The 57671-nt window shown below is 34.4% G+C and carries 45 protein-coding genes and 1 other RNA gene (2 of these 46 cut by a window edge); 3 read left to right on the top strand and 43 right to left on the bottom strand.

Annotated elements, in window-relative coordinates:
* Positions 1–333 carry the start of a hypothetical protein gene (locus tag ACQY63_RS11345; protein ID WP_022164836.1) on the bottom strand. Its footprint begins 807 nt before the window's first position, so only the first 333 of its 1140 coding nucleotides appear in the window; it begins with the start codon at positions 331–333; the stop codon falls past the left edge of the window.
* 128 nt (positions 334–461) lie between these two features.
* Here ACQY63_RS11345 and ACQY63_RS11340 point away from each other — a divergent pair, with 128 nt between their 5' ends.
* Entirely contained in the window at positions 462–1448 is a 987-nt protein-coding gene (locus tag ACQY63_RS11340) for a sigma-70 family RNA polymerase sigma factor (RefSeq protein WP_022164837.1), read from the top strand.
* 162 nt (positions 1449–1610) lie between these two features.
* On the opposite strand, the gene ACQY63_RS11335 is transcribed toward ACQY63_RS11340, so the two are convergent.
* The 17 genes from ACQY63_RS11335 to ACQY63_RS11255 all read right to left on the bottom strand — a co-directional run bounded on the left by ACQY63_RS11335 (position 1611) and on the right by ACQY63_RS11255 (position 23352).
* Complete coding sequence (locus ACQY63_RS11335) at positions 1611–2225, bottom strand: YesL family protein (protein ID WP_022164838.1); 615 nt, start codon at positions 2223–2225, stop codon at positions 1611–1613.
* 12 nt (positions 2226–2237) lie between these two features.
* A complete protein-coding gene (locus ACQY63_RS11330) occupies positions 2238–3266 on the bottom strand; it encodes a LacI family DNA-binding transcriptional regulator (protein ID WP_022164839.1) in 1029 nt (342 codons plus the stop codon).
* A gap of 143 nt (positions 3267–3409) precedes the next feature.
* On the bottom strand, positions 3410–4900 hold the full coding sequence (gene malQ, locus ACQY63_RS11325; RefSeq protein WP_022164840.1) for a 4-alpha-glucanotransferase: 1491 nt from the start codon (positions 4898–4900) through the stop codon (positions 3410–3412).
* A 20-nt stretch (positions 4901–4920) separates the two neighbouring features.
* Entirely contained in the window at positions 4921–5841 is a 921-nt protein-coding gene (locus tag ACQY63_RS11320) for a carbohydrate ABC transporter permease (RefSeq protein ID WP_428245241.1), read from the bottom strand.
* Entirely contained in the window at positions 5841–6767 is a 927-nt protein-coding gene (locus ACQY63_RS11315) for a carbohydrate ABC transporter permease (protein WP_022164842.1), read from the bottom strand. Before ACQY63_RS11315 ends, ACQY63_RS11320 begins: the two co-directional genes overlap by 1 nt.
* A gap of 168 nt (positions 6768–6935) precedes the next feature.
* Positions 6936–8228, bottom strand: coding sequence for an ABC transporter substrate-binding protein (locus tag ACQY63_RS11310; RefSeq protein WP_022164843.1), 1293 nt, complete (start codon positions 8226–8228; stop codon positions 6936–6938).
* Positions 8229–8769: 541 nt separating this feature from the next.
* On the bottom strand, positions 8770–10509 hold the full coding sequence (locus ACQY63_RS11305) for an ammonium transporter (protein ID WP_022164844.1): 1740 nt from the start codon (positions 10507–10509) through the stop codon (positions 8770–8772).
* Between the two features lie 395 nt (positions 10510–10904).
* Positions 10905–11843, bottom strand: a complete 939-nt coding sequence (locus ACQY63_RS11300; protein ID WP_022164845.1) for a transketolase family protein — start codon at positions 11841–11843, stop codon at positions 10905–10907.
* Positions 11831–12670, bottom strand: a complete 840-nt coding sequence (locus tag ACQY63_RS11295) for a transketolase (RefSeq protein WP_302690383.1) — start codon at positions 12668–12670, stop codon at positions 11831–11833. The genes ACQY63_RS11300 and ACQY63_RS11295 overlap by 13 nt, the downstream gene beginning before the upstream one ends.
* Before the next feature lie 47 nt (positions 12671–12717).
* Positions 12718–16101: a tetratricopeptide repeat protein gene (locus ACQY63_RS11290; protein WP_412622022.1), complete on the bottom strand. Its 3384-nt coding sequence runs from the start codon at positions 16099–16101 to the stop codon at positions 12718–12720.
* 25 nt (positions 16102–16126) lie between these two features.
* Positions 16127–16723 (bottom strand): recombination mediator RecR, encoded by a 597-nt coding sequence (gene recR, locus ACQY63_RS11285; RefSeq protein WP_022164848.1) that lies wholly within the window; start codon positions 16721–16723, stop codon positions 16127–16129.
* Entirely contained in the window at positions 16723–17061 is a 339-nt protein-coding gene (locus ACQY63_RS11280; RefSeq protein WP_117999774.1) for a YbaB/EbfC family nucleoid-associated protein, read from the bottom strand. Before ACQY63_RS11280 ends, recR begins: the two co-directional genes overlap by 1 nt.
* The gene (gene dnaX, locus ACQY63_RS11275; protein WP_428245240.1) at positions 17062–18627 is read right to left on the bottom strand and encodes a DNA polymerase III subunit gamma/tau; all 1566 of its coding nucleotides are present in this window, start codon (positions 18625–18627) and stop codon (positions 17062–17064) included. It abuts the gene before it with no gap.
* A 528-nt stretch (positions 18628–19155) separates the two neighbouring features.
* Positions 19156–20579 (bottom strand): IS3 family transposase gene (locus ACQY63_RS11270; RefSeq protein ID WP_428244771.1). Its coding sequence is split into 2 segments (ribosomal slippage): positions 19156–20090 and positions 20090–20579, totalling 1425 coding nucleotides; the frame shifts between segments, so codons are not numbered across the junction.
* Between the two features lie 94 nt (positions 20580–20673).
* An RNA gene (gene ffs / locus ACQY63_RS11265) (signal recognition particle sRNA large type) lies at positions 20674–20934 on the bottom strand.
* A 60-nt stretch (positions 20935–20994) separates the two neighbouring features.
* Entirely contained in the window at positions 20995–21447 is a 453-nt protein-coding gene (gene tadA, locus ACQY63_RS11260) for a tRNA adenosine(34) deaminase TadA (RefSeq protein ID WP_022164691.1), read from the bottom strand.
* Positions 21448–21564: 117 nt separating this feature from the next.
* Positions 21565–23352: a glycosyl hydrolase family 18 protein gene (locus ACQY63_RS11255; protein ID WP_022164690.1), complete on the bottom strand. Its 1788-nt coding sequence runs from the start codon at positions 23350–23352 to the stop codon at positions 21565–21567.
* A 484-nt stretch (positions 23353–23836) separates the two neighbouring features.
* On the opposite strand from ACQY63_RS11255, the gene ACQY63_RS11250 reads away from it, so the two are divergent.
* Positions 23837–24550 carry an adaptor protein MecA gene (locus ACQY63_RS11250; RefSeq protein ID WP_022164689.1) on the top strand — a complete coding sequence of 238 codons (714 nt, stop codon included), beginning with the start codon at positions 23837–23839 and terminating at the stop codon, positions 24548–24550.
* A gap of 178 nt (positions 24551–24728) precedes the next feature.
* Here the strand turns inward: ACQY63_RS11250 and ACQY63_RS11245 are convergent, their stop codons facing one another.
* From ACQY63_RS11245 to ftsH, 12 genes are all read right to left on the bottom strand, one after another.
* Positions 24729–25511 (bottom strand): TrmH family RNA methyltransferase, encoded by a 783-nt coding sequence (locus ACQY63_RS11245; protein WP_022164688.1) that lies wholly within the window; start codon positions 25509–25511, stop codon positions 24729–24731.
* A 109-nt stretch (positions 25512–25620) separates the two neighbouring features.
* Complete coding sequence (locus ACQY63_RS11240) at positions 25621–29106, bottom strand: DNA polymerase III subunit alpha (protein WP_428245239.1); 3486 nt, start codon at positions 29104–29106, stop codon at positions 25621–25623.
* A 176-nt stretch (positions 29107–29282) separates the two neighbouring features.
* Positions 29283–30578 carry a putative ABC transporter permease gene (locus ACQY63_RS11235; RefSeq protein ID WP_022164685.1) on the bottom strand — a complete coding sequence of 432 codons (1296 nt, stop codon included), beginning with the start codon at positions 30576–30578 and terminating at the stop codon, positions 29283–29285.
* Between the two features lie 506 nt (positions 30579–31084).
* Positions 31085–33562 carry a beta-1,3-glucanase family protein gene (locus ACQY63_RS11230; protein ID WP_022164684.1) on the bottom strand — a complete coding sequence of 826 codons (2478 nt, stop codon included), beginning with the start codon at positions 33560–33562 and terminating at the stop codon, positions 31085–31087.
* Between the two features lie 345 nt (positions 33563–33907).
* Positions 33908–34162 (bottom strand): HPr family phosphocarrier protein, encoded by a 255-nt coding sequence (locus ACQY63_RS11225; protein ID WP_022164683.1) that lies wholly within the window; start codon positions 34160–34162, stop codon positions 33908–33910.
* A 22-nt stretch (positions 34163–34184) separates the two neighbouring features.
* A complete protein-coding gene (gene whiA / locus ACQY63_RS11220) occupies positions 34185–35129 on the bottom strand; it encodes a DNA-binding protein WhiA (protein WP_022164682.1) in 945 nt (314 codons plus the stop codon).
* Positions 35130–35155: 26 nt separating this feature from the next.
* Entirely contained in the window at positions 35156–36019 is an 864-nt protein-coding gene (rapZ, locus tag ACQY63_RS11215; protein ID WP_428245238.1) for an RNase adapter RapZ, read from the bottom strand.
* 18 nt (positions 36020–36037) lie between these two features.
* Complete coding sequence (gene murB / locus ACQY63_RS11210) at positions 36038–36928, bottom strand: UDP-N-acetylmuramate dehydrogenase (protein ID WP_022164680.1); 891 nt, start codon at positions 36926–36928, stop codon at positions 36038–36040.
* Between the two features lie 21 nt (positions 36929–36949).
* A complete protein-coding gene (locus ACQY63_RS11205) occupies positions 36950–37888 on the bottom strand; it encodes an ROK family glucokinase (protein ID WP_022164679.1) in 939 nt (312 codons plus the stop codon).
* 23 nt (positions 37889–37911) lie between these two features.
* Positions 37912–38853 (bottom strand): HPr(Ser) kinase/phosphatase, encoded by a 942-nt coding sequence (gene hprK, locus ACQY63_RS11200; RefSeq protein ID WP_022164678.1) that lies wholly within the window; start codon positions 38851–38853, stop codon positions 37912–37914.
* A gap of 74 nt (positions 38854–38927) precedes the next feature.
* Positions 38928–40850, bottom strand: a complete 1923-nt coding sequence (uvrC, locus tag ACQY63_RS11195) for an excinuclease ABC subunit UvrC (protein ID WP_022164677.1) — start codon at positions 40848–40850, stop codon at positions 38928–38930.
* A 213-nt stretch (positions 40851–41063) separates the two neighbouring features.
* Positions 41064–43130: an ATP-dependent zinc metalloprotease FtsH gene (gene ftsH, locus ACQY63_RS11190; RefSeq protein WP_428245237.1), complete on the bottom strand. Its 2067-nt coding sequence runs from the start codon at positions 43128–43130 to the stop codon at positions 41064–41066.
* Between the two features lie 326 nt (positions 43131–43456).
* Between ftsH and ACQY63_RS11185 the strand changes: the two genes are divergently transcribed.
* Positions 43457–45055 (top strand): CTP synthase, encoded by a 1599-nt coding sequence (locus tag ACQY63_RS11185; protein WP_022164675.1) that lies wholly within the window; start codon positions 43457–43459, stop codon positions 45053–45055.
* 196 nt (positions 45056–45251) lie between these two features.
* Here the strand turns inward: ACQY63_RS11185 and ACQY63_RS11180 are convergent, their stop codons facing one another.
* From ACQY63_RS11180 to ACQY63_RS11120, 13 genes are all read right to left on the bottom strand, one after another.
* Positions 45252–46355 carry a hypothetical protein gene (locus tag ACQY63_RS11180; protein ID WP_022164674.1) on the bottom strand — a complete coding sequence of 368 codons (1104 nt, stop codon included), beginning with the start codon at positions 46353–46355 and terminating at the stop codon, positions 45252–45254.
* Positions 46356–46623: 268 nt separating this feature from the next.
* On the bottom strand, positions 46624–47172 hold the full coding sequence (locus ACQY63_RS11175; RefSeq protein ID WP_022164673.1) for a transcription repressor NadR: 549 nt from the start codon (positions 47170–47172) through the stop codon (positions 46624–46626).
* Positions 47173–47242: 70 nt separating this feature from the next.
* The gene (gene nadC, locus ACQY63_RS11170; protein WP_022164672.1) at positions 47243–48097 is read right to left on the bottom strand and encodes a carboxylating nicotinate-nucleotide diphosphorylase; all 855 of its coding nucleotides are present in this window, start codon (positions 48095–48097) and stop codon (positions 47243–47245) included.
* 127 nt (positions 48098–48224) lie between these two features.
* A complete protein-coding gene (locus ACQY63_RS11165; RefSeq protein WP_022164671.1) occupies positions 48225–49547 on the bottom strand; it encodes an L-aspartate oxidase in 1323 nt (440 codons plus the stop codon).
* A 95-nt stretch (positions 49548–49642) separates the two neighbouring features.
* Positions 49643–50110: a DUF2752 domain-containing protein gene (locus ACQY63_RS11160; RefSeq protein ID WP_428245236.1), complete on the bottom strand. Its 468-nt coding sequence runs from the start codon at positions 50108–50110 to the stop codon at positions 49643–49645.
* 3 nt (positions 50111–50113) lie between these two features.
* Positions 50114–51562 (bottom strand): aminoacyl-histidine dipeptidase, encoded by a 1449-nt coding sequence (locus tag ACQY63_RS11155; RefSeq protein WP_022164670.1) that lies wholly within the window; start codon positions 51560–51562, stop codon positions 50114–50116.
* Positions 51563–51681: 119 nt separating this feature from the next.
* Positions 51682–52023 carry a hypothetical protein gene (locus ACQY63_RS11150; protein ID WP_022164669.1) on the bottom strand — a complete coding sequence of 114 codons (342 nt, stop codon included), beginning with the start codon at positions 52021–52023 and terminating at the stop codon, positions 51682–51684.
* Positions 52023–52379 (bottom strand): PqqD family protein, encoded by a 357-nt coding sequence (locus ACQY63_RS11145; protein ID WP_022164668.1) that lies wholly within the window; start codon positions 52377–52379, stop codon positions 52023–52025. The genes ACQY63_RS11150 and ACQY63_RS11145 overlap by 1 nt, the downstream gene beginning before the upstream one ends.
* Positions 52380–52549: 170 nt before the next feature.
* Complete coding sequence (locus ACQY63_RS11140; protein ID WP_022164667.1) at positions 52550–54472, bottom strand: OPT family oligopeptide transporter; 1923 nt, start codon at positions 54470–54472, stop codon at positions 52550–52552.
* Positions 54473–54804: 332 nt separating this feature from the next.
* Positions 54805–55686: a zinc ribbon domain-containing protein gene (locus ACQY63_RS11135; RefSeq protein ID WP_022164666.1), complete on the bottom strand. Its 882-nt coding sequence runs from the start codon at positions 55684–55686 to the stop codon at positions 54805–54807.
* A 216-nt stretch (positions 55687–55902) separates the two neighbouring features.
* Positions 55903–56091 (bottom strand): hypothetical protein, encoded by a 189-nt coding sequence (locus ACQY63_RS11130; protein ID WP_022164665.1) that lies wholly within the window; start codon positions 56089–56091, stop codon positions 55903–55905.
* Between the two features lie 136 nt (positions 56092–56227).
* Positions 56228–56737 carry a CarD family transcriptional regulator gene (locus tag ACQY63_RS11125; protein ID WP_302689833.1) on the bottom strand — a complete coding sequence of 170 codons (510 nt, stop codon included), beginning with the start codon at positions 56735–56737 and terminating at the stop codon, positions 56228–56230.
* Positions 56738–57074: 337 nt separating this feature from the next.
* A protein-coding gene (locus ACQY63_RS11120) for a DegV family protein (RefSeq protein ID WP_428245235.1) crosses the window boundary here: on the bottom strand, positions 57075–57671 show its 3' portion. Its footprint extends 426 nt past the window's final position; only the last 597 of its 1023 coding nucleotides appear in the window; its start codon lies beyond the right edge, outside the window — the gene reads right to left on this strand; the stop codon is at positions 57075–57077.

Raw genomic sequence — 57671 nt, 5'->3', positions numbered from 1 at the left:
GCATTTAATTGTTACTGACTTCTGCCCATCTTTTGTTTCAGGCTTATTTATATCATAAGAATCAATGGTATATTGTTTTCTCAAATTTTCCATTTTCTTAGTGTATAATGTTTTTTCCACATACGCATCTTCTTTGTCTATGTAACTGTACATTTTGTTATAATCCATGGCAACGAAAGCTCTAAAATAATTAGATGCCACATCTGTTGGATCTGATTCATGGTTAATATATGCTGCCGCTGCCCCTATCCCAAAACATATACTTATAAACAATAAAATACATATAAGGGAAAAGATTCTGCTTTTTCTTATTTTATTAATTAATTCTTTCATATTTACTCCTTTTTTGCCTTCAAGGCATACACCTTAAATGTTACCCATTATCCTTGATTTTTGCAAGGCTTTTATGTATCATTTACATAAGTATAATGTAATATTTTAAAGACGAGGTTATAAAAAACATGGATAAAAAAACAATGTTTAATGAAGCTTTAGCAAAATTAGTTTCTTATGCTACAGCTCACGATAATTTAATTACTATGGAGGATGTTAAATCTTTCTTTAATGGTCTTATTGACGATGACAGTCAGTACAAACTTATATACGACTATCTATCAATTAATAAAATAGAAATTAAAGGCTTTACTCCTAGTGACGACAATATTTTTGACGACAGTCATGGAATGAATGCCATCTCAGAAAACATAGCAAAAGATGAAAATGGGCAGTCACAGGAAGAGACTGATTTTATAAAAATGTATATGGATGATATGGACGCTCTTCAAACTGTATCAGATGTAGAACAGGCTGCGCTTGTAAATAAACTAATAGCCGGAGATGCATCTGCATCTACTCCACTTGTAGAGTCTAAACTAAAGAAGGTTGCAGATATTGCAAAAAAATATTGTGGAAAGGGAGTTACTTTTGGTGACTTAATTCAGGAAGGTAACTTAGAACTTATGGTTGCCGTTTCTGAATACACTAAGGAATGTGGTGATTTTAATAATTATATTGATAAACGCATTGAACAGGGTATCCGCAACGTAATTAACAGTCAGATTAATTCTGATCGAATCGGACAGCATCTTGCTGACAAGTTAAATCAGCTTGACAACACAACAAGCAAGCTTAGCAAAGAGCTTGGTCGTGTGCCTGAAATTTCTGAACTTGCTGATGCAATGGGAATTACAGAAGATGAGGCTTCTTTATTGCTTAAAACATCACTTGATACTTTATCAGTTAATCAGGATACCCAGATTACAGATGCCAAAACAGCTGAAGAAATTGCAAAAGAAGGTACTGTTTCCGTTGAAGACTTAATTAATAATAATTCTGTTTCTGCAGATGGATTTATGGGACAAAGCTATGCTTCTACAGATGACTCAATGGATATTACTAAACCGGCAAGTGGTAGTGATCCTTTAACCTGGAGAAAACATACAAGATAATTCAGTACAGTAATTTATAGTATTTTGTAATTTATTATTTTAAAAGAGTTATATTTTTTCATAAACGTATTTGGTTATCAAATAGCAAAAAGGTTGTTAACTTTGAAGATATGTATCTGAAATTCAGGACATATACCTTCAACTGTAACAACCTTTTATTCTTTACATATATTTCTTAAATATTCTGTTAAATATAAAAGAATTCAAATATGCAAGTACCGAAAATCCAACAAATGACATTACATATATAACAGAGGATGCTGCGCTTCCTAGTGTTACTAGTAGAATAATAGGGAGTAATGTAATGGTCACAATTAACAAAGTCCATGGAAAATGACCTATTCCCATTAAGAAGGCATTTTTCAATGTATTTTTCACTGTGTTTTCAAAAGTGCTTTGTAATGCCATGGCATAAAGAAATACGAAAAGTATTGCTAAAGCTGCTGCTAACATAAACCCTCTTAATACTGTAGGTAGCAGACCTTTTGGCATATAATTAATTATATATAAATCGGCTGTTGGGATTAATGAAAGCACCAATAAAATAATCCACATTATTGTTGATTGTTTGAAATTTTCCTTGAACAGTTTAAAGTATGACCTAAATATGTAGCCTTCACTGTTACTTGCCATTTTTTTTGTTACTCCATAAAGAGCTGTTGTTGACGCTCCTATAGTAACAATAGGTAACGAACATATAATAAATAGCAGGTTTACTATTATTAAATCTGCTATTTTTGATAAAAACTCATATAGTTTGCTGTCAATTCCAAACACAAATATTTCTCCTTACAATTCTTTTACTGATTCTTTCTCCAATAATTCAGCTTCAAAAATCAGTTGTTTCTTTTCATCGTTTCCATTTATGGCATCCATTAAAAGTTTTATTGACGACTTAACCATTTGTTCACAAGGCTGTTTCATTGTTGACAATGATGGTTGAAAATATCTTGACATATCAAGGCCGTCAAATCCTAAAACCGAATAATCCCCGGGAATTGTTTTACCTTCTTCCATAATTGCCTTGTACGCCCCAAAAGCTGTTAAATCTGAAATTGCATATAGCGCTGTGAAGTCTACATTAGATTTAAGCAATTCTTTAGTTACTTCATAACCATTTGCTACTGAATATTCCGGTATATCATCCTTCATATATCTTATTAACTCATCTTTTATTTCAATGCCGTTGTCTTCCAAAGCTCTCTTATAGCCTCTTAAACGAAGACCACCAACTGCCTGATCAGTGCGTCTGCCTGAAATCATTGCGATTTTCTTATGGCCTTTTTTACATAAATAATCAACTGCTCTATAGCTTTCCTTTTCGTCATCAATTGATACAGATGAACAATTTCTTTTTGGTGCCATCATATTAACTGCAACTGTACACAAAACATAAGGTACACCGATTTCTTCCAGTCTGTTGTCTAGAGAATCCATCTGGCCCCCAAGAAAAATAAGGCCTTTTAATCTTTTTTCTTTAGCAAGCTGTATAGCTACACTTACATCATCCTGGTCTTCTCCAAGCGCATGAATTAAAAATGTATATTCTAACTTCTTCAATTCTTCTTCAAATATCTTAAGCATTCCTTGAAAGAACTGATTGTCAATTCCTTTTATTAACAATGCTATTGTATTTGATTCTGTCATTTTTAGATTTCTCGCACTGTTATTTGGAACATAATTATATTCTTTAATTACTTTTAGTATTCTATTTCTTGTATTTTGATTAATTCCCGGGTCATCATTAATTGCTCGGGAAACAGTGCTAATTCCAACCCCACATATTCTTGCTATGTCTTTGATAGTAAGATTTGCCATGTCTTTCCCCTTTCATTTAGCATAAATTAATAAGTTTCATTTCTTCCACAATTTAGCATTTTACCACATAGCTGTACTTTATGCAAAAAGCTGCGAAAGTTGTCCCTTCGCAGCTCTTTTAAGAAATTATTATCTGTATTCTGTTATTCTCTGCCATAAAGAACAGTCAACTTTTTAATTTTGTTGTTTAATCTTTTTGTTAATTGTGTAGATTTCAAACGCCAGCTCCAATTGTCTCCTAAGGTAGATGGTGTATTCATCCTCGACTTATTGTCTAAATGTAAATAGTCCTGCATAGGAATTATGCAAGTATTTGCAGTTGAAGCCTGAGCCATTCTTATAATCTCATCCACTAACTGTGTTTTTGTTTCAACTTTTCTTCCTATGTATTCTTCTATCATTTGTACTTCTTCAGGTTCAATATCATCAAGCCAACCCTTTAATGTTTCATTATCGTGGGTGCCTGTATAAACTACACAATTCTTATCATAATTATATGGCAAATAATCTCTTGGTCCTGATGAGTCCCTACTATCAAAAGCGAATTCTAATACCTTCATATTCGGGAAACCTGAGTCTTTAACTAACTGTCTTACTGTGTCAGTTATATAACCTAAATCCTCAGCAATAATATTAATATCTCCCAAACAATATTTAATTCCATTGAACAAATCTATACCCGGGCCTTTTTCCCAATGCCCACCTGTAGCATCTTTGTCCTTTGCCGGTATTGAATAGTATTCATCAAAACCTCTAAAGTGATCAATTCTTACAACATCATATAATTTCACACTTCTCTCTATTCTCTTTATCCACCAGTCATAATTAGTGTATTTGTGATAATCCCATTTGTATAATGGATTTCCCCAAAGCTGTCCTGTTGCTGAAAATCCATCCGGTGGACATCCTGCAACTGCAATTGGATTTCTCTCATCATCTATTTGGAATAATTCAGGATGTGCCCACACATCAGCACTATCATATGCAACGTATATTGGAATATCACCAATAATTTTTATTCCATTATCGTTTGCATATTTTTTCAGTTTGTACCATTGTCTGTAAAACTCATATTGAATAAACTCATAAAAAGTAATTTCATCAGCTAATTCACTTTCGTAATATTCCATGGAATATTCCCATCTGAGTTTTATGTCCTCTGCCCAATGGTCAAAACTCTGCCCATTAAACCTTTCCTTAATAGCCATGAACATTGCATAATCTTTTAACCAATAAGCGTTTTCAGCTTTAAATCTTTTAAACTCTTCACGTTCGCTTATATCACTTTTTTCATAAGCAGTTTTTAAAAGTTCAAATCTGCCATTATACAATTTCTCATAATCTACTTTATCTGTTTTGCTACCGAAATCCACTTTATCACATTCTTTTTCTGTTAGAAGTCCCTGCTCTATTAAGTCTTCTAAACTAATAAAATAAGGATTTCCCGCGTATGTTGAAAAAGACTGATAAGGTGAATCTCCGTAGCTTGTAGGTCCTATAGGCAATATCTGCCAGTATTTCTGGTCAGCTTCTTTTAGAAAATCCACAAATTCATATGCTTCTTTTGAAAAGCTTCCTATACCATACTTTCCAGGCAAACTTGAAATTGGTAATAAAATTCCACTAGCCCTCATAGTTCCTCCTTAAATAATCTTTAACCCTTTACTGCTCCTGCAGCTACACCTTTTATAATATGCTTCTGACATGTGAGATAGAATAATATAACAGGTATAATACTTAATATAATAAGTGCCATTATCGCACCTAAATCTACTGAACCGTAACTTCCCTGTAAGTATTGAATATGAATTGGAATAGTTCTGTATCGATCTAAGTCAAGAACTAAATATGGAAGAAGATAATCATTCCATATCCACATAATCTCAAGAATACCTACTGAAATTAATGTTGGTTTTAACATTGGTACAATAACGATGAAAAATGTTCTGATAGGTCCGCAACCATCAATTGCTGCTGCCTCCTCGATTTCAAGTGGCAAACCTTTGATGAATCCCGTAAACATAAACACCGCCATACCGGCTCCAAATCCCAAATATATAACCGGGATTGTCCAAGGTGTGTTAAGTCCCAATGAATCTGCTGTATTTGACAATGTGAACATTACCATCTGGAATGGCACTACCATTGAGAATACAAACAGATAGTAAACAATCTTACAAACTATACTATCAACTCTGGCAATATACCATGCTGCCATTGATGTACAAACTAATATTAAAGCCGTTGATAAAACTGTAATTACAAAACTGTATAATACTGATTTAAAAAACGGATAATTTCCAAATGTAAAACCTTTGATGTAATTAGCCCAACCTACTAAAGCTTTTCCTATAGGCCATGCAAATGTATCTGTTTTAACAAAGGTATTTGCTTTAAAAGAGTTCATTAAAACAACAAATATCGGACTGACATAAATTAATGTTACAATTGATAATATTATTAAAAGCTTTCCATGTTTCAATGGAATTTCATTGTTCTCTTTTAATTTTTTCTTCTTTGTGGCAGCAACTAATTTTGTATCTTTTAAATTTCTATTTGTTTCTTTATTGTTCATTATTGCTGCACCTCCTTTGATCTAGTTGCCTTAAGCTGAATAATTGATATTCCTGCAACTAAAATAAAGAATATAACGGCTTTCGCCTGTGCCACTCCCTTACCTGTAAGTGACTGTCCATAAAATGTGTTGTAAATATTAAGCGCCAACATTTCTGTTGTCTTTACAACTGAACCATCCTTTAACTGTTCAAATGGCTGACCATTTGTTAATGCTAAGTTTTGGTCGAAAAGTTTAAATCCATTAGTTATTGTTAAGAACAAACAAATTGTAATAGATGGCATAATATTTGGAATTGTTACTCTTGTTAATGTCTGCCATTTGCTTGCTCCATCGATTTTTGCTGCTTCAATTAATTCTCCGGGAACTGCCTGTAACCCTGCAATATAGATAATCATCATATATCCAACCTGCTGCCAGCACATTAATATGATTAAGCCCCAAAAACCATATCTCGTTTCCATTAATATTGAAGTGTTCATTTTTCCTAATACACCATTGAAAATCATACTCCAAATATATCCAAGAACAATACCACCAATTAAGTTTGGCATGAAAAATGCTGTTCTAAATAAGTTTGCACCTTTTATACCTAACGTTAATAAATATGCTATTGCAAATGCCAGTATATTTATCAAAAATAGTGATACTATTGCATACAATGCTGTATACCAAAATGCATGTATAAATGACGCATCGCTAAATGCATCCATGTAATTTCTAAAACCTACAAAAGAAGCATCTCCGATTGTAACAAACTCACAAAAAGATAAATAAATTCCTCTTAAAAATGGATAAATAAATCCAATACAAAAAGCTCCAAAAGTAGGTGCTAAGAATAGAAGAAAGCATCTTTGAATAGGTCTGCGAAGAAGTTTAGAATTTACAGATGTTCCACTGTTATGTTTTTTCTTTTTTCCTTTCACAGCAATCTCCTCCTTATTTCTAATAAGAAGGGGCGGGCTATGCCCGCCCCCTAAATATCAAGTTTCTATATTTATTTTCTATAGAAATTAATAACTATTATTTAGTTAATAATTATTGTCCAATCAATAATTATAATTCATTGTTACATAATTTATTTATTGGCTAATTTATTTGTTAGCTGCCTTATATTGTGTAGCCCAGCCTTCTACAAATGCTGTTTTAACATCATCCCATGAACCGCCTGCATCATATTTGTTCATTGCTGCTACAAGGCTTGCTCTCCATTCATCTACATTTGGTGTGTAGTTAAATGTCCAGTCAACATTGTAATTTCCTGCATCAAATAAGTCGTTTGCATTCTTTAAGAATACATTTCCACTGTCTGCTGCTTTCTTATATGGAATAGCGCCAAACTGTTCAGCCATAACTTTTGTACCTTCATCTGAAGTTACTAACCATTTCATAAAATCAAGTGTTGCCTTCTGATCAGCTTTTGAAGCTTTTGCATTAACTGCCCAGCAGTTTTCTGTTCCTGAGCAAAGGCCTGCTTTTTCTTCACCATCAACTCCACAGTAAATTGGAATCATCTGCATATCATCATCTGAAATTGATTTTTTTAAAGCATCATATTCCCATGTACCATTCTGGTAGAATACTGCTTCACCATTCTTGAATTCTGCTTCTGCATCATAACCACCTGTTGCTAAAGTGTTCTTATCGTATTTGCTGTTGTTAATGTATAAATCCCATGTTTTTTTGAAGTTATCTAAATATGTTCCTTTAATTGTTGCAGGAGCTTCTTTCCATCCATCATCTCTTCCTTCATAGAATAATGGCATATTTGCTAAGTGTCCTGTAAATCTCCATGATGATGCATCATCCATTCCTGATGATGTAAATGCATCAAATCCAAGTTTGTCAGCTCTCTTATGAATATCTTCAGCAACTGACTTTAATGTATCAAAGTTCTTAATGTCTGAAACTTCATATCCTGCCTTCTTAAGTAATTTCTTATTTACAATTAATCCATAACTTTCATAGCAATAACCGATTGATGCAACTTTGCCTTTGTCATCTTTCAAGTTAAATGAATCTGTACTTAATTCCTTGTAAATATCTGTACCCTTAAGATCTAAGCAATAATCATCCCAAGTCTTAACTGCTGCCTGGTTACCAACTACAAATAATGTAGGTGCTGCTGATTTTCCCATTTCAGAAGTTAATGTTGAGTTATAGTTTCCTGAAGCTGCTGTAACAACCTTTACCTTAACTCCTTTTTCCTTCTGATATGTCTTGGCTATACTCTGTAAAGCCTCATCAGCTTCCGGTTTAAAGTTTAACCAATAAACTGATCCTTTTTCTGAGCTTGATTTATCGCTCTTAGAACTGCTTCCACATCCTGCTAATAATCCTGCTACCATTGTTGCACACAATGCTACACTTAATAATTTCTTACGCATATCTTTGTCTCCTTTTCTAAAAAAATAACTTAGGTTATCCGATATTTCCATTTCAAGTGTGGTACTCACTTTCTTTGGAAACGTTTCCTATGAACTGATAGTAACACTTTTCGGAAACGTTTTCAATAATATTTTCACAAATAGAACACATTTCGACCTTTTATACAATAAAAGCTTATCTTTTTGTGCATTTTGCACATATACTGTAACGTTTTTATGCGTTTTTTATCTATTTACTATAGTTTTATTTTTTTTATGCAATGAATCTTCTGAAAGAATTTTCTATTTTTGAAAGCCTGTTACTTATGACATTCTTTCACACCCAATGGGTACCCGTCCGTAACTATTTTCTTTTCGCACTAGTGTGCATCCCTAGTGGAACGTTTTTTGGACAATGAGAAATTCTTTCCAAATTTCTCATTGCCCCAAAAAAATGAGCCGGTACTTAAGTACCGGCCCTTTAATGAGATTAAGTAAAATATATATTTAAGAACAGAGTTCTAAAATATCTTTTTAATAAATAATTGTTAATTACTGTTAATTATTTTTCATCATATTTCAATGCATCATATCCTGTATCACCTGTACGAACTCTCATTACATCTTCGACACTAGTAACGAAAATCTTACCATCGCCATAGTGTTCTGTATTAAGAGCTTTTCTTGCTGCTGCAACTACAAGTCCCGGATCAACCGTTGATACAACTATATCAACCTGAACTTTCTTATAAAGGTTCATTGTTGTTGACACACCTCTATATCTACCTGTCTTACCTTTTTCAGCTCCACAACCCATTACCTGAGATACTGTCATACCCATTACTCCAATGGCATTCATTGTATCTCTAAGAACTCCAAATCGTTCTTCAGGACATATAATAGAAATCTTAGTATATCTGCCTTCTGACTTATCACCTAATGTAAGTGGTGTAGGTTTAACATCTGATAAATCAACTGCCCCTTCACTTTCACCTGCATATGATGGTGCTGCTGGAAGGAAGTCTGCGTATGCTGATGCAAGACCATGTTCTGAAATATCCATACCAATAATTTCTTCTTCTGCTGTTGTTCTAAGTCCAATTGTATGTTTAATTAACTGGAATACGATTGTCATCATAATCGCTGCATATACATCAATTGCCACAATACCTAAAATCTGAATTCCTAATAATTTTGCTCCACCACCGTAGAATAAACCTGCGTATGCTGAACCATCTGCAAATGCCTGTACTGTATCACCTTTTCCTGTTGCAAATAAACCAACTGCGATTGTTCCCCAAACACCATTTGCCAAGTGAACACCAACTGCACCAACAGGATCATCAATGTGGAATTTCTTGTCTAAAACTTCTACAACTACATCTACTAAAATACCTGCTACAGCACCAATGATTAATGCGCCAATTGTATCTACTGAAGCACAACCTGCTGTAATTGCTACTAAACCTGCCAGTGAAGCATTTAAGCACATGCCTACATCAGGCTTACCATCTTTAATCCATGTAAAAATCATACATACTACTGTTGCTGTTGCAGGAGCAATTGTTGTATTCATAAAGATTGAAGCTAAACTGTCAACATTTGTTGCTGCTGCACCGTTGAATCCGTACCAGCCAAACCAAAGAATGAAACATCCTAAAGCACCAAGTGTAATTGAATGACCGGCAATAGCATTTGATCTGATTTTTCCATTTGATCTCTTTGTATATTTACCAATACGAGGACCTACAATAATTGCACCAACTAAAGCTGCCATACCACCAACTGAGTGAATTACTGCTGAACCGGCGAAATCTACGAAATTTAACTGCTGTAACCAACCATGTCCACCAAGGTTCCAAACCCAACCTGCTTCAATAGGATATACTATTAAACTGATTGCTCCTGAATAAATACAGTAGGCACTGAACTTTGTTCTTTCAGCCATAGCTCCTGAAACAATTGTTGCTGCTGTTGCACAGAACACTAACTGGAATACAAACTGTGACCAGTTGAAGTTACTGTAGTTTGTGAAAATATCAAGATTTGGAATACCAATAACACCCATTACATAATCCTCTGACATCATAAGTCCAAATCCTAATACAATGTACATAATAGTACCAATACAAAAGTCCATAAGGTTCTTCATAATGATGTTACCAGCGTTCTTTGCTCTGGTAAATCCTGTTTCAACCATTGCAAATCCTGCCTGCATAAAGAATACTAAGCCAGCACCAATTAAGAACCAGATTGCAAAACTACTGTCTGTAGCTGCCTGAATAATTTCTTTTGCGTCCATAATTTTTTCCTCCATTCTTTCAGTCATATTTTTTCTCTTAAACATTTGAATTGACTTTTTTCAAATGTTCATCACAAGATTTCTCTTGTGGGGAAACATTTTAAAGGGGTATGTTTTCCTTCTTACGAAATTCTTTTATTCTCCTAAAAACAAAAGAAAAAGGGAGCTAGACCTTTACGTCTGCTCCCTTGCATTTCGTTTAACAATGGCTATTATAACATCTGTTTTTTGTTTTGCAACAGTAAACCTGTCTTAACTAAAATTATTAAGACATTGTTTTAAGTATTTAACCATTTGTTTTATTTTATTAGTTTAGTTCTTTCTAACTTTAAGTTTGGGAATTATATTTCCTATTTCTTCATAAGAATCTTTTTATAACTATGCTCTATTTGAAATTATGCTAAAGTTTCCTTTACCTGCTGGTAAATTCCTTCTCCATCTAGCTTAAATTCTTTAAGTAATTCTACTGCAGGACCTGAATGTCCGAAAACATCCTGTACACCTAATTTTGTTACTTTTGTAGGTAATTTACTGCTTAATGCATCACATACAGCGCTTCCAAGTCCACCAATTACAGAATGTTCTTCAACTGTAACTACTTTTCCTGTTTTCTTAGCTGATTCAACAATAATATCTTCATCTAAAGGTTTGATTGTATGAATGTTGATTACTTCTGCATTGATTCCATCTGCTGCAAGTTTTTCTGCTGCCTCTAATGCATAGCCAACCATAAGACCTGTGGCAACAATAGTTACATCGCTACCTTCTCTCATTTTTACACCTTTTCCAATTTCAAACTTGTAGTCTTCCTTGTTAATAACAGGTGCTGCTAATCTTCCAAGTCTTAAATATACAGGGCCATCCATTTCATAAGCCGCTTTTACAGCCGCCTTTGTTTCAATATCATCACATGGACAAATTACTGTCATGCCTGGAATTGTTCTCATAAGTGCAATATCTTCGTTGCACTGATGTGTAGCTCCATCTTCTCCTACAGAAATACCTGCATGTGTAGCTCCAATTTTCACATTTAAGTGTGTATAACCAATTGAGTTTCTTACCTGCTCATATGCTCTTCCTGCTGCAAACATTGCAAATGTACTTGCAAATGGTACTTTTCCGCAAGTTGATAAACCTGCTGCAATACCCATCATATTTGCTTCTGCAATACCACAGTCAATGTGTCTTTCAGGATAAGCTTTTTTGAAAATACTTGTTTTTGTAGCTTCCGCTAAGTCAGCATCAAGAACTACAATATCATCATGCTCTTTGGCAAGTTCTACTAAAGCATTACCATAGCTTTCTCTTGTTGCGATTTTCTTTACTTCTGACATAATGCTTCACCTACTTTCTTTAAATCTTCCATTGCCACTTTGTACTGCTCATCATTAGGAGCTGCACCATGCCAATTTACTTTATTTTCCATAAAAGATACACCTTTTCCTTTTACAGTATTCATAACGATTGCTGTTGGCATACCCTTTGTTTCTTTTGCTTCATTTAAAGCCCTTCTGATTTGGTCAAAGTCATGTCCGTTAATTGTAACTACATGGAAATTGAATGCCTTAAATTTTTCATCAATCGGATAAGGTGAGCATACATCCTCAACTGTTCCATCAATCTGCAAATTATTGTTATCCACAATAAATACCATGTTATCTAATTTTCTGTGACCTGCAAACATTGCTGCTTCCCAAACCTGTCCTTCTTCGATTTCTCCATCACCTAGCATTGCATAAACACGATAGTCACTGTTATCCATCTTTCCGGCAAGTGCCATACCTACTGCTGCTGAAATTCCCTGTCCAAGAGAACCTGCTGACATATCAACTCCAGGTGTGTGCTTCATATCAGGATGTCCCTGCAAATATGAGTCAATCTTTCTTAAAGTTGTTAAATCTTCCTTTGGAATAAATCCTTTTTCTGCTAATACACCATATAATCCCGGTGCTGCATGTCCTTTTGATAAAACAAATCTGTCTCTATCCGGTTTGTTTGGATTTTTTGGATCAAGACCATTCATTTCTTCAAAATAAAGAAATGTAAGCATGTCTGCTGCTGATAATGATCCACCTGGATGTCCTGACTTTGCACTGTGTAATGCTGTCACAACATTCTTTCTCACTTCATTTGCAATTTTTGCAAGCTGTAAATTTTCCATTGTTACTTCCTTTCTTAAATATGAAAATTTTATATGTCTGAATTATACTAAATTTCAAAATCTGATTCCTGTAATAAATTAAGTCCGTCATTTTTTGACTTTGAACCAAATATACCTTTGAACTTTCTTCCCAACTTCTTGGTATGCGCAATGGCATTGTCGATTATTTCTTCAACATTGTCCTGTGAAATTCCCTTATTTGCTCCAAAATAATCATCTATTGCCTTATAAAATGCCAAATTGGCAAGTTCGTCCATTTCGTATCCTTTGTTCAATGCATAACGCTTTCCATATTCTACCCATTCCTCAATGTTGTATTCCTTGATTCTAACAATGTGATTAAATGTAGTTTCAAGTTTTGGATTCTCCTTAAGTAACTCTTCCATGCCATCTTCATTTCCTTCAAGAATAATAAGCATGTCATCTGTAAACATTCCACATCCATCTAACAGGCTAATAACAGTCATTTTTCCAAGTTGGTCTGCATTTTCGATAATTAAGTCACTGCCTACTAACTTGCCTAATACATATTTAAAGCCTTTTCTATTAAGCACTCGTGCATCAACTTTTGCAAGTTTTCTGTTTCTTCTACCACGTTTTCTGTTTACAAGTTTAATTAATTCAATGGCTAATGTTGTCTTTCCTGTTTTTTCATTCCCCATTATAATTACATTTCCATGTTCTGACTTACCATTTGGAGAATAATTAACAATCAATTCCTGTAAAACTTCTCTTATGTTAATCTCAAATCCTTCAACATTCAAGTAGTTTTTAAATTCTGTAAGTTCAGCTTCTGATAAAACATTCTCGCGAACAATATTATTATCCATTGTCTGGTCTTCTTTCTTTTCTGTCTTTTTATTTTCTGTTGCTTCTTCCAGTTCTGCCTCTGCTGTAGTAACTACTTTTTCTTCCGTTTTTGCTTCAGTAGCTGTAGCTGGTTCTTCCACATTTGCTTCTGTTTCTGCAGCTTCATCCGCCTCTTTTTCTACTTCAACGGTCTCTTCTATCTTTGCTTCTATATTATCAGCTTTTTCTTCTGTTCTCGTTTCAGTGTTAATGCTTTTGTTATCTGCTTTTTCTTCTGCCTCAGCAGTAGTTGCTTTCTCTTCCGATTCAACAGACTCTGCTTTTGCTTCTGCCCCAACTGATGTTTTCTTTTCAACCACCTGTGTTTTAGGAGTATCTATAATCCTATCTTCGCCTACCGGTGTGTCAAACTTTTGTTTGCCTTGAGCCTGCTTTTGCTCTTTAGACTCAACTTCAAATTCACCTTCCGGAACAATACCAGCACCTGCTAATATTTCAACTTTAGATGTTGGGTTTTCTTTAACTCTTACATCTGAGTCTTCCTGATTATTTGATACAACTTCCTCTGCTTCTTTTATTGCTTTTTGCAATTCATCGCGGGTTGGTAGTTTATCAGTCTTATATCCCATATCAGAGTTAGCAGCAATATTTTTGTACATCTTCTTCTGTCCTAAGTCATTGCTTTCATCTCTTGTTGGTGTTTTGTAGCCTAAATCAAGTGCCGGAACTTCACCTGTTTCCTCATGTAGTCCTTCTTCAATTTGTTCCTCTACCTGTGGTTTTACAACTCTGCTTACATTTGGTTGTTCTTCTTCACTTGAAGGAATCTGAATTTTTCCAAATATACGTGTGCTCCCCAAATCGTCAGGAACGATATTCTCAGTTGACTGAGCGTTTTTGTTTTCTTCTAAATCTTCTTCTAAAACAATATCGCTTTCATCAATTTCTATGTTATCATGAACACTTTCTTCTACCTTAATTGCATCATCAATTTCAGTGCCATCAACTTTTTCTTCTGTTTCATTTAATTCTTCTTTAGAAACCAGTTCATCATCAGACTCTTCAATAACACTTTCATCAATTGGAAGTATGCTGTCTTCTTGCTTTGCTTTAGAATTGCTGTCACCAACTTCTGCTGCCTCATTAATAATGTCAACTGCTTCTTTTACAGTTTCAGGTTTAAGAATTCCTCTTTCCTGAAGCTGTCTTAAAATATCACTTACATCATTAATGCCTGTTAATTTTTCAGTTCTTGATTCTTCCGGTTCAACCTGTTCTGAAACTTTCTCATCTGCCTGTGACCTAGGCTGTTCTTCATCGTTTAGCAACTGACCAACTGTAATGTCACCGTCATGTAAATCCGGTTCAAATTCGCCATTTTCAATTGTTCCCTTAACTGTTTCAGTATTGTCACTGTTTGTAACTTCAACCTGATCATCATTAGTTTTTGTTTCCTGCTGAGCTTCGTCAACAATTTCAGGTACCTTGTCATTCTGTGATGTTACTGAATCGACTGTTTCAGGTTCATCAGAAAGAATAATTTCTTCCATATCATCATCTTCACTTGAATTCAAATTAATAAATTCTTCTATATTCTTCTCTTCATTTTCAGCCTGCTTTGGTTCAACTTCTTCTGGAACACTCTCCTCTTCTTTTTCCGGTTTGATTACAGAAGCTGTGTCTTTCTGTATCATGTCAGGATTAATTTCAAAAGGTCTAAAAGTTCTTTTCTGTTTCTTATGTGATTTTTCTTCTGCTTTAGAAATAATTTTCTTTTCTTCAACATTTCCGTCTTCATCTAAGAACTGGATTTCATCCACAGTCTCTGAAGTTTTTTCAGGTTCAGGCTTCACTTCTTCTTTTGTCTGACCATTTTCATTACTTACTATTTCAGCAATAGTTGGTTCTTCAGTCATTTTTGGAGCCTCAACAATTTTAGCCTTCACTCCATCTTCTGAAATATCAGTAATTTCTATAATTTCATCCCCACTGTTTTCCGCCAGTGTTTTAGCCTTTTTCTCTTTTTCTTTTTTTATCTTTGCAGCCTTTGGATTATTGATTTTTTCTTTTAAGTCAGAGGCTTTCTTTACATATTTTCCTTCGGAGAACCATAAATTAATCTCATCGCATATATCAAGGCATTTGTCCTTTTTGCCGGCTTTGTAATAAAGTTTTGCCAACTCGTAAGCCCATTTTTCTTCCATGTCAAGATTTACATATTCTTCCAAAATATTAATTAACTCTTCAATAGGTTTTCCCTGAGCCTTTGCCATTCTATATCTTAGAATATATCTTGCAGTATCTCTTGGTGCCATTTCAATAAAGTCTTCATAATAGCTTCTTGCTGCAGCAAAGTCTTTTGTTTTAACAGAAATTAAACATAGCTTGTATGCAATAAGTCTACCTGCATTTGTATTTTCATAAGCAATTGTTAAAGCTTCTTTTGCCTCTTCAAAATTATGTGTCACCTCATAGGCATCTGCAACTAAACTTAAAATATTATTGTCTTTTATTCTCTTTAAATCTAAAGAATCTGCAATGTCAACTGCTCTGTCAAAATCCCTGCGTTTCATTGCATCCCTTAGCTCATCCATTTTTTGTATCTGTTCATTTCTATCCATTTGAATACCTCTTTGTTTTGACTTGTTAAACTGTTACACGTCCTTCTAATGCCCTTAGCAATGTAACATTGTCAATGCACTCTAAATCTCCTCCAACGGGAACGCCACTGGCTATTCTTGTAACTTTAATTCCCAAAGGTTTAACCACCTTGCTAATATACATTGCCGTAGCCTCACCCTCTACGCTGGAATTTGTAGCTATAATTACTTCATCAACATCATCTTTTAGTCGTTGAAATAATTCTTTTAATTTAATATCATTTTGCCCAATGCCGGCCATTGGATTAATTGCTCCATGTAAAACATGGTATACACCTTTGTATTCTCCTATTTTTTCATAGGCTGCCATATCCTTTGTTGTTTCAACCACCATAATTGTCTTGTGGTCTCTTTGATTACTGCTACAGATTGGACATACTTCCTGATCTGTAAGGGTACAACAGATTTTACAATATTTTACATTATTCTTTGCCTCTACAATTGCAGACGCCAAATCATGTACCTGTTCGCTAGGCATGTCTAATATGTGGAATGCAAGCCTTCCTGCTGTTTTGGGACCAACTCCCGGCAATGCTGAAAGCTCTTCTATTAACTTTGTAATGTAACCACTGTAGTAATCCATTAGAATAGACCACCCATTCCACCGGTAATTTTAGACATTTTCTGTGCTGATACTTCTTCGATTTTTCTAATAGCTTCATTAACTGCTGCCATTGTTAAATCTTCAAGCATTTCAATATCATCTGGATCAACTACTTCCGGATCAAATTTAATACTTGTAATTTCTTTCTTACCTGATATTGTAACTTCAACGGCACCGCCACCTGATGTTGCAGTGTAGCTTGACTCTTCAAGCTGAGCCTGTGCTTCTTCCATCTGCTTTTGCATCTTCTGTGCCTGCTTCATTATATTATTCATGTTTCCAGGCATGCCTCCCGGAAATCCTCCTCTTCTTGCCATTTAGAAATCCTCCTCTTCAACTTCCATTTTTATTTTTGAGACTACTTCCATAAAATAATCACCAAAACTCTGATTATTTTCTAATATAGTCATTTCAATTCTTACCTGTTTTTGTATTTCTTCACTAATCACATTAGTAAGCATCTCTATTACCTCAGGTTTATTACAACCTTCATAACCAATTGAACCTGCGTTAAATACAATTAGCAAGGTGTCTTCACCTTTGACGCTAAATCTTGCATCATTTAAATAAATCTTATATGGATTAGAAATGTGTCTCTTGATTCTTCCCCAATTATCCACAACTGCCTGTATGTCAGCCGGAACCGGTTTATCAAATACCTTCTTTTCCTTTGGCTTCTCCTGTGCCTGAACAGTAGGTTCAGATGCCACTTGCTTTGAAACAAAATCACCATTTTCTATTTTCTTCTCCATTAAAGCAATTCTGTTATTTAATGAACTTATGTCTCTCTCCATGGCAGGTTTAGTTAATTTAATAAATGCAATTTCTATTAACACACGTTTCTGTGATGAATATTTGATTTGTCCTGCCAATTCAGAAAAAATTCTAATATATCTCATAATTACATCTGTATCCACCATATCCGCTTCTTCTTTAAGAGACTGTATTCTCTCCTGGGAAGCATCTATAATTTCACTTGCTTCATCAGATGTTTTAATAAGCATCAAATTTCGTAAATACCAAATAAAATCATTAACAAACTGTCCTAGTTCACGTCCCTGCATAATTATTTCATCTAATAAATTAATACATGAAACAACATCACCGTTAATGATTTGTCTTGTAAGTCTGCTGAAAATCTCGTTATCAACAGCTCCTAAAACCTCTAGAACATTCTCGTATGTTAACTTCTGTCCTAAATAAAAGGCTATGCACTGTTCCAAAAGACTAAGTGCATCACGCATGGAACCATCTGCAGCTTTTGCCACATATCGAAGTGCCTTTTCTTCAACTTCAATATTTTCTTTTTCCATAAGTTCCACAAGTCTGTTTACAATAGTATCAATGGAAATTCTTTTAAAATCATATCTTTGACATCTTGATAAAATTGTAATTGGGATCTTATGTGGTTCCGTTGTTGCCAATATAAACAATACATATGATGGTGGTTCTTCCAATGTTTTAAGCAAAGCATTAAAAGCTCCAATTGACAGCATGTGAACTTCGTCAATAATATATACAGTATATTTTCCACTTGACGGAGTATACTGTATTTCATCTCTGATTTGTCTTATGTTATCTACACCATTATTTGAGGCAGCATCAATTTCTATTACATTCATGGAACTGCCTGAATTAATCCCCTTACATACATCACATTCATTGCAAGGACTACCATCAACAGGATGTTCGCAGTTTACGGCTTTTGCAAAAATCTTTGCCACACTGGTTTTACCTGTTCCTCTTGTTCCACAAAATAAGTAAGCATGTCCTATTCTGTTTGCATTTATCTGATTTTTTAAAGTTTGCACAATATGATCCTGACCCTTTACTTCATCAAAAGATGTTGGTCTGAATTTTCTATACAATGCTGTGTAAGACATGTTTTCTCCTTTACTGTAATATTTTTGGGCATAGTACACCCATTTGCACCTTTGGATACTATTATAAACTAAAAAAGTTTTCCATACAAGATGTTGGAAAACTTTTCTTTCTATAAAATATTTCAATTATAAATTAATACATTACATCAAGCCATGCAATATATCCCAGCTGTGTGTGGGCAAATCCAAATTTGTTATTCACCTTGCCGTCCACTACCATTTTTAACATAACTTTTTTTGCGTCATTGTTTGACTTACATGCAGCAATACAATTTTTAAGTCCGGACTTTAACTGTCCACCTAAGACATAACCTAATCCATACTTACAGAAAAATTATTCTGTAATATTTTTAAACTATTTTATATAAATGTATATTTTATATAAATCACATTGTCTCAAATTATCACTTTATTAAAGTCAAAAATTCTAAATTCAATTTCAGATAAAAAGAAGCTGAAACTTCTGATGTGACCCCAAAAAGTTAGACTTTTATTGCGTAACAGGTTTTAATATCTGTTACGCATTTTTTATGCAACCAAGAGGCTGAGTCTGTATTGGACTGGACTCAACCATCCTAGTTTTTCTTTAATTCTTTTTTCATTGTAATATCTTATATATTTTTCAATTTCAGTTTTCAATTCTTCATAACTGTAATAAACAGTTCCATAGTATATTTCTTGTTTAAGCAGACCAAAGAAATTTTCCATGACTGAATTATCAAGGCAATTACCTTTTCGTGACATGCTTTGAAATATTTTCTCTTCTCTAAGTCTATGTGAATAAGCTTTCATCTGATATGCCCATCCTTGATCTGAGTGAAAGGTCCTTCGAAATGGGCAGTCAGAAGTTACCTCAATGGCTTCATTTAGTGCATTCATCACATTTGCTGCTGAAGGACGTTTATCTATTCCATAACTTATTATTTCACCATTGAACATATCCATGAATGGATCTAAATATAGCTTATGCATTGTCATTTTACCTTTAGAATCTACTTCATAGTATTTAAACTCTGTTGTATCAGTTGTAATCTTCTGATGAGGTATATGTGTATTAAATCTTCTTTTGATTCTATTAGGAGCAACCGTTCCAATTCTACCTTTGTAAGAACTATATTTACGGCTCTTCCTCGTAAATGACATCACCTGAAGATTATATTTCTGCATAATGCGTTGAACCTTCTTCTTGTTCACGATATAGCCTTGATTACGGAGTTCACCACACATGCGACGGTAGCCATAATCTTTGTTACGTTTATGTATTTCATGAATCTTTTCTTCTAATTCTATATCTGGATTTTCTCTATCAAATCTTTTTTGCCAATACATATATGTTGCCTTTGGAAAACCAACAACTGCGAGAATGTCTTTTAGTTTGAATTCTCCCCGGAGGCTGTGGACGATTCTCGCTGTTTTTTCAGAAGAGCTTCCTCCTCTAAACGCAGCCTCCTCAGTTCTTTTAAATATGCATTCTCTATTCTAAGCTTAAGAATTTCATCTTCAAGTTCTTTTACATGTTCAGTACTGGTATCAACTGGAACTGTAGTTGTATCTTGTTCAATATTTAACTTTTTGTTTGATGTACCCAATGTTTTCTTGCGACCTTTCTTATGTGGTCTCAATGCATCAGGACCGGCGATCTGGAAATCATTTACCCACTTACAGATTTGAGAGGGATTATATATTCCTTCACGAAGAGCCAGCTCCTGATATGAGAGTTCACTTGTTAAATATAATTCTACAACAGAAAGCTTCTTTTCAAAAGAGTATTTATCTTGTTTTCGCGAACGCATAAGTCCTTTGTCACCATGAGTTTCATAATTCCGAACCCATTTCTTAATGTTTGACCAGGCAGGTACACCATATCGTTTGGCTAAGTATTCATAGCCACCTTCACCACTAAGATATGCTTCAACAACCTGCTTTTTGAATTCATAACTGTATTTTGCCATAAAAATACCGACCTCCAATCGTTAGATTTTTAGGTCTAACTTTTGGGGGTCGGTACATTCTAAATTAAAAGTTTCAGCTTCTTTTATTATTAATCCGCGCGATTTGCTTTGTGAATATCCCATAAGCGTTACCTTTACAGTTAGCTCGGTCTAGGCTTCCTCATGTCACACAAAACGATCTGCTTAGTGCTGCTTCATTCCTGACCTGACACGGTTCACAGGATTCTGTTGCATAAGACCCAAACGTCAACACCACTTATAAAGGGCAGCCCTACAAAATATCCCCTAGGCAAATCATCACCCCTGCTGTAGCGGATTGCAGGTACAGGGCGCCGCTATCTCCCCGGCTGCGCGGAAGTGTTATATCGTATTTTTTTACAATCGAGTTTAAGCATACCCTACAGGCATTTTTTTGTCAACCGCGATTTCTTAATTTTTTAAAAAAATCTTTCAACAATGTACTACATTCTTCTTTCATTATTCCTGACTCAATTTCAACCTGGTGGTTAAACTTATCTACCTGAAGAAGATTCATAATGGAACCTGCACAACCTGCCTTTGGATTCATGCAACCAATATAGACTTTTTTAATTCTAGCCTGAACTATTGCACCTGCACACATTTGGCATGGTTCAGTTGTTACATACATTTCGCAATCATCCAGTCGCCAATCATCCAATTTCTTACTTGCCTTCTTTATGGCATTTAGTTCGGCATGACTTAATGTATTCTTATCTGTCATTCTTCTGTTGTAGCCACGTCCTATAACCTTACCATCATAAACAATAACACAGCCTATAGGCACTTCTCCAATTGCCAGGGCTTTTTTCGCCTGCTCAATTGCCTGTTTCATATATTTTTCTTCCATTTGTAACATTCCTTACAGTTGTAATATTCCTTGCAGTTGTAGCATCCCCTACAGTTGTAATACTCCTAAAAGCTTATCCCAACCTTCTCATGTGTAGTTTGATTACTTACGTTTAGGTTATTCAAAATACTGATCTATTATGTTCCATATATCAGCTTTCTCCTGACCCAATGACCAATAAGCTGCTCCTGCTAAATTATATTTTTTCATCAATTCAAGTCTTGATTTAACTGATGTTTCATCTTCAAGCCAAATTGAAACTGTCGTATGTCCCTTTTGATATGTTACAAAATTCTGACCTGTTGTTTTATCAAAAGACGGCTTAACGCCTGCTCTATTATATGCTTTTTCTGCTGCTTCCATTCCAAGAGCTTCACTTGCCAAATAGTAATTACCATTTGCCGCATCTTCTACAAAAACGCCTGTTCCGTCGCTGTGCTCTTCAGGAGTTTCCTTCCAAGCTCTTGTGTAAAATGGTATTGCCCCGACAATTCTTGAAGAATCCTTTGCCTGATTAATAGTCTCTTTAATTGAATTCTCAGCGTATGACATAGATGACACTGAACCTGCTTCTTTACTGCCTGAAGTATGTTCATCATAATTCATTATAATAAGATAGTCAGCTAATTTCAGTTGCTGTTCCCTGTCAAAATAACCACTCCACTCTGATGGTGCATAATTATCAATTGACAATACAATCTTATTTTTTCTACATTCTACTGAAAGTTCTCTTAAAAACTGCAAATAATCATCGATTATATCTTTTGATATATATTCAAAATCAATGTTGACTCCATCAAGTTCGTAACTGTCTACATAATACATAATGTTAGTTACAAGTCTTTGTCTAAGTTTTGTAGATGTAAGCACCTTTTTTGTTAAATTTCTATCTGTAAAATCATTAAACAATGCCCACACCTGTATATTTTTCTTATGAGCTTTTTCCACATAATCCAAATCTGCCAATGTTGATAAATTACCGTTTCTATCTACAAGAGAAAACCATGTAGGTGAAACTACATTTATGTCTTTTGTTTTAGAAAGAAGTGATTCTAAATTCTTATTAGCTGTCTGGTTATATATCTGATTCCAGGCTAAACTTACTTTTCCATCCATAGCGATATGTGTATATTCACTGTCATCATTTTTGTAAGATACCTTTTTCTTACTTTCATCAGTTAATTCCTTAACCGGTACATAACCAATATAGCCGTCATCTGTTCTTACTTTATCCCAGTTTTTCCCTGAACCAAGAAGTGTAACAGTTGTGCCTTTTGAAAGTGTCTTAACAATAAGGTTCTGATAATCACCTTTTGTTCTCATTTCAATTTCGCTATCTGTCTTAAAAGTAGTCTTCTCACCGCTTGTATATTTCAAACTGATAATTGCCGGTGCCTTGCCTGACTTCTTTGTTATCTTTGAGTCTAAGTCAACGAACTTCTGGATAAACTGTAAATTAACATAACATTTCTTCTTTTCTTTTAAAAATACTTTGTAATTCACTGTTTCATCTGTATTGCCATGAATAATTGTCGGTTGGCTTTCATCTACATAATATACTTCTGTTGCATTTGTAAAAAACAGTTTCTTATCTTTCTTGTCCCAATAAAATCTTTTATCAATATTTGACTTAACAGTGTCAATATTAACATAAGCCGATGTATCCTTGATGATTCCGTATTCATCGCTGTATTTATCTTCCAAAGCTACTGCTGCTACCTGGTCACCAACAGATGTCTTATAGGCAACGTCGTTCTTGCTGTCATCTTCATATGTAAGTCCCATGTACCATTTCAAGTCAACGCTTCCTTTATTAGTTTTTATAAATAAATCACATCCGCTTACTACAAACATAGACAAAGTTACAAGGGATGTAAGTAAAATCACTTTTATGTTTCTTTTCATTTTTTCCTCCTTCGTCATCCTACGTTTGTTATCATAACACATCAGCTAATGTATGTGAAGAAAATAGCTGTGGACAAATTGTAAAGATTCTTGAAAACTTTCTTAACATTCTCTTAAATCTATTCATAACAATCTGCTCACAGCTATAGCTTTCATAGGGAAACTCAACCTTATTAATTATTTAGTCAAGTTATGCTTTTCGTGAAAAATCCCCTAATGTATATGATGTTTTCATTATAACATATTGTTTTAATATTTCAACATATTTTTTTGTTGTTTTGCTTTTTATGCTTTTTAATAATTATTTTTATAAATTTGTCATATTTTATACACTTTTAGAATATATATTGTATACTGTTATTTGTTATAATTTTTTATATACAAAGTAACTGTTATATATTACTAATTGAAAAACTTTACACTTCTAATTTTATTGGATATACTATTAGAAGGAATATAAGTAATCAAATGTGAGGTGATTTTTATGAAGATTGAAAAAATAAATGAAAATCAGATTCGCTGTACTTTAACAAAAGAAGATCTTGCTGACCGCGATATAAAAATTAGCGAATTAGCATATGGTTCGGGCAAGACCAGAGAGCTTTTTCAGGATATGATGAAACAAGCCAATGACGATTTTGGTTTCGACGTAGGTGATATTCCACTGATGGTTGAAGCAATTCCTGTTTCACCGGAAAGCATTATTTTGGTAATTACCAAAGTTGAAAATCCTGAAGAGACAGAAGAACATCTTTCAAAATTTTTCTCAAAAGAATTTAAAGATAGTTTTCTTTCTCACCTTGATGACTTAGAAATCGATTTAAACGAAATTGAACAGATTGACGACTCAAGTGATGGCGAGACACAAAAACCATATTCAGAAGAAAACGGCGATGATGATTCATTACTATATAGTATTTATTCTTTTGACAACTTAAGAGATGTAATTTCTGTGGCTAACATGATAGCTTCTGCATATAAGGGTGACAGTTCATTATACAAATCACCTTTTAACAATAAATATTATTTGTCTTTATGCATGCCGGCAACGGATGAACATATTCTTAACAAGATATGTAGCATCTTAACAGAAAATGGACACAGAGAGACTCCAACATACGCAAAAGAATTATTTTATATGGAACATTTTGAAGAAATAGTTGCAAACAAAGCAATAGAAAAATTAGGAAAAATATAACACATAAGAAAATGGAAGGTTTGTTTATGAACCTTCCATTTTCTTATCTTATCAACTATCTATTCTGTATTTTTTAATTATGTTTAATATACGCATTCCTAACACCATACCTTTTTGTAGCAGTATATTGGCTTTCAGCAATATACTTCCAACTCTAATTACCATCTATACAAAATAATTATACATCTCTACATTGATACATTAAAATTGCTGTAGCAATGGCTGCGTTTAAAGACTCAACTTTTCCTTCCATTGGAATCTTTATTAATCTATCAGCCTTCCCTGACACTTCATCGCTTAAGCCTTTAGCTTCATTGCCAATTAAAAGGGCAACGTTTTTTTCAAAAACTCCTTTATTGTACTCTTCACCTTTTAAGTGAGCTGCATAAGTTGTAATACTGTTTTCTTTTAAAGTTTCAATTGCTTCAGGCAAATCTGAAACAACAGTAAAAGGCACTCTGAAAATTGACCCCATTGTTGAACGGATTACTTTAGGATTATAAATATCAGCACACCCTGAGCTCATAATTATACCAGAGATTCCTGCGCCTTCACCTGTTCTTACAATTGTGCCCAAATTTCCCGGATCCTGTAATCTGTCTAATACTACAACACAGCTACGACCTTTTTGAGTAATATTATTGTTTACATTTTCAATAATATCATCTAATGTGTAAGCATTCTTCTCTACAATTGCCATAATGCCCTGTGGAGTTACTGTATCTGATATTTTCTTAAAAACACTATCACTTACGAGTTCAAAGTTTTCTCCCTTAAAGGCATATTTATTTTCTTCTGCAAAAGACTCCGACACATAAGTTGCTACAAGCTGGTCATCAGGAATTTCTGAAAACATCTTGATTCCTTCAACAACAAACTGATTCTTCTGTTTTCTAACTTTCGATTTTTCTTTCAACTGTATTATTTGTTTAATCTGCTCATTTGACGCGGATGTTATCACTTATTTCACCTACCCTTACAAATTGTCTAATACTCTGGTTAGTATCTAACCTTATAAATTGTCTAATATACGATTACTTCCTACCCCTACAAATCTGTCCCATATACGATTACTGTCTAACCTTTACAAAGTCATCACCGTACTTTTCTTTTAATAACTTTATTAATCCTTCTGTAATATTTACAGAATATTGTGGTGGCATCATTTTTCTTTGACGCTCTTTTGCCAAAGCAACAATAACCTTATCGTTGCCATGGTTAGCAAGAATTATTTCTGTTAATTCCTGTGCTTTTTCCATGTAAGTTTCCTTATCCTTAAAAGCTATCCAAAGTTCTGAAGGCACTTCACTAAAATCACGAATCTTATTTGCCATTACTTTTCCTGCAGCATTTTCCTCAATGCTCACCTGACCTTCCACAAATACTTTTCGTCCTTCTTCAAGAAGCCTTCTACTGTTGTCAAACTGCCTTGGAAATACAATAACTTCAATTGTACCAACCAAATCTTCCAAAGTAATAAATGCCATTTGAGCACCTGTCTTTGTAAACTTTCTGGTTACATTACTAATAATTCCACCAACTACTACTTTACTTTTATCCTGAACTTTTGACTCTTCGCCCTCTTCCGGTTCTGCAAAGTCCAAAGTCATGTTCGTTATAACTCTTCTCCACTTTTCTTCCTGGTCCTGAAGCGGATGTCCACTGGCATAAATTCCTATAACCTCTTTTTCGAATTCTAACTTCTGGGCTGTATCATATTCCCCAACATTTGGCATTTGAACCTTGTAAGTCTCTTTAGCCTCATCATCAATAAAATCAAAAAATGAAGTCTGACCTGCCATGGCATCTTTTTTCTCCTGATTTACACCATCCATAATCTGAATATAAACCATCATCATCTGTTTTCTTGTGGCTCCAAGAGAATCAAAAGCCCCAGCTTTTATAAAGTTTTCAATAGCTCGTTTATTAACACCTATTGAAGATGTTCTTGTGATGAAATCTTCTAAGTCTTTAAACTTGCCATTTCTTTCACGTTCTGCAACTATGCCATCAATAACTGCCTTACCCACATTTTTGATAGCTGTTAAACCATAACGGATACATTTATCCCCTGCTGAAAAGCCACTCTCTCCTTCATTAATATCAGGCGGTAAAATCTTAATGCCCATTGAACGACAGGAATAAACATATTCAGCTACCTTGTCTGAGTTGTCCATTACCGACGTAAGCATTGCTGCCATAAATTCTTCGGCATAGTAATACTTCAAATAAGCTGTCTGATAGGCAACTACTGCATAAGCCGCCGCATGAGATTTGTTAAAAGCATATTTTGCAAAATCAGTCATTTCATCGTAAATTTTGTTTGCGATTTCTTCACTGATTCCATTATTTATACAACCCTTTACTCCTTCTTCCTCGTCGCCATATACAAACTTCTGGCGTTCCTTTGCCATTACATCAGCCTTTTTCTTTGACATGGCTCTTCGTAGCAAATCGCTTCGACCTAATGTATAACCTGCCAAGTCCCTAACAATCTGCATTACCTGTTCCTGATAAACAATACAGCCATAGGTTGGCTCAAGAATTGGCTCTAACTGTGGGCAATCGTATGTTACACTGTCCTTATTATTTTTTCCTTCTATATACTTTGGTATAAAATCCATTGGACCCGGTCGGTACAATGAAATACCCGCAATTATATCTTCAAGACTTTGTGGTTTTAACTCCTTCATGAAGTTTTTCATACCGGCACTTTCAAGCTGGAATATACCTTCTGTATTTCCTGTTCCAATATAATCCAAAACTTTTTTATCTGAATAATCTATTTTGTTTAAATCTAAATCTATGCCTCTGTTTTTCTTAATATATCTTTGAGCATTCTGAATAACAGTTAAGTTTCTAAGGCCAAGGAAATCCATTTTCAAAAGCCCCAGTTCTTCCAAGGTTGTCATAATGTACTGAGTTGTTATTGAACCGTCTGCTGCTCTTGAAAGCGGTACATATTCATCTACAGGTTTTGCACAGATAACAACACCTGCCGCATGCATGGACGCATGTCTTGGCAGACCTTCAAGTCTCATTGACATGTCTATTAAATATTTAACTTCAGGGTCTGTGTCATAGAGATTCTTTAATTCTTTATTTTGTTTTAAGGCAAGTTCCAAAGTCATGTGTAAATCATTTGGAATCATTTTTGCAATCGCATCTGCCTGTGCGTATGGCATATCAAGAACACGCGCCACATCTCTGATTACACCTTTTGCCTTTAATGTACCAAAAGTAACAATCTGCGCCACATGGTCTTTTCCATATTTTCTTCCTACATAATCAATTACTTCCTGACGTCTTTCAATACAAAAGTCCACGTCAATATCGGGCATGGATACACGCTCCGGATTAAGGAAACGTTCAAACAGCAAATTGTATCTCATTGGCTCAATATCTGTTATTTCCAAGCAATAAGAAACAATACTGCCGGCTGCTGAACCTCTACCCGGGCCTACTGCTATACCATTTGATTTTGCATAATGTATAAAATCCCACACAATCAAAAAGTATTCTACATACCCCATACTTTTAATTGTATTTAATTCATAATCTAATCTTTCCTGTAACTGCTCTTTTGTTAATTTACAGTGTTCATCTACTTCTCCGCTAAAAACAGGATATCTTCTGTGAAGACCATCCTCGCATAATTCTTTTAAATAAGTCCAAGGCGTATAGCCTTCAGGCACTTCAAAGTTGGGAAGTTTTGTAACACCAAATTCAAATGTTACATTACATCTCTCAGCAATCTTGTGAGTATTTTCCAATGCCTGTGGTGCATATTTAAAAAGAGAAGCCATCTCTTCTTCTGATTTTAAATAAAACTGGCCCCCTTCATAACGCATTCTATCTTCATCAGATTTTTTCTTACCTGTCTGGATACACAGCAAAATATCATGTGCTTCCACATCATCAGCGTATGTATAATGAACATCATTTGTACAAACTAAGTCTATATCTAATTCCTTGCTTAATCTTAACAAAGCCTGATTTACTGTTTTCTGTTCAGGAATTCCATGGTCCTGTAATTCCAAAAAATAATTATCTTTTCCGAAAATATTCAAATGACGAACTGCTGCCTCTTTTGCCTTCTCGTACTCGTCTCTTGCAAGATATCTTTGAACCTCACCTGCAAGACAGGCACTAAGACAAATAATACCTTCAGAAAATTTTTCAAGAACTTCATAATCTACTCTAGGCTTATAATAAAATCCGTCTACAAACCCTTTCGATACAATTCTACAAAGATTCTCGTAACCTGTATTATTTTCCGCAAGCAAAATAAGGTGATAGTATCTGTCCTCACCTGCATTTGCCTCTTTATCGAAACGGGAACCCGGAGCCACATAAACTTCACAGCCAATAATTGGTTTAATATCATTAGCCAATGCAGCTCTGTAAAAATCAATCGCCCCATACATAACTCCATGGTCTGTTATGGCAAGGCTGTCCATACCAAGCTCTTTTGCTCTTTTTGTTATTTCTTTTATTTTACTTGAACCATCCAACAGACTGTATTCTGTATGGACATGTAAATGTGTAAATGCCATCTTTTATCCTTCTCTATAATCTATATGGAACCAATACTGTTCCTTACAACGTTCTCATCTGATAAGCGTTGTCTCTCAACTGTTTTCTTTTCACACCAGAATGTATACATATTGAAACATTCATTACTCTATAGGGAAATTCTAAATCATTCCATTGCATAACAGTAATTATACTTCTATTTTTTGTTTGTTACTATGGCATTTGGATAAATTCTCATCATTTTTTCGTCGTCGTAATGTTTATCCAGCCAAACCTGCCATGACTGTTTAGCATCTATACCCTTTTCTCTCTGGTCATATCTTGTTAAAGCAAAACATGACATAAGTACATTTGCAATCATAAAAACAACCAAAATCCAAGTTGTTATTTTACCAAACTTAACAGGAATTTTTTCTATTACTTTTGAAAGTCTTGTGTAAATCAACTTAAACCACACTACCGCTGCGATTCCCCAAAAGAAACAATAAAGTAAATTAATTCTACCACCTAAATTAAAAGGTATATCGCTGTAATCCCAAAAAACTTTTCCAAAAACTATTTCTGTAAACACGCTGCACAAATACTCATAAGCCCCACCTAATCCGGTTCCTATAAGAAAAAGAAAACCGTCACTTCTGTCCTTATACTTGTAAAGCATAAGAGTAGCTGCTGCAATTGCCAGTCCCCACACAATACTAAAAGGGCCCCACACAACACTACTTCTGCTCATCCATTCTCCCATGGTAATTCGGCAAAAAATAGTTTCTATAATATCTCCTACAAAGGCACCTACAAAAAACAAAACAACCAACTTGTAAAAACCACACCCATAGGCAAATACTGTTTTGTCCTTTGCTTCCTTTTCTACTTTTACAGTTTTAGGATAAGCCTTATTCTTTCTATTATTAACTCTACTTATTAACCATTTTTCAAGTTTTCTGCTTAACTTAGTAAAATTATTGTTTGCACTCTTAACCTTCTCAATTCCTCTACCATTATAGTAAAGAATCAGAAGTGAGAAAATCATATCCGCAGCTAATGCAATAACTACAACAATCAATATAATTCTTACAACCATAAAAGGTATAAGTTTATAAGCATCAATTAACAGGCTATTCGTAAAAGTAACCGCTATAAATCCTAACGCTCCCCAAAGCACCGAAGTTTGAAGAGAAATATAGCCACCTAAGTTAAACTTATTATTTTCATAGTTCCACCATCTTTCATGGCAGATTTTTTCAATAATCTTTCCTGCTACCCATTCAATTACAGAAGCATATATAGCTGAGAAAAGAAACAACCATACACCTGACAAATCTTTAAGTGCAACAGTAATCAGCACTCCCGTAAAACCATAAACGGTACAAAACGGCCCATTAATCAAACCTCTATTAATAATTTTTCTCTGCTTGGTAATTGCAAAAATTGTTTCCAAAATCCATCCCACAAAAGAATAAATCAGAAACAACCATAATAATTGGTATATTGACATTACTTAATCCCTCTTCAGTATTTCTATTTTTAACTTTTATTTATACATTATAGTTTCTAGCAACTTCTCTTAAGTACAAATTATAGTTCAGCTCTTTTAATAATCTAAATTAATTTACATCATTTCTAAAACATACTAAAAAGTATATTTTAAATTCAACACATTTGTCAACACCCCGGTGCCATTCTCTACTGTTGCCGGGCTGACGATTAAATTAGAACATGTTGTATTTCTATCTTCGCTGCGCCGCCTATTAACAATCGCTATCGATAACTCAACCGCTACGCGGTTTCAAACAATCTCTCGCGATTGTAGCTAGGCTAGCTCAGATAACGAAATACTGCCTATCGTTCTAATTTAACCGTCAGCCCGGCAATAGGAAAGAAGCCTGGCAACAGAAATTAAGCCCGGCAACAGAAATGAAGCTACTCCACCAAATTGATGAAGTAGCTTCGCCCTATAATATATTGAGAAAAACATCGAAAGGTTTGTGTCTGTCTATATTATTACCATTTAAGGTCAAGTATCAATGCTGTTGGGTTTGTGTAATGAAGAAGTGTACTCTGATCATTTACATCATCATAACAGAAACCATATGAGAAATTATTTACAGAATGTTCATGTAAGAACTTGCTATAATAGTTGTATGTTCCATTTTTGTAATAAGCACTTGGATTCTGATAATTTGCAGGATCTGTTGCAACACCTCTGTTAAATGCTGCACAAAGCTGTGCTTCAATTACTAATTCTGTTGAATTTCCTCTGTTAAAGTTTCCTTTTCCTTCTAACACATCCTGTGTTGTTGGTTTGTAAATTGTGTATGTTCCACCGTCACCATCTTTTGTAAATGTCATGTGATCTCCACTAACTCTACCTCTAAATGTTCCGGCATCACACCTGAATACTAATGTTTCATTTGAGTATTTATTCCAAAATTCATTAATATAGTTGTCAAAGTAATGTCCGTTTTCTTTTCCTTCATTGAAAGTTGTCTTACATGGAGCCATAATTCTCTTTCCGTCGTAAAGACTCTTCCATGCTGCAGGTGCACTGTTCTTCCATGCATTGAAAATCTGATCTCTTGTTCCTATATCACCAACTGTCTTATCATATGTTGGGTAATCTCCCGGACGGTTATCAAATCCACCCTGTCCTACTAATCTTGTTACAACTGGAAAGCTAAAGAAGTCAACTCTTGTTGTATTGCCCCAATATTCTTTATTTGTTACTGTAAATTCTGCAAATTCAAATAATACGTCACTGTTAGGATCTGATGGATTATTTAAGTCAGGTCCTGCATAACCTACTTTTCCATCAGCACCATTAATGAATGTTACGTAAACAGGTTCACCGTAACTTAAATACATTCTTCCTGATTCAATATCCGGCAAATATACATATTTTGCTTCTGCCATAGAATGGGCAACATTTGCACATTTTCTACCATTCTTTGTAACTGTATTAAGTGATTCGCTTGCTTTAACAAGGTTTCCCTGTGCGTCTAAATAACAAATTTCATGATTTTTATTTCTTCCAAGTACAATCCAATAGATTTCACTATCTTTGTACTTTCCATTTGTTTTGTTGTTAAGCTGTAAGAACATTTTGTCACTTCTTACAGGAATGCTTGAATCAAGCTGTGGCACATCTGTTCCTATGTTAGTACTTGGTGTTGTTGTTGATGGCTTTGTTGCAGCAGGTTTCTTATTTGGAGTCTGACTTGAGCCCTGTGAAACATTAACTGACATTGTTGTTTTTTCTGATTTTTTATCACCTGATACTGTAGTAATTGCTACTGTATGTGTTCCCTGTGAATAGCCTGTATATGTATAGTACGCACAACCAACTTTACTTGCTACTTTCTTTCCATCAATATATACATTGTATGAATTAATATCTCCACGTCCCCATACAACTCCAATTGTTCCTGCTGATGGATTGCTTACTACCAAGCCAAATGGTTTAGCAATACCTGTATCTGTATTTTCTTTTTCTGTTACCTTAACTGTTGTAGTTGTTTCAACTGTCTTTTTCTGTACAATAATTGATGATGTTCTGTCGTTAAAATCTGAACCAATCCAAGCAGTATCTGACGTAATTCTTCTTGACTCTCCCTGGAAGTTGTCATCATAATAAAGAATTGCTTCATATCCACTTGCAACCTTTAATGAAGATAAATCATCATTTCTAAATCCTTTTGCCTGTAATGCTGCAAGGTTGTATCTTCCTTCATTTAAAGCTGCAACTCTACCGCCATAATTAATATCCTGATAAATATATACAACACCTTTTTCTGTTGTTGTAGTTGGTGCTGCTGTTGTCACCTGCTGTTTCTGTCCTTTTACAGTTACTGATAATGAAGTCTTTGCTGATTCCCTTGAACCTGAAACTGTTGTAACTGAAACTGTATGTGTACCTGCTGAAATATTGCCATATTCGTAGTAACCGCAAGTTACTTTGTTTGCAACCTTGTCGTTGTCAATGTATACATTGTATGAATCAATATTTCCACGTCCCCATACAACACTAACTGTATTATCTTTTGGACTGTTTACTACTAAACCAAAAGGTGCCTGTATGTTAGCATCTGTAGAACTTGTACTACCTGTAACATATGTCATTTCACTTGTGTCATACTGAGCATTGCCCTTGTTATATGTAAATACACATGTAAGCTTATCGCCCTTCTTTAAACCGTTAATGCTGTACTGGAACTGCTTATCACTTCCACTCATTGTTACATTCTGCTGTGCTCCATCATTAACTTTATAATGAAGAATTGCATATGCAGCATAGTTTTTACTGTTAAAATTTATTTTACATACGCTAGAAGAAACATCTTCAGCTGTTACCTCATAATCCCCACTGCTTCCAAGAGAAGCTGCTTTTGTTGTCTTACTTGTGTTATTTATGCCCAATCCCGTTACTACCATGGCAATAGCTAACACTGTTGCTAAAAGTTTTTTTGAAATTTTAAATTTCATCAAAAAAATCCTCCTTTTTTCTTTTTTTACATTAATCTAAACCGTTCTTCCTATGATTATATTTTTACAATATAAAAACAGTTCAAAAAAGGAGTGCTTTTTTATAGAAGGTACACTTTTTCATAAAATTATTTTTTATGGTATTTTTATTCAAAAAATAAAAATAGTTTTATACATTTCTTATTACATAAAAAAGTCATAACAAATAAGTTCAGATTGCAAAAAACTTATCATTGTTATGACTTTTTATAAAAATATATTAGATTTTTCTATAATTAAAATTGTTATATTTTTCTCAATTGGAAATTTCTAAATTATTTATTCTCTTTCTAATAATTGTACTAACTATTTGTTTCCTAAATATTTTTCAATACTGTCAATAGCCTGTGTCTCATCTTCTCCGTCTGCTGAAATTGTAACTGTCTGTCCTGCTGCAATTCCTAATGCCATCATTCCCATAATGCTTTTAGCATTAACCTTCTTTGTTTCGTACTCCACATAAATCTTGCTTGTAAACTGGCTTGCAACCTGTACACATTTTGCTACCGGACTTACATCTGATCCCTGTTTGATTTCAATTGTAACATCTCTAGTTGTCATTTTAAATCTCTCCTCCTTAGGGCTATCCCCTTAATTCCTGTGCAATCTGACAAATTTTTCTCAATCGATGGTTTACTCCTGACTTTCCAAGGGGAGGATCTAGCATTTCTCCCAGCTCCTGCAAAGATGCATCAGGATTCTCTTTTCTAACCCATGCGATATCTTGTAGTTTCTCCGGCAAATAATCTATGCCCTTATTTTGTATAATAAAGTCGATATCGTCGATTTGTCTCACCGAAGTTGCCACGGTCTTCTTTATGTTGGCGGTTTCACAATTAACCTGTCTATTATAATAATTGCTCATACCTTTAAGTATTCTTACATTCTCCATTTCCATTAAGGAAACATGGGCTTCCATAACATTTAACACGTCAACGATGCCTTCGCCTTCTTTGATATATACCACATAACCACCTTTTCTTGCAACCATTTTTCCATCAATATTATAATTTTCTAGTAATTCTATAAGCTGCTTTGCCTTTTTTTCACTGTTACATTTGATTTCAAAATGATAAGATTTATTAGGATCACTAATGGAACCTGCCGCCATAAAAGCCCCTCTAATAAAGGCTCTTTTGCAGCAATCTTTCATAATTACAATATTATTTGTAATTGAAAAATTCTCTCCAATTTCATTATTTTCGTTAATTAGCTTAGTAGCCTGTAATATTTTAAGCGCCTGCTGGTGGTCGCCTACTAATAAAGTATATGTTCTTCCCACTTTTGAATATGCATTTTCTCTGGTAGAAATATCAACATCTACTTTAAATGTTTTCCACAACAGCTTTTTAATTTTTTCTGCTGTAGGTTGTGTTTCTGTTTTTATTCTTATTTTGTAATTATTATTTTCGTCAATTATAACACTACCACACATGGAGATTAGTGCAGCTAATTCTGCTATTCTACAATGTGTGGCATTGCTTATATGATTGGCTAATTCATTTTTTACTTTTATCGAAAAACTCATATATTTAACTTTCTATTCTAGTCCCTTTAGTTTCTTAAAATATCCCTATGAGATATTCGTATGCCGTAATTTGCATCAATATTGTTTAACTGTCTATACAGTTCATTTGCTACAGTAACAGATCTGTGATGACCACCTGTACAACCAATACCAATTACCAACTGATTCTTTCCTTCGTCAATATAATTTGGTATCAGGAACTTAATCATGTCGATTAATTTCTCTAAAAACTCTGTTGATACAGGAGATGCCAAAACATAATCTCTTACTTCCTGCTGCTCGCCTGTTTTATGCTTAAGTTCAGGTACATAGTACGGATTTGGCAAAAACCTTACGTCAAAAACCAAGTCGCAATCTGCCGGTACTCCATATTTAAAACCAAAAGACATTATTGTTACAAACAAGTTTCTGTAATCTTGATTCATAACAAATATTTTTTCCACTTCTGCTCTTAAATCGCGCACTAAAAGATTACTTGTATCAATTATGTAATCTGCATTTTTTCTAAGATATGCAAGTTTCACTCGCTCTGCTTCGATTTCATTTTCCACGCTGTCTGCATCACCCATTGGATGACTACGTCTGGTTTCCTTAAATCTTTTAATCAAAGTGCTGTTATTGCAGTCCAAAAATAGTATTTCATAATTTTGTTCCTTTTTCTTCATGTGAGTAAGCACTTCATTTATACGATCTAAATTCTCACCACTTCTAATATCCACACCTATTGCCACCTTGTTTTTTTCACTTGTTTGTGCAAACAATAGGTCTGCAAAATTTTCAATTAAATCTATTGGAAGATTATCTACACAATAGTAGCCGTTATCTTCGAATATTTTAAGTGCTGTTATTTTTCCTGCCCCTGACATTCCTGTTACAATAACAAAACGCATACTGTTTCCTCCAACTAGCTATATAATTTTAACTTCAGGTTCTAATTCTACATCAAATTGTTCTTTTACTGTTGCTTTTACATCATCCATTAACTGTAAAATATCTGTTGCTGTTGCATTGTCATAGTTAATCACGAAACCACAATGTTTTTCTGAAACCATTGCGCCACCAACCTGATAGCCTCTAAGACCTGCATCTTCAATTAATTTGCCTGCAAAATAACCTTCAGGTCTTTTAAAAGTACTACCGGCACTAGGATATTCAAGAGGTTGCTTTGCTCTTCTTTTCTGCATGAACATTTGCATTATAAGTGCAATTTCTTCCTGACTTCCTAAATCTAACTTAATACACATTTGAAGAACTATCATGTTTTTCTTTTGAACAATGCTTGTTCTATAACCTAATTCTAATTCTTCTGCATTAAGTGTAACAACTTCTCCATCTTCAGTAAGGACTTTTGCCCATTTTATAACATCCTTTATTTCTCCACCGTAAGCACCGGCATTCATTACAACTGCGCCACCTACATTTCCCGGTATGCCATGAGCAAATTCAAAACCTGCCAGGTCATTTTCATAGGCTACCATTGCCACACTTGACAATTTAGCCCCGGCATCAGCAACTATTTCATCACCAATTACATCAACTGAATTAATTCTGTTATTTACTTCAATAATTGCTCCCTTATAGCCCTGGTCTTTTACAAGAATATTACTTCCATTTCCTATAACCATAAATGGATAATCATTTTCTCTACATGCCTTAACTACTGAAGATAACTCCTCAATTGAACCGGGCATTACATATAAATCTGCATTACCACCACATCTGAAAGTGCAATGCTTTCCCATTGGTTCATTTTCTCTTATATAATCTTCACCAACAATATTTTTTAAAATTTCAAACAATCTAACACACTCTCTTTCAATTTATTTTACAAGAGCTGCTGCTCCATACATTCCTGCATCATTTCCAAGTTCAGCTAAACATACTGCTGCTTCTGAACAGGCTTTAAAACTTACATTTCTATATGTATCAGTAATTGCATCAATAAGGAACTGACCGGCTTTACTTACACCACCACCGATGATAAATGCCTGTGGATTAACAGTTGCCGCAATAAAGCCCATTGCTCTTCCTAAATATGTTCCCATCTGTTTTACAACAACATTTGCTCCCTGGTCTCCTTCTTTTGCAAGGTCAAATACATCTTTAGCTGTAATATTGTCGCCAAATTCTTTCATCTTTGTGTCATCATTGTCTGCCATGTATCTCTTGGCAAGTCTTACAACACCTGTAGCTGATGCGTACTGTTCAAGACAGCCTTTCTTACCACAACCACATACATCTGTTTCTTCGTCGTTCATATGGAAGTGACCTATTTCTCCTGCACCACCATTGTAACCTGTTAAAATATTGTTTCCAATAATAACGCCACCGCCTACACCTGTTCCAAGTGTAATCATAACAACATCATCGTAATCTTTTCCGCCACCTTTCCATGCTTCTCCTAAAGCTGCAACGTTTGCATCATTGCCGGCTTTAACAGTAACTCCATGGAACATAGATGAAAGTTTCTCTTCCACATTTAACTTGCCCCAGCCAAGATTTACACACTGTAAAACAGTTCCATCTGAAAGAACAGGTCCCGGAAGACCAATTCCAATTCCTTTTACTTCATCTATCTGAATGTTTTCTTTTGCTAATTTATCATCAAGAGACTTACAAATGTCTCCTAAAATAGCTTCTCCACCGTTGTCTGTATTTGTTACGATTTCCCATTTGTCTAACATAGTGCCATCTACGTTAAAAAATCCGATTTTTACTGTTGTTCCTCCAACGTCTACTCCAAAACAATATTTTTTCATTATATATCCTCCATTTAAAATTATTAATCACCTTTTTCCATGTTTTCCTGTACTCTCTTGTACAATTCTCTTGCTGCATTGTATCCCATACGCTTCTGTCTGTGGTTTACAGCAGCCGCTTCAACTATAACAGCCAGATTTCTACCTGGTCTGATAGGTATTTTATGGCAAATAACCTTGTTTCCTAAGAACTCTGTATACTGGTCATCCAAGCCCATTCTGTCATAGTCCTTGTCTCTTCTCCATTCTTCTAACTGAATAACCATGTCAATACTTGCAGAATCCAAAATACTTTCTACACCAAACAAAGCTTTTACATCAATAATTCCAATACCTCTTAACTCAATAAAATGCTTTGTAATGGCAGGTGATGTTCCTATAAGCGTCTCTGCACTTACTCTTCTTATTTCTACAACATCATCTGTTACCAGACGGTGTCCACGCTTAATAAGTTCAAGTGCTGCTTCACTTTTTCCGATTCCGCTTTCACCCATTATTAAAACGCCTTCACCGTAAACATCAACTAAAACACCATGTCTTGTAATACAAGGTGCAAGTTCAACATTTAACCATCTTGAAAGTTCTGCGTTGAATCTTGATGTGTCAAAATGTGTTGACATAATAGGCACGCCATGTCTAAGTCCTGCTGCCACCATATCTTCATCAGGCTTGTTTCCTCTACATAAAATAAGACAAGGTATACCGCTACTCATTAATTTTTCGTAAACCCACTGTCTGTTCTGACGCTGCATGTTATCCAAAAAAGCATATTCAACATTTCCTATAATCTGAACTCTTTCCTTGTCAAAATGTTCAAAGAAGCCGGCAAGCTGTAGCGCCGGTCTGTTTACTTCCGGAATATTAATTCTGATTTCATCTGTGTTAATTTCCGGTGTATGGTTAATTAATCCATAATTATCAACAATTTTGGTTAATGGTATATATATATCCTGATTTGTTGCCATAATCTACCTCCTTATAGGTCTTTTTATTTTCGTTCTCTCTACGCAAAAATGCGCAATTACCCACTGCTATTCTATCATTTGTGAAAAAATTTGTATATATCTTTCGCCACTTTTTCATTAATGGAAGTCACTTTTAATAATTGGTCTACATCAGCCTCTCTTATTGCCTCTATTGATTTAAAATAAAGCATTAAAGCTTTTCTTCTTGATGGACCAACTCCCGGTATGTCATCTAATATTGATTTTACCTCTTTTTTGTTTCTAAGGCTTCTATGATACTCAATTGCAAACCTATGGGTTTCATCCTGAATTCTTGTTATCAGTTTAAAAGCCTCAGATCTTGTATCTATTGGTATTTCCAAATTATTGTAATATAAGCCTCTAGTTCTATGATTATCATCCTTTACCATACCACATACAGGTATGTTTATTTTAAGTTCATCTAACACACGAAGCGCCACATTTACCTGACCTTTTCCACCATCCATTAAAAGAAGGTCCGGAAATTTTGAAAAGCTTCCCAGCTCATAATCACTGTTGCCTTCCTTATCCATTTTTTCTCTTTCATCCAGACCATGTTTAAACCTTCTTGTTAAAACTTCTTCCATACTTGCATAGTCATCAGGTCCCTGTACTGTTTTAATTTTAAATTTTCTGTAATTATTTCTTTTTGGTTTTCCATCTTCATAAACAATCATGGATGCAACTGACTCGTATCCGTTGGTGTTAGATATATCGTAAGATTCCATTCTGTGAATGTTGTGAACATCTATTAACTGTTCTATTTCTTTTACAGCGCCAACAGTTTTCTTCTGTTCTCTTCTATATTTTTCTTTGTTTTGTTCCAAAAGATTTTGTGCATTCTTTGCAGCCAATTCCACAAGTTTTTCCTTGCTTCCTTTTTTAGGATTAACAATTTTAACTTTATAATTCTGATTTCTGCTTAACATTTCAGACAATAGCTCCGGTTCATCCACTTCTTCTTGAACAAGCAACTGATTAGGAATAAACGGAGTGCCAATATAATACTGCTTGATAAAACTTGTAATAATATCTTTTCCCGTATCTCCCGGGACTGTTGTTAAATAAAAATGTTCCCTGCCTATGAGCTTTCCGTTTCTTACAAAGAAAACCTGTACTACTGCATCACTTCCTTCTTCTGCGTATGCAATAATATCTCTGTTTTCAAATTTGTGGGTTGTAATTTTTTGGTTGCCGGCTACGTGATTGATGCTGTTAATTAAATCTCTGTATTCCATTGCCTGTTCGAAATCTAATTCTGCTGATGCAGCCTGCATTTTTTCTTCAAGTTCCTTGATTGTCTCTCTGTAATTGCCTTCAAGAAATTTAATTGCCTTATTAACATTTTCCTTATATTCTTCCACTGAAATGTAACCCTGACATGCCCCACCACATTGTCCCATGTGGTAGTAGAGACATGGTCTGCCGTTTACAGTTGGTATTTCTTTTGTTGCTGTATTATTTGAATTTGCTTTATAGTTTTCATCATGTTTTACTATAATTGATTTTCTACAGCTTCTAATGTGATACATTTTTTGTAGCAAATCAATAGTATCCCTTACTGCCCCGCCACTTGTAAAAGGTCCAAAATATTTGTTACCATCTTTTTTCATTCTTCTTGCCATGACAATCCTTGGATAGTTTTCCCTTGTGGTTACCATTACGTATGGATAAGTTTTATCATCCATAAGCATTGTATTATATTTAGGGCGGTATTCTTTTATAAGGTTACACTCTAAAATCAAAGCCTCTAATTCTGAGTCAGTTAGGATATATTCAAAGCGGACAATCTGTGTTACCATTGACTGAATTTTCAGACTTTTCTTTGTGCTTTGCCTAAAATAAGAGCTTACACGTCTTTTTAAATTAATCGCCTTCCCAACGTATATTACATCATCATGCTTATCATGCATTAAATATACTCCCGGTGTATCCGGCATTTTCTTCAATTCTTCCTGTATGTTAAAACCACTCATTTCTTACCCTTCCATCAAATGTTTTACTTTTATCATTGTATCATATATAGCTGTCCTAACAAAGATTAATAAGGTGGTCCCAAACATATACTATTGTTTGCAACCACCTTATTTAATTTGCCCTGGAACATCTGATTATTAAATTAACATAATTCTGCTAATTTTTCTTAATGTTCCTGTTGTGGGCTATTATCTTTTTATAATTATTTGTTATTACTTTTCTGTAGTATCTTCTTTTGCATCTTCAACAGTTTCTACAGTTTGTGTAGTCTCTTCCCTTGTAGTAGTTTCTTCTGCTGGCTGTACTGTCTCTTCCTTTGCTACAGTTTCTTCTGTAGGCTGTACTGCTTCTTCCCTTGCATTTTCAACAGTTTCTACAGTTTGTATAGTCTCTTCCCTTGCTTCAGGTTCATCACATTTATGGTAAATATCCATAAACTGTTTTCCGGTAATTGTTTCCTTTTCATAAAGGAACTTGGCTATTTTATCAAGCTTATCTCTGTTTTCCTGAAGAAGTTTCTTTGCTTCTTCGTATTTCTGTTTTAGAAGAATCTTAACTTCTTCTTCAATTTCTGTTGCAGTCTTATCGCTACAGTTTAACTGAGAATGACCACCTAAATATGGGTCACTAATCTGTTCAAGACTCATTAAGCCAAATTTTTCTGACATACCATACTGAGTAATCATTGAGCGGGCAATCTTAGTTGCCTTCTCCATATCATTTGATGCTCCTGTTGTTACTGAATCAAACACGATTTCTTCTGAAGCTCTACCTGCAAGCAATGTTACAAGTTCTGCACTTAATTCATCTTTTGACATTAAGTATTTTTCCTTTTCAGGTGCCTGTATAACATAGCCTAATGAACCCATTGTTCTTGGAACAATTGTAATCTTCTGTACAGGTTCTGCATGTTTTTGTATTGCTGCAACTAGTGCATGTCCAACTTCATGATATGACACAATCTTCTTTTCTTCTTTACTTAAGATTCTGTCTTTCTTTTCTCGACCGGCAATTACAACTTCAACAGCTTCCATTAAGTCATCCTGTGAAATTGCTTTTCTGCCACATTTAACAGCATTGATTGCTGCTTCATTTACCATATTTGCAAGATCAGATCCAACTGCACCACTTGTAATGTTTGCAATAGCATCTAAATCAACTGTCTCATCTAACTTAACATCTTTTGAATGTACCTTTAATGTTTCAAGTCTGCCCTTAAAATCAGGTGTGTCAACTATAACTCGTCTGTCGAAACGTCCTGGTCTTAAAAGTGCCGGATCTAAAACTTCCGGTCTGTTTGTTGCTGCTAAAATTAAAATACCTTTTGATGAGTCAAAACCATCCATCTCTGCAAGTAATGCATTAAGTGTCTGTTCACGCTCATCATTTCCACCACCGTATCGTGAGTCACGACTTTTACCAATCGAGTCAATTTCATCAATGAATACAATACATGGTGCATTTTCTTCCGCCTGCTTAAATAAATCTCTAACTCTTGAAGCGCCAACACCTACAAACATTTCTACAAAGTCAGAACCTGAAAGCGAGAAAAACGGTACCTTTGCTTCACCGGCTACAGCCTTTGCAAGAAGAGTTTTACCTGTTCCCGGAGGTCCTACTAACAAAGCGCCCTTTGGAAGTTTTGCACCAATTGCTGTGTACTTGCCCGGATTGTGTAAGAAATCTACCATTTCCACTACTGATTCCTTTGCTTCTTCCTGTCCTGCAACATCTTTAAATGTAACACCTGTTTCTTTCTGTATATAAATCTTTGCATTTGACTTTCCTACGCCAAATACACCGCCACCGCCTTTTCCGCCTGTGGTCTTTCTCATTATGAACATTAGCATTGCCCAGAAAAATACAAGTGGCAATACCCATTCAAGTAGCATATATAAAATACTAGTACTTGCACTTGACGCTTCTGCCTTAAATGACACGCCGGCATATTTATCCTTTAAATCTGTAATTAAATCAGGATCATCTAATTTTGTTGTCCAAAATGTTGTCTTAATAAGGGGTGTTCCATCTGTTTTTGGAACTATATAAATCTTGTTTGCATCAAATGTAACTTTCTCTACCTGGCCCTGATCCAGCAAATCAATAAACTGATTATAAGTTATTTCTTTCTTTGTTGCTGAGTCAAACATATAAGACATTAAACTTGTAAAAATCAATGCCACTATAAGAGTTACAACTACTGATATTATTTTATTTTTCTTTTGATTGTTAGGTCCACCCTGATTATTACGAGGGGGTATGTTTCTGTTGTTATCCATTTAGTCTGGTATCCTTTCCACCTTTGATATTTTTTGTCATAGATTTCCGTATAAATTACAATATGCTACAGGTGCTTTATTTTATACTTAACAATATACCATATCGTGCTTAATTTATGTTAAATTTTGTTTAATATTTCATTAATTTTTAACAAAATTTATTTTGTTATGGAATCTGAATCTTGATTGTAGTACACTATTATGGTGTGTTTTATAATACGAAATATTAATTAAAATCAATATTTTGGTTATACTACATATTTAGGAATTTATTAAAAAAACAATTTTTAAAAAATTTATAAATAATACAGTGGAGGAAAAATCACATGGCAGTGAAGTACGTTTTTGTAACTGGTGGTGTAGTTTCAGGTCTTGGTAAAGGAATTACAGCCGCTTCTCTTGGAAGACTTCTTAAAGCTCGTGGTTACAAAGTAACTATGCAGAAGTTTGATCCATATATTAACATTGACCCGGGTACAATGAATCCTGTCCAGCATGGTGAAGTTTTCGTAACAGATGACGGTGCTGAAACAGACCTTGACTTAGGACACTATGAAAGATTCATTGATGAAAGCTTAACAAAAAACTCAAATGTAACTACCGGTAAGGTTTATTGGTCTGTTCTTGAAAAAGAAAGACGTGGTGATTTTGGTGGTGGAACAGTTCAGGTTATTCCTCACATTACAAACGAAATTAAAAGTCGCTTCTACAGAAGTTTAAGCGAAGAAACAGAAATTGCAATTATTGAAGTTGGTGGCACAGTTGGAGATATTGAATCTCAGCCTTACATTGAAGCCATTCGACAGTTCCAGCATGATGTTGGTCGCGAGAACTGTATTTTAATTCATGTTGCCCTTATGGTTTACTTACCTGCATCTGAAGAAATGAAAACAAAACCAATTCAGATGAGTGTTAAGGAGCTTCAAAGACTTGGCATACAGCCAGATGTGGTTGTTTGCCGTACAGAACATGAAATTGATGACAACTTAAAAGACAAAATCAGCTTATTCTGTAATGTGCCTGCAAGTAACGTTGTACAGAACCTTACAGTCGACATGCTTTATGAAGCACCTCTTGCAATGGAAAAAGAGCATCTTGCAGAAATCGTTTGCAACAGCTTAAAGCTTGATTGTCCTGAACCTGATTTAGATGACTGGAAAGCAATGGTTAAGGCTGCTAAGAATCCTACAAAGGAAGTTACAGTTGCCTTAGTTGGAAAATATATTGCTTTACACGATGCTTATATCAGTGTTGTTGAATCATTAAAGCATGCAGGCTATCCAAACAGTGCTACAGTAAATATTAAATGGGTTGATTCTGAAACAGTAACAAACAAAAACGCTGCTGAAGTATTTTCAGATGTTTCAGGAATTTTAGTTCCCGGTGGTTTTGGAAGTCGTGGAATCGACGGTAAGATTGCAGCTATTAAATACGCAAGAGAAAACAATATACCATTCTTAGGACTTTGCCTTGGAATGCAGTTATCAATTGTTGAATTTGCAAGAGATGTTGTTGGATACAGAGATGCACACAGTATTGAACTTGATCCTTCAACTACTCATCCTGTTATCAGCCTTATGTCTGATCAGGAAGGTGTAACAGATATTGGTGGTACATTAAGACTTGGTTCTTATCCATGTAAACTTGACAAGAACAGCAAAGCTTATGAATTATATGGAGAAGAATTAATTCATGAACGTCACCGTCACAGATTTGAAGTAAACAATGACTTTAGAAAAGTTTTAACAGATAATGGTATGATGCTTTCAGGTATTTCTCCTGACGGCAGAATTATTGAAATGGTTGAAATACCATCTCATCCATTCTTTATTGCAACTCAGGCACATCCTGAACTTAAGAGCCGTCCTAACAGACCTCATCCATTGTTCTTGGGATTTGTTGAAGCTGCATTAAATAACAAATAATAAAAAAAATACAAAAGTAGCGATAATGTAATGGGAACATTTCCAAATTATCATTATCGCTACTTTTTTTGTGTATTATTAACATTATTTCCATAATTATTCATCTGTGTTAATAATTATGATTAATTACAACATCTACTGTTAATTATCCCCGTTGTCCGCCGGCTATTGTTAGGGAATTTTTATGCTCAACTTTCTATAATCCCTTACCTGACATCTGTGATGAAAGCATTGTTATAATAGAAGTTAAGTCAGTTACGTTTTCTGTTGGAACTAAATCCTTAACTGAAGGCTTTCCTTCTGTTATGTTTAATGTTAATGAAATATTCATTGATGCATCATCATTCTTGATTTCTCCTGTTTCAATAGAGATAGTTCCTTTTCTGCTACCCTTGTCACCTGTTACTTTTGCCTTTGATACAATATTAGCATTTGAATCTTTAATTGCACTTACAATTTTATCTTTGTTGTCTTTAACTTTCTTAATTGCATTGTCAACATCCTTTGTGTCTTTTTTCATGTCAGCATACTGTTTTCCAATAGTTGAATCTGCACCAAATGCTTCAATGTAAACGTCCATTAATTCATTATAAATATCCTTTAATGAATTGTCACAGAAGCTTACTAAAGCTGTAACTGCTGCATCAGCGTTTTCACCATTTACTGTAAGCGTATAGTCATTTCCGTCTTTTCCCTGTAATGATGAGAAATCTTTTTCTAATGAATCATATACCTTTGTATTAATCTTTGTAGATGATGTCACTGCCTTAGCGAAAGCTTCCTTGTCTATTTCTAATAAATCCGCAACCTGATTTAAATTAAGTGAAACATATCCTGTGGCACCAATCTGCTTTAAGGAGCTTTCAAACTGTTTTCCTGACTCACTGTCAATTTTACTTATGAATTTAGATATTGAACCCATATTCATATATAATTTTGAACCATCAATTACAACTGTTGTCAATTCTTCATAAGTATCTGTTAAATATTGAAGTGAGATTTTAGCGGCAAGCTTTGATGTTGATTCTGTTGTTGTCTCAACTTTTAACTTGCCCTGTATCTTGCCATCCTTCTTGAACTTGGCAGGTATAGTTTTATCTTTCTTGATTGAATCTGCACTTACATCAAATGAAAGTTCTACTTCCCCTGTTCCTGTCTTAATTTCCTGCATCTTCTTTACTTCTTTAAAGTAAGAGCCATTATCTTTTGTCTTTGCGTTTTTGTTGCTTCCGCAACCTGTGAATAGTGCCATTATCATAACAAGTGATAAGGCAATTGATAAGATTTTCTTCATATTCATATCCTTCTCCTTTTTGATATTTACAAGTAGGTAATATGAAATATAGATTATTAAATCGGTATTTCATTAAGATAAAATAGTTTTTGTTTTTCATATTTGCCTCTTTGTCTAAGTTTAAGTATAGCATAAAAGTTACATAAAGTGTGAAACTTTCACAATTTTTCTGTTTTTTCGCACTTCATGTAACTTTATTATATGCATTACTATTTATTATTTTTATAACTTTAAGTTCTTCTATCTTAATTTCAAAACTAACTATTATTTATAGTTATTCTTCTTCTCCCCAAAAATCTACAGGTTCATAATCCCTTAATGCAACCAAATATCCATGTTCCTGCAATTGCTGTTGAATTATGTCTAAAGTTTCCTCTGAATCTGCCACTACTGTGTGATAATGATATTCAGATGTTATCTGCTCTAGGGGAACCGAAACGCCCCCTTTAATGGACTCAACGTATTTTTTTGCATCCATTCTTGACTTGATGTTCATTGGCACACGCACAACATTATATAGTTTATGATAAACAAACACATCTTCAACTTTTCCACCACAATCCACAATAAGATTTAATTCATCAAGCATTTTTTCTTCACTGTGCTTTACCTTAAACACTCGTGAAATATGATCTTTATCTTTTAAAACATAGCCTTTGTGCGTAGAAACAATATCATGATTTGATGCACGAAGTAAAGCAATATCCTGTACAACAACCTGTCTGCTAACCTGAAATTTTTCAGCTAACTTTGTTCCTGAAACCGGCTTATCGCTTTCCTGCAAAATCTTAAGCAAATTTTCCCTTCTTTTTTCTCCGCTCATTTGTTCCTCCTAATGAGTTCAATACTATATTACTTAATTAATGCCACTTTACTATATTTTCTATTACAAATTAGATTCTGTGCAAATTCTTAAGAGATATATCAAGAATTGGAGATGAGTGTGTTAATGCTCCACTTGAAATATAATCAACACCTAAATCAATTAATTTAGCAATGTTTTCTCTTGTAACATTTCCTGAGATTTCAATTTCAGCTCTTCCATCAATAATGTCAACAGCTTCTTTCATTACATCATGTTCCATATTATCTAACATGATAATATCAGCCCCTGCTTCAACAGCTTCCTTTACCATATCAAGATTTTCTACTTCCACTTCAATCTTTCTAACAAATGGAGCATAATCTTTAGCCATTTTTATTGCTTCCTTAACACCACCTGCTGCTCCAATATGGTTGTCCTTTAATAAAACTCCGTCTGTTAAATTGTATCTATGGTTGTTTCCACCACCAACTCTAACTGAATATTTTTCAAAGATTCTGTTGTTTGGAGTTGTCTTTCTTGTGTCTAAAAGTTTAACCTTACTTCCTTCAAGTAATTTTGCAATTGAGTTAGTATAACTTGCAATACCACTCATTCTCTGTAAAAAGTTAAGACCTGTACGTTCTCCAACTAAAAGAACTCTAATGTCACCTGTAACAGTTCCCATTAGCTGGCCTGCCTTAACCTGGTCACCATCTTTTACAAAAAGTTCTATCTTTGTATTTTCATCTAAAAGCTGGAATGCTCTTGAGAAAACCTGTAATCCACAGATTACACCATCTTCCTTACAAATTAAATCTACCTGTCCCATACATGACTCAGGCATTACTGCATTTGTTGTTACATCCTCGCTTGTAACATCTTCCTTTAAAGCACTTTCAATAAGCGGGTCTACTGTTAATTTTAATGTTATTGGATCAAACATATTTTCCTCCTCTTGTCTGGTTCTTTTCTTGTTTATTCTTTTTCTAATTAAGCATCTGTTTGTATTTGCATATATTTTTTATCTGCTATTTTTCATAGCTTTGCATCTACTTTTGCTCTATTTTTAATTAAGCATCTGCTTTCTCTCTTTGTTTTTTGCTCTCTTCAATTAAGTCAAGTATCATCTGTTTATTTTCTTTATTCCATGCATGAAGATCTTTGTATTTATCAAAATCTACAGTCTCTTCGTTTCTGTCGAATTCTCTATCATTAAACTGTTCAGACATTTCCACCGCTGCACGTTTTGCAAAAACCATACTTTCAAGTAATGAGTTACTTGCTAATCTATTTCTTCCGTGAACGCCGTTACATGCTGTTTCACCAACTGCATAAAGTCTGTCCATTGAAGTTTTACTTTGAAGGTTTACTTTTATGCCACCCATAAAATAGTGCTGTGCAGGCACAACAGGTATCATTTCTTTTGGCACATTGTAACCATGTTCCTTACAGTGTTTTACAATGTTAGGAAAATGATTTGTTAACTGCTCCTCATCAATTGATTTCATTGAAAGCCAAACATGATTAGTGCCATCCTTCTTCATCTGCTCTTTAATTTTTCCTGTTAAAATATCTCTAGGTAGAAGTTCATTTGTAAAGCGTTCCTTATCCTTGTCAAACAACTGGGCGCCTTCGCCTCTTACAGATTCTGAAATTAAGAAACTTCTCTCTTCTTCTTTTTCTGAATAAAATGTTGTTGGATGAATCTGAACATAATCAATATCTTTTAACTCTATATTATGTCTTATTGACACTGCCACTGCATCACCTGTTAAATGTCTGTAGTTAGTTGAATATCTATAAATTCCACCAATACCACCACTGGCAAGTACAGTATAATCTGCGTAAATAGTATCTAAAGTTCCGTCATCTTTCTTTACTACTATACCAAGGCATTCATTTTGTTCTTTGCCATTTTCAGTTTTTGGAATAATGTCAACCATGGTCCAATGTTCCTTGATTGTAATGTTATCTCTCTTCTTACATTGTTCGTAAATATGGCTTGTTATTTCCTTGCCTGTAATATCTTCGTGATAAAGAATACGATTTCTTGCATGAGCACCTTCTCTTGTGTAAGCCAGATTTCCATCCTCATCTCTTGCGAAATCAACACCGTAACTTAATAAATCTTTTACAAGATCCGGTGATGAGTTAATCATAGTTTCAACTGCTGCTGTATCGTTTTCAAAATGACCGGCTTTCATTGTATCGTAGAAATAGCTGTCAAAATCTTCTTTGTCCTTCAACATGCACATACCACCCTGTGCTAAAAATGAATCGCTATGTTCTACAATGTCCTTTGTAATAATTAAAATATCTTTGTTTTTTGGCAGGTTTAATGCACAATACATTCCTGCACATCCGCTTCCTACAATTATAATATCTGTTCTCATTTTAATTTCACTTCCAGTGTAAAAACACTGCCTTTTCTTATTTTTGTGTATATTTGCTTTTTTACAAACATTGTTTGAGATTATAGCACATGTTTTTACATCTGACAAGACAGTTGTAAATACAATATTTTCACCAAGTTTAACAGATTATTTTTGTCATACACCATAGGTTCTTTGTTTGGATACCAGAAAATCATTCTGTATATGTAAACAGCAATGACTACAGCTATTGTTGTAAAAATCATTATATCTATAAGCTTCAAAAGCCTTTTTCTTTTTTGGAATGCCATTTCTACATAACGATAAAAAAACACCATTACTATAATTACCAAAATAAAAATCCATATAGGATTAACCATTGCCGCCTCTGTTATTTTTCCTTTTAATAAAAGACCTACTGCTCTTGTGGTTCCACAGGTTGGACATGGAATTCCAATGAGCATTCTTAAGGGACAAATTTTTCCAAACTTACTATTAATTATTATTATAAACAAAGAAATAGCGACTATAGGAATCGCTATTTCGTTCATGTCTTTTTTTAATTTTTTTATATCAAATTTCATTTTCTATTTTAATTTTTCAAGAATCTTTACAATAAGTTCCCATGTTCTTTCAGTTGATGAGATGCTTAACATTTCATCTGTTGTATGAACATTTTTCATTGTTGGGCCAAATGAGATTGCATCTAGATCTTCAATCTTGTCTGCAAACATACCACATTCAAGACCTGCGTGAATAGCTTCGATAACAGGTTCTTCATTGTATAATTCCCTGTAGGCTTCCACTGCAGTATCTCTTAATTTTGAGTCTTCTCTGTATGCCCAACCAGGATATTCTCCTGAAACAACAATCTGACCACCAAATATTTCTGTAAGTGAACGCATCTTTTCAATTAGGAAATTCTTCTCACTTTCAATTGAACTTCTTACTGAATATGATAATGAAACGTTGTCTTTTTTGGTTCTTAAAATTCCCAAGTTAAGAGAAGTCTGTACCATGTTTGGCATTTCAGGATTCATTCTCTGAATTCCATTTGGCATATTAACTAAAGAAATAATTGTTGCCAATGTGGCTGCACCTGATAATGCTTCTGAAATTCCTTCATCCATAACATTGATTTGAAGCTTCATGTCAGGATCTGTAAACTTGTATTCTTCCTTAACATCTTCAAAAGTTTTTTCGATAATTTCTTTTGTTTTATCTACAACTTCAGGTAATACTGCAATTGCAGCTTCGCTTTCCTTTGCAATAATGTTATCTTTTTCACCACCGTTAACTGCCATTATACGCATACCAACATTTTGAAATACATTTAATAAAATACGACCTAAAATACAGTTTGCATTAGCTCCCCATTTAATAATTTCCATACCGGAATGACCACCGGCAAAATCTGATAATCTAAGTTCAATAATTTTTGCATTAATAGGTTCTGTGTTATAAGGTAGTAAACATTCTACTGTAGCACCACCTGCACAACTAATTGTAAAAATTCCTTCGTCCTCAGAATCAAGATTGATTAACTCTTTGCCTTTTAAATCTGATGTATCAATGAAGTCTGCACCTAAAAGACCAATTTCTTCATCAACTGTAAATACAGCTTCAATTGGTGGATGTGCAATGTCGTTGCTATCTAAAACTGCCAAAGCATAGGCTACAGCAATACCGTCATCACCACCAAGTGATGTACCTTTTGCACTTAAATAGTCCCCATTAACTTCCAAGTCAAGTCCATCTTTTGTCATGTCCTTGTCACAGTCATTTGTTTTTACAGCAACCATATCCATGTGTCCCTGTAAAATAACAGGCTTTGAATTCTCGTAGCCCTTTGTGCCACCTTTCCAAATGATTACGTTTTTCTTTTCATCCTGACGGCACTTTAATCCTCTATCATTTGCAAACTTTACTAAATAATCACTTATCTGTTCCACATTTCCTGAACCATGAGGAATAGATGCTATCTCTTCAAAAAATTTTAATACATTTTCAGGTTTCTTTCCTTCTAAAACTGACATATCCTTACACCTCGCATTATATATTTTAATTATTATTTATTTTCAATCATTAATTTATAATAATGATATTTAAAACTCTGTTATTCTTATACTTTTAGTTTGCTCAATACTTAATTCAATTACTTTGATTTTTTATAGCTTCCGTTTTCTTCTTCCACCTGACCGGTTTTAACCATATACTGAATAAGCTGTTTTGCAAAATCATTTTTGTCTTTTACAATTGCCTTGTTTTTTGAAAAAGGAAGCTTCGCCTCTATGCCATCACAAAGCTCTGCAACCTGTGGCAATGTAATATACTCATTTTTCTTTAAATATTTTTTTACTTTACTATTGCCCTTACTAAAAAGCATGTTCATCAAATCAGATGACTGGTTCTTCTGTTTAACCAGTCCCCAGCCATAAATAATCATTGTAGCTATGGCAAATAAAATTATCCCAATAACGACTGTACTAATTTCCATTATTTTTCCTCATCTATAAATCTTATATATTTATTATGTTCTAATATGCCGAAAAATTTTGCCAATCTTTCATATAATTGCGTTGAAGCTTTTTTGTGTTGTTTCTTTAAAACGGCTCCAATTTCATACAATGTTTTCCTGCCGTCTATCTGCTGCCACACACAACTGCCATACTCATCTAATTCAATAAAACTATATCTTGGTTTCTTAAATACTTTCTGTGCAATTACATTGAAGAACCCAGTATTTTCAACTGTAACTTCAACTAAACCTTTTTCATTTACTTCCCATTTTTTCTGTATCACCGGCACTTTATCCAAATAATTTTCCTGTGATTTTTTATTTTCTTTTTTCATTTAATACCGCCTTCTTTAAATCTAACCATTAGTATACCACATCTGTTTATACAAGCACAGTATAAATCTTTCTATAGAAGAAAGTGGAAGCACCAAAAATCAGCACTTCCACCCCTCTAAAAAACATTCTAAAATTATAAAATGTTTAAATTATTATTCATATCAAAAATTTATTTGTCTGATGTTTTCTTTCTTCTGCAGAATAAGAAAATTGAACCTACTAATAAGGCGAATACTACAAGACCAACCCAATTACCAACTGTGTTGAAGTTGTCTCCGTAAATTCCTGATAAATTAATTTTGCCATCTAATTTTGCTACTGCAAATATTGCAAGTAAAATTCCTACGATTCCTTCACCTGCGATCATACCTGCAGAGTAAAGTACACCCTTGTCAACAGATTCTTTCTGTTCTTTTTCTGATGAATATTTTCTCTTTTCAATAATCCATCTTACGGCACCACCAAGCATAATTGGTGTGCTTAAGTGAATTGGTAAATATAAACCAATTGCAAATGCTAATACAGGGATTCCAAGGATTTCCACGACGATTGCAATAAATGCACCAACAATAATAAGAACCCAAGGAAGAGTTCCACCCATAACACCTTCTACTACCATTTTCATCAAAGATGCCTGAGGAGCTGGAAGTTGTGCTGAACCGAATCCACCCCATGCCTTGCTTAAAATGTATAATACGCCACCGATTGTTAAAGCTGCAACAACTGCACCAAGTAATTCACCAATCTGCTGTTTTACAGGTGTTGCACCAACAATGTAGCCTGTTTTTAAATCCTGTGATGTATCACCAGCCATAGCTGCGATAATACAAATAACTGTACCAATTGAAATAGCTGCTAGCATTCCTGCTGAACCAGTTGAACCTGTAGCCTTTAATACGAAAGATGTAAGTATTAAAGTTGCAATTGCCATACCTGATACAGGGTTGTTACTACTTCCTACAATACCAACCATTCTTGATGAAACTGTAGCAAAGAAGAAACCAAATACAACTATTAATAATGCGCCAAGTAAGCTAACAGGGATTTCAGGGATTAACCAAATTCCAACAGCGATTACTAATGAACCAATTAAAACTACAGACATTGGTAAATCCTGCTGTGTTCTATCTCCACCTGATACATTTTTTCCAAAACCTTTAATAGCTGACTTAAATGTTCTAAACATAGTTGGTAAAGTTTTAATTAAACTAATGATACCACCTGCTGCTACTGCACCGGCACCAATATATCTAATATATTTGCTCCAAATTGTTCCCGGATCTAACTGGTTAAATGGGAGTAAATTTCCTGCATCATCTGCAACAGATGATAAGCTGTCTCCTCCAAAGAACGCAATTGCAGGCATAAGCACTAAGTAAGATAAAATACCACCTGCAAAAAGGTAACTTGAAACCTTAGGTCCGCAAATATAACCTACACCTGATAATGCCGGTAGCACATCCATACCAACAGCACATGTGTAGCTTCCCTTAAATGAGAAGTCAACTTCACTTGGGAATAAACAAAGACCGTCTGCGATAAATTTATATACAGCTGAAATTCCTAATCCTGAGAAAACAAGTTTTGACTTACTTCCTCCTTCTTCTCCTGCAAGAAGTACCTCAGCACAAGCTGTTCCTTCAGGATATGGTAATGTACCATGTTCTTCAACAATTAATGCTGTACGAAGTGGTACCATGAAAAGTACACCAAGTATACCACCACATAATGCGATTAATGCAATTGTAATAAACGATGGTGATGTTGCCTTTCCTTCTTTTGCCCACATAAAAATTGCAGGTAATGTAAATACTGCTCCTGCTGCTAATGACTCACCAGCTGAACCAATAGTCTGTACCATGTTATTTTCAAGAATAGAATCCTTCTTCATAATAACACGAATAACACCCATTGAAATAACAGCTGCCGGTATAGAAGCAGAAACTGTCATACCAACTCTTACACCAAGGTAAGCATTGGCTGCACCAAATATAACTGCTAAAATAAGACCGATAATTACAGATGCAACTGTAAATTCAGGCATAACCTTATCAGCAGGAATAAATGGCTTAAACTCTTTCTTGTTATCCATTTTTTCTCTCCTGTTCTTTTTTATTTTGTGTTAGCATACTTTGTTACCGAAAAAATACAGATGGCGCGTATTTTTCCCGTAATGGATTTCATACTATTTTACTTAACTTGATTAGTATACCTAAAAACTTAAAAAAAATAAATGGCAATTTAATAAATTAAAGTAATAAATTAATTTTTTTTACAATTTATGGAAATAAGAATGTCGCCTGCGACATTCTACGCACCCAATGCGAGCCCGTATGCAACTACTTTCTTTTCCCACGAGTTTGCATCCCTTTCAAGATTATTATTTAATCTCAAAAGGGATGTTTATGTTTCTTTTATAAACTTTTATTCTCCTGCTGTTTCTCCACCATCTTCATTGTTGTCCTGTGGTGCATCTGTTTCAGGTGCTGCTGTCTCAGGTTCCGGTGCTTTTGTTTCCACTACTTTCTTTGTTGTTGGAGCCTGTGTCTTTGGTGGCTTTGTTTTTGGTGGATTAGTTTCAGGTGCGTCTGTTTCAGGTGCATCTGTTTCAGGTGCTGCTGTCTGTGGTGCATAAGTTTCAGATGCTCTTGTGTATTCTTCTGTGCGATTATTATCGTCGTCATTATTTACTTTTTCTTTTGTAATTTTCTCAACAGTTGTTGTTTCCTCTGCTGTTGTTTCTTCCGTCTTTGTTTTACCAAATGTACTTGATAAAAATATTGCTGCCACTACAACCACAATAATAATTCCTGCTGAAACCGCTATTGCAATAATGTTCATTTTTTTATTTTGATTAATTATCTGACTGTCCGGTATTTCCGTATCATATTCATCCGAATCATCATCATAAAATTCTTCATCTTCGTCAATTTGATTCTCATCTTCAAAAACAAAATTTTCATCTTCCATTTCTTCTGGAAAGTCAAAAGAATCCTCTTCTTCATATTGGATTTCGTCAGGCAAGTCTTCAAACTCATCATCCACTGTATCTATTCCGTCGAAGTCATCTGATACTGTTGGTATTTCTTCAACATTGTCATCATCAATATCCAGATTTCCAAAGATTTTAGTTTCACCGAAATCTTCTTTTGGGGCATCAAAAATCTTAGTTTCTCCAAAATCTTCTGACGCATTTCCTGTACCATTGTCAGTCTGATTATTCACAGTATCTTCCATTATTTCTCCACAATATGGGCATTGTTTTTCAGTTGGCTGTACATATTTACCACACTTTTTGCAAAACATATTAATGTCCTCCTTGTTTTTTCTTTTTGTTTTATGTGTTATATAAATTCACAGGTCTTATTTTCCCTGTTTAATATATAACGTATATTTTTTATCATTTATTTCACATTATAATTCAATTTTTATAATCAATGCAAGTAAAATGTAATTCTATTGGTGTTTTAAACTTTTATACACATTATAGTTTTATCAAAATTCCTTCTATCACGCCATCATCTAGTGCCACGAAAATATTCCCTTGACTTCTTGTGTCTTAATATCGAAATCTAAACAAATATATGTTCCATTAACAACTAGACTACCATCAGTGCTACAATCTGATGTGTATAAACTCAATTCGTCCATGTCGTATATACACACAAATTCGTCCTGATACGAATTATATGATTTAAGCGAAAACTTCATATTTTTCTATTCCTTCATTCTAATATTCATTTTTTATACAGCATAAATAATTATTTTTTCTTTGCACATAAATATGAAAAAGCCTTGCCGACTTCAAAAAATCAGTAAGGTTTTTTCCAAAAATCTAATATTTTATTTAAGCTTCCTGTTCTACAATCTGAGCTTTAATGTATTTTTCAACTTCTCTTGGTTCAATACCAAGGGCAATTGAAAATTCGTCATTTAAATTCTGCTTTGCCTCTTTTAAATATCTGTCATCCACGTATGTGATTCTTTTTCCTTTGCCAATACGCTCTTTGTTTCTTGCATACATAGTTTTGATAATGCAAATAAGTTGTTTGCAGTCACATGAAACTAACGCTTCTTTATACTTTGCCTCACGCTGTCTGTCGTTTTCAATCCTCATTGGCTCAATATCTTTTATTTCTGAAACTAAGTCTTTAGCCTGGTCTTTTGTTACAACTGAACGCATAACTACTTTGTCACTGTCCACAGGATAGAAAATTTTGCTATCCTCGGATTTCATTGGAACTAAAGCATAATATAACTGGTCTTTATCAACTCCTGACATATCCAGGTGTGTTATGTCAACCACTTTACATACACCATTTCTTCCATGCACAATATAGTCTCCAACTTTAAACAATTCCAACACCTCTATTCTTTTTTTTACTATTAGTGCAATACAAAACTTCACGTTTTTACGAAAATATTCAGTCATTGAATTTAACATCGTTTTAAGTGACTCGAAATTCTACAACAATGCATAAAATAATTTCCTACTATACTAAGATATTATCTCAATATATGTTGTTTTGTAATACTAATTATGTATAAACATATAGGTACAAATTTAAGCTGTACCTAAACCGATTTTCCCACAATATAATTCTACTACTTTTAAAAATAAATTGTTATAGGCAGAATAAACAAGATTTTTAGGTGTGTAATTGTCTAAATCAGTCAACTTTTATTGACATATTTTATTCTCCAGAGAACATTTCCTGGTCATCATCTTCTTCTTCTGACTCATTGCTATCCAACTTTTCTGCTTCAACCACATGTCTTATATACGCTGATTCAGCAGCCTTTTCGTCCTCATCTATAATTCCATTATGGTTGTAGTCAAAGTCTTTATCGTATGGTCCGTAAGAATCCCCACCTGCAATGTACAACACTCCAAGTGTTCCCGGTCCACAATGACTTGATATTACGCTTCCCGCTCTTGTTTCAACAATCTTCTTAAATCTGTTAAGACTTTGAAGATATTCTCTTACAGCCTCCACGATTTCTGCGTCACAACCTGAATGCGTAATAAAAACCCTGTCTTTTTTAGCATGTCTTAGTTCCTGCTCCTGGTCTTTTACATACTCGAGAATTACCTTCTTTATTGAACCACGATATTTCTTATCAGCATCCATCTTACCATTTTTAACAACAATACAAGGTTTTACCTTAAGAATACTGCCGAATAATTTTGATGTTGCTGAACATCTTCCACCTCTATGAAGATAAGTTAATGTGTCCACAACAAAACTTGCTCTTACGTAAGGCTTAAGAGTTTCAATTGTTTCAACTAT

Origin of the sequence: Eubacterium sp. Marseille-QA0814 (genome assembly GCF_965119675.1) — a bacterium.
In the GTDB taxonomy this organism is placed as follows: domain Bacteria; phylum Bacillota; class Clostridia; order Lachnospirales; family Lachnospiraceae; genus Eubacterium_G.
This window is presented reverse-complemented; position numbering and strand designations above follow the sequence as displayed.

Coding starts and splice junctions, on each gene's coding strand:
- ACQY63_RS11300 (WP_022164845.1), bottom strand. CDS start 11,843: ATGTCAGAAGTAAAGAAAATCGCAACAAGAGAAAGCTATGGTAATGCT.
- ACQY63_RS11330 (WP_022164839.1), bottom strand. CDS start 3,266: ATGGCAAATCTTACTATCAAAGACATAGCAAGAATATGTGGGGTTGGA.
- ACQY63_RS11240 (WP_428245239.1), bottom strand. CDS start 29,106: ATGGCATTTACACATTTACATGTCCATACAGAATACAGTCTGTTGGAT.
- ACQY63_RS11145 (WP_022164668.1), bottom strand. CDS start 52,379: ATGAAAAAAGAAAATAAAAAATCACAGGAAAATTATTTGGATAAAGTG.
- ACQY63_RS11150 (WP_022164669.1), bottom strand. CDS start 52,023: ATGGAAATTAGTACAGTCGTTATTGGGATAATTTTATTTGCCATAGCT.
- recR (WP_022164848.1), bottom strand. CDS start 16,723: ATGGATTACTACAGTGGTTACATTACAAAGTTAATAGAAGAGCTTTCA.
- tadA (WP_022164691.1), bottom strand. CDS start 21,447: ATGGAAGAAAAATATATGAAACAGGCAATTGAGCAGGCGAAAAAAGCC.
- whiA (WP_022164682.1), bottom strand. CDS start 35,129: ATGAGTTTTTCGATAAAAGTAAAAAATGAATTAGCCAATCATATAAGC.
- ACQY63_RS11225 (WP_022164683.1), bottom strand. CDS start 34,162: ATGACAACTAGAGATGTTACAATTGAAATCAAACAGGGATCAGATGTA.
- ACQY63_RS11175 (WP_022164673.1), bottom strand. CDS start 47,172: ATGAGCGGAGAAAAAAGAAGGGAAAATTTGCTTAAGATTTTGCAGGAA.
- ACQY63_RS11340 (WP_022164837.1), top strand. CDS start 462: ATGGATAAAAAAACAATGTTTAATGAAGCTTTAGCAAAATTAGTTTCT.
- ACQY63_RS11250 (WP_022164689.1), top strand. CDS start 23,837: ATGAAGATTGAAAAAATAAATGAAAATCAGATTCGCTGTACTTTAACA.
- nadC (WP_022164672.1), bottom strand. CDS start 48,097: ATGTTTGATCCAATAACATTAAAATTAACAGTAGACCCGCTTATTGAA.
- ACQY63_RS11305 (WP_022164844.1), bottom strand. CDS start 10,509: ATGGACGCAAAAGAAATTATTCAGGCAGCTACAGACAGTAGTTTTGCA.
- ACQY63_RS11280 (WP_117999774.1), bottom strand. CDS start 17,061: ATGGCAAGAAGAGGAGGATTTCCGGGAGGCATGCCTGGAAACATGAAT.
- rapZ (WP_428245238.1), bottom strand. CDS start 36,019: ATGCGTTTTGTTATTGTAACAGGAATGTCAGGGGCAGGAAAAATAACA.
- ftsH (WP_428245237.1), bottom strand. CDS start 43,130: ATGGATAACAACAGAAACATACCCCCTCGTAATAATCAGGGTGGACCT.
- ACQY63_RS11135 (WP_022164666.1), bottom strand. CDS start 55,686: ATGTTTTGCAAAAAGTGTGGTAAATATGTACAGCCAACTGAAAAACAA.
- ACQY63_RS11160 (WP_428245236.1), bottom strand. CDS start 50,110: ATGAAATTTGATATAAAAAAATTAAAAAAAGACATGAACGAAATAGCG.
- ACQY63_RS11205 (WP_022164679.1), bottom strand. CDS start 37,888: ATGAAAAAATATTGTTTTGGAGTAGACGTTGGAGGAACAACAGTAAAA.
- ACQY63_RS11235 (WP_022164685.1), bottom strand. CDS start 30,578: ATGTCAATATACCAATTATTATGGTTGTTTCTGATTTATTCTTTTGTG.
- ACQY63_RS11295 (WP_302690383.1), bottom strand. CDS start 12,670: ATGGAAAATTTACAGCTTGCAAAAATTGCAAATGAAGTGAGAAAGAAT.
- ACQY63_RS11290 (WP_412622022.1), bottom strand. CDS start 16,101: ATGGATAGAAATGAACAGATACAAAAAATGGATGAGCTAAGGGATGCA.
- ACQY63_RS11310 (WP_022164843.1), bottom strand. CDS start 8,228: ATGCGTAAGAAATTATTAAGTGTAGCATTGTGTGCAACAATGGTAGCA.
- ACQY63_RS11165 (WP_022164671.1), bottom strand. CDS start 49,547: ATGAGAACAGATATTATAATTGTAGGAAGCGGATGTGCAGGAATGTAT.
- malQ (WP_022164840.1), bottom strand. CDS start 4,900: ATGAGGGCTAGTGGAATTTTATTACCAATTTCAAGTTTGCCTGGAAAG.
- ACQY63_RS11180 (WP_022164674.1), bottom strand. CDS start 46,355: ATGAATATGAAGAAAATCTTATCAATTGCCTTATCACTTGTTATGATA.
- ACQY63_RS11155 (WP_022164670.1), bottom strand. CDS start 51,562: ATGTCAGTTTTAGAAGGAAAGAAACCTGAAAATGTATTAAAATTTTTT.
- ACQY63_RS11255 (WP_022164690.1), bottom strand. CDS start 23,352: ATGAAAAGAAACATAAAAGTGATTTTACTTACATCCCTTGTAACTTTG.
- ACQY63_RS11140 (WP_022164667.1), bottom strand. CDS start 54,472: ATGGATAACAAGAAAGAGTTTAAGCCATTTATTCCTGCTGATAAGGTT.
- ACQY63_RS11130 (WP_022164665.1), bottom strand. CDS start 56,091: ATGAAGTTTTCGCTTAAATCATATAATTCGTATCAGGACGAATTTGTG.
- uvrC (WP_022164677.1), bottom strand. CDS start 40,850: ATGAGTGGTTTTAACATACAGGAAGAATTGAAGAAAATGCCGGATACA.
- ACQY63_RS11320 (WP_428245241.1), bottom strand. CDS start 5,841: ATGAACAATAAAGAAACAAATAGAAATTTAAAAGATACAAAATTAGTT.
- hprK (WP_022164678.1), bottom strand. CDS start 38,853: ATGGCAACAAATCAGGATATATATATACCATTAACCAAAATTGTTGAT.
- dnaX (WP_428245240.1), bottom strand. CDS start 18,627: ATGTCTTACACAGCATTGTATAGAAAATTCAGACCAACATCTTTTGAT.
- ACQY63_RS11230 (WP_022164684.1), bottom strand. CDS start 33,562: ATGAAATTTAAAATTTCAAAAAAACTTTTAGCAACAGTGTTAGCTATT.
- ACQY63_RS11185 (WP_022164675.1), top strand. CDS start 43,457: ATGGCAGTGAAGTACGTTTTTGTAACTGGTGGTGTAGTTTCAGGTCTT.